Source organism: Arenibacter hampyeongensis, assembly GCF_002909255.1.
GTDB classification, from domain to species: Bacteria; Bacteroidota; Bacteroidia; order Flavobacteriales; family Flavobacteriaceae; genus Arenibacter; species Arenibacter hampyeongensis.
Map to the genome: position 1 here is coordinate 1 of NZ_PIOB01000013.1, position 57,671 is coordinate 57,671.

The 57,671-nt window shown below is 37.6% G+C and carries 45 protein-coding genes (1 of these 45 running past the window's edge); 19 read left to right on the plus strand and 26 right to left on the minus strand.

All coding sequences use genetic code 11. The features are described 5' to 3' along the window. Positions 1-149 precede the first annotated feature (149 nt). From CWD91_RS20625 to CWD91_RS22735, 5 genes are all read right to left on the minus strand, one after another. A complete protein-coding gene (locus CWD91_RS20625; RefSeq protein WP_103442876.1) occupies positions 150-1,433 on the minus strand; it encodes a nucleotide sugar dehydrogenase in 1,284 nt (427 codons plus the stop codon). A gap of 24 nt (positions 1,434-1,457) precedes the next feature. Continuing rightward, a complete protein-coding gene (locus CWD91_RS20630) occupies positions 1,458-2,786 on the minus strand; it encodes a UDP-glucose dehydrogenase family protein (protein ID WP_103442877.1) in 1,329 nt (442 codons plus the stop codon). Positions 2,787-2,797: 11 nt separating this feature from the next. Beyond that, positions 2,798-3,796 (minus strand): SDR family oxidoreductase, encoded by a 999-nt coding sequence (locus tag CWD91_RS20635; protein WP_103442878.1) that lies wholly within the window; start codon positions 3,794-3,796, stop codon positions 2,798-2,800. A gap of 202 nt (positions 3,797-3,998) precedes the next feature. Beyond that, on the minus strand, positions 3,999-5,030 hold the full coding sequence (locus CWD91_RS20640; RefSeq protein ID WP_103442879.1) for an NAD-dependent epimerase: 1,032 nt from the start codon (positions 5,028-5,030) through the stop codon (positions 3,999-4,001). Positions 5,031-5,262: 232 nt separating this feature from the next. Beyond that, positions 5,263-5,481, minus strand: a complete 219-nt coding sequence (locus CWD91_RS22735) for a hypothetical protein (protein ID WP_157943858.1) — start codon at positions 5,479-5,481, stop codon at positions 5,263-5,265. A gap of 471 nt (positions 5,482-5,952) precedes the next feature. On the opposite strand from CWD91_RS22735, the gene CWD91_RS20645 reads away from it, so the two are divergent. Genes CWD91_RS20645 through CWD91_RS20655 form a run of 3 tightly spaced genes read left to right on the plus strand, consistent with a single transcriptional unit; the run spans position 5,953 to position 11,100 of the window. Further along, positions 5,953-7,890: a polysaccharide biosynthesis protein gene (locus CWD91_RS20645; protein WP_103442880.1), complete on the plus strand. Its 1,938-nt coding sequence runs from the start codon at positions 5,953-5,955 to the stop codon at positions 7,888-7,890. 48 nt (positions 7,891-7,938) lie between these two features. Further along, positions 7,939-8,697 carry a polysaccharide biosynthesis/export family protein gene (locus tag CWD91_RS20650; RefSeq protein WP_103442881.1) on the plus strand — a complete coding sequence of 253 codons (759 nt, stop codon included), beginning with the start codon at positions 7,939-7,941 and terminating at the stop codon, positions 8,695-8,697. Between the two features lie 60 nt (positions 8,698-8,757). Then, positions 8,758-11,100 (plus strand): GumC family protein, encoded by a 2,343-nt coding sequence (locus CWD91_RS20655; protein WP_103442882.1) that lies wholly within the window; start codon positions 8,758-8,760, stop codon positions 11,098-11,100. A 51-nt stretch (positions 11,101-11,151) separates the two neighbouring features. Here CWD91_RS20655 and CWD91_RS20660 read toward each other — a convergent pair whose 3' ends face one another. After that, positions 11,152-11,892, minus strand: a complete 741-nt coding sequence (locus tag CWD91_RS20660; protein ID WP_103442883.1) for a tyrosine-protein phosphatase — start codon at positions 11,890-11,892, stop codon at positions 11,152-11,154. A 415-nt stretch (positions 11,893-12,307) separates the two neighbouring features. On the opposite strand from CWD91_RS20660, the gene CWD91_RS20665 reads away from it, so the two are divergent. Continuing rightward, positions 12,308-13,618: a phosphoribosylamine--glycine ligase gene (locus CWD91_RS20665; RefSeq protein ID WP_239985887.1), complete on the plus strand. Its 1,311-nt coding sequence runs from the start codon at positions 12,308-12,310 to the stop codon at positions 13,616-13,618. A gap of 34 nt (positions 13,619-13,652) precedes the next feature. Beyond that, positions 13,653-14,105, plus strand: a complete 453-nt coding sequence (locus tag CWD91_RS20670; protein ID WP_103442884.1) for a GNAT family N-acetyltransferase — start codon at positions 13,653-13,655, stop codon at positions 14,103-14,105. Between the two features lie 264 nt (positions 14,106-14,369). Here CWD91_RS20670 and CWD91_RS20675 read toward each other — a convergent pair whose 3' ends face one another. Next, positions 14,370-15,638 carry an MFS transporter gene (locus tag CWD91_RS20675; protein WP_103442885.1) on the minus strand — a complete coding sequence of 423 codons (1,269 nt, stop codon included), beginning with the start codon at positions 15,636-15,638 and terminating at the stop codon, positions 14,370-14,372. Between the two features lie 99 nt (positions 15,639-15,737). Further along, a complete protein-coding gene (locus CWD91_RS20680; protein ID WP_103442886.1) occupies positions 15,738-16,316 on the minus strand; it encodes a PhnA domain-containing protein in 579 nt (192 codons plus the stop codon). A 201-nt stretch (positions 16,317-16,517) separates the two neighbouring features. Between CWD91_RS20680 and CWD91_RS20685 the strand changes: the two genes are divergently transcribed. From CWD91_RS20685 to CWD91_RS20730, 9 genes are all read left to right on the plus strand, one after another. Beyond that, on the plus strand, positions 16,518-16,916 hold the full coding sequence (locus CWD91_RS20685) for a pyruvate kinase (protein ID WP_103442887.1): 399 nt from the start codon (positions 16,518-16,520) through the stop codon (positions 16,914-16,916). 360 nt (positions 16,917-17,276) lie between these two features. Then, a complete protein-coding gene (locus tag CWD91_RS20695) occupies positions 17,277-19,070 on the plus strand; it encodes an arylsulfatase (protein ID WP_103442889.1) in 1,794 nt (597 codons plus the stop codon). Between the two features lie 69 nt (positions 19,071-19,139). Next, complete coding sequence (locus CWD91_RS20700) at positions 19,140-20,588, plus strand: sulfatase family protein (RefSeq protein WP_205164678.1); 1,449 nt, start codon at positions 19,140-19,142, stop codon at positions 20,586-20,588. A 69-nt stretch (positions 20,589-20,657) separates the two neighbouring features. Further along, positions 20,658-22,187, plus strand: coding sequence for a sulfatase-like hydrolase/transferase (locus CWD91_RS20705; RefSeq protein WP_103442890.1), 1,530 nt, complete (start codon positions 20,658-20,660; stop codon positions 22,185-22,187). A 20-nt stretch (positions 22,188-22,207) separates the two neighbouring features. Next, on the plus strand, positions 22,208-23,668 hold the full coding sequence (locus CWD91_RS20710; RefSeq protein WP_103442891.1) for a sulfatase-like hydrolase/transferase: 1,461 nt from the start codon (positions 22,208-22,210) through the stop codon (positions 23,666-23,668). Between the two features lie 579 nt (positions 23,669-24,247). Next, positions 24,248-24,973: a hypothetical protein gene (locus CWD91_RS20715; RefSeq protein WP_103442892.1), complete on the plus strand. Its 726-nt coding sequence runs from the start codon at positions 24,248-24,250 to the stop codon at positions 24,971-24,973. A gap of 36 nt (positions 24,974-25,009) precedes the next feature. Next, on the plus strand, positions 25,010-27,796 hold the full coding sequence (locus tag CWD91_RS20720) for a carboxypeptidase-like regulatory domain-containing protein (RefSeq protein ID WP_103442893.1): 2,787 nt from the start codon (positions 25,010-25,012) through the stop codon (positions 27,794-27,796). Positions 27,797-27,803: 7 nt separating this feature from the next. Then, positions 27,804-28,979, plus strand: a complete 1,176-nt coding sequence (locus CWD91_RS20725) for a DUF4249 domain-containing protein (RefSeq protein WP_103442894.1) — start codon at positions 27,804-27,806, stop codon at positions 28,977-28,979. A gap of 2 nt (positions 28,980-28,981) precedes the next feature. Further along, positions 28,982-30,709: a hypothetical protein gene (locus CWD91_RS20730; protein ID WP_103442895.1), complete on the plus strand. Its 1,728-nt coding sequence runs from the start codon at positions 28,982-28,984 to the stop codon at positions 30,707-30,709. A 265-nt stretch (positions 30,710-30,974) separates the two neighbouring features. Here the strand turns inward: CWD91_RS20730 and CWD91_RS20735 are convergent, their stop codons facing one another. After that, positions 30,975-33,173 (minus strand): xanthine dehydrogenase family protein molybdopterin-binding subunit, encoded by a 2,199-nt coding sequence (locus CWD91_RS20735; RefSeq protein ID WP_103442896.1) that lies wholly within the window; start codon positions 33,171-33,173, stop codon positions 30,975-30,977. Between the two features lie 33 nt (positions 33,174-33,206). Further along, positions 33,207-33,671 carry a (2Fe-2S)-binding protein gene (locus CWD91_RS20740; protein WP_103442897.1) on the minus strand — a complete coding sequence of 155 codons (465 nt, stop codon included), beginning with the start codon at positions 33,669-33,671 and terminating at the stop codon, positions 33,207-33,209. Positions 33,672-34,100: 429 nt separating this feature from the next. On the opposite strand from CWD91_RS20740, the gene CWD91_RS20745 reads away from it, so the two are divergent. Next, positions 34,101-34,547 carry a hypothetical protein gene (locus CWD91_RS20745; RefSeq protein ID WP_103442898.1) on the plus strand — a complete coding sequence of 149 codons (447 nt, stop codon included), beginning with the start codon at positions 34,101-34,103 and terminating at the stop codon, positions 34,545-34,547. A gap of 281 nt (positions 34,548-34,828) precedes the next feature. After that, on the plus strand, positions 34,829-36,226 hold the full coding sequence (locus CWD91_RS20750) for a sulfatase family protein (RefSeq protein WP_103442899.1): 1,398 nt from the start codon (positions 34,829-34,831) through the stop codon (positions 36,224-36,226). A gap of 577 nt (positions 36,227-36,803) precedes the next feature. Here CWD91_RS20750 and CWD91_RS20755 read toward each other — a convergent pair. The 9 genes from CWD91_RS20755 to CWD91_RS20795 form a co-directional block, all read right to left on the minus strand. Continuing rightward, positions 36,804-39,059, minus strand: coding sequence for a carbohydrate binding family 9 domain-containing protein (locus CWD91_RS20755; RefSeq protein WP_103442900.1), 2,256 nt, complete (start codon positions 39,057-39,059; stop codon positions 36,804-36,806). A 323-nt stretch (positions 39,060-39,382) separates the two neighbouring features. Then, a complete protein-coding gene (locus tag CWD91_RS20760) occupies positions 39,383-39,760 on the minus strand; it encodes a PH domain-containing protein (RefSeq protein ID WP_103442901.1) in 378 nt (125 codons plus the stop codon). A 56-nt stretch (positions 39,761-39,816) separates the two neighbouring features. After that, positions 39,817-40,716, minus strand: coding sequence for a KPN_02809 family neutral zinc metallopeptidase (gene ypfJ, locus CWD91_RS20765; RefSeq protein ID WP_103442902.1), 900 nt, complete (start codon positions 40,714-40,716; stop codon positions 39,817-39,819). A gap of 585 nt (positions 40,717-41,301) precedes the next feature. Next, entirely contained in the window at positions 41,302-41,664 is a 363-nt protein-coding gene (locus tag CWD91_RS20770) for a helix-turn-helix domain-containing protein (RefSeq protein ID WP_103442903.1), read from the minus strand. A 4-nt stretch (positions 41,665-41,668) separates the two neighbouring features. Continuing rightward, positions 41,669-41,965, minus strand: a complete 297-nt coding sequence (locus CWD91_RS20775) for a type II toxin-antitoxin system HigB family toxin (RefSeq protein WP_103442904.1) — start codon at positions 41,963-41,965, stop codon at positions 41,669-41,671. A 73-nt stretch (positions 41,966-42,038) separates the two neighbouring features. Beyond that, positions 42,039-42,233 (minus strand): hypothetical protein, encoded by a 195-nt coding sequence (locus CWD91_RS20780; RefSeq protein ID WP_103442905.1) that lies wholly within the window; start codon positions 42,231-42,233, stop codon positions 42,039-42,041. Positions 42,234-42,440: 207 nt separating this feature from the next. After that, the gene (locus CWD91_RS20785; protein WP_157943859.1) at positions 42,441-42,734 is read right to left on the minus strand and encodes a type II toxin-antitoxin system RelE/ParE family toxin; all 294 of its coding nucleotides are present in this window, start codon (positions 42,732-42,734) and stop codon (positions 42,441-42,443) included. Continuing rightward, on the minus strand, positions 42,727-42,981 hold the full coding sequence (locus CWD91_RS20790) for a type II toxin-antitoxin system ParD family antitoxin (protein ID WP_103442907.1): 255 nt from the start codon (positions 42,979-42,981) through the stop codon (positions 42,727-42,729). Before CWD91_RS20790 ends, CWD91_RS20785 begins: the two co-directional genes overlap by 8 nt. Before the next feature lie 198 nt (positions 42,982-43,179). After that, entirely contained in the window at positions 43,180-46,155 is a 2,976-nt protein-coding gene (locus CWD91_RS20795) for a DEAD/DEAH box helicase (protein WP_205164679.1), read from the minus strand. Between the two features lie 504 nt (positions 46,156-46,659). Between CWD91_RS20795 and CWD91_RS20800 the strand changes: the two genes are divergently transcribed. The 3 genes from CWD91_RS20800 to CWD91_RS20810 are packed head-to-tail and all read left to right on the plus strand — an operon-like array spanning position 46,660 to position 51,725. Further along, the gene (locus tag CWD91_RS20800; protein WP_103442908.1) at positions 46,660-47,391 is read left to right on the plus strand and encodes a DUF6088 family protein; all 732 of its coding nucleotides are present in this window, start codon (positions 46,660-46,662) and stop codon (positions 47,389-47,391) included. Beyond that, on the plus strand, positions 47,388-48,365 hold the full coding sequence (locus CWD91_RS20805; RefSeq protein WP_103442909.1) for a nucleotidyl transferase AbiEii/AbiGii toxin family protein: 978 nt from the start codon (positions 47,388-47,390) through the stop codon (positions 48,363-48,365). The genes CWD91_RS20800 and CWD91_RS20805 overlap by 4 nt, the downstream gene beginning before the upstream one ends. Positions 48,366-48,422: 57 nt before the next feature. Beyond that, positions 48,423-51,725, plus strand: a complete 3,303-nt coding sequence (locus CWD91_RS20810; protein ID WP_103442910.1) for a hypothetical protein — start codon at positions 48,423-48,425, stop codon at positions 51,723-51,725. 113 nt (positions 51,726-51,838) lie between these two features. Here the strand turns inward: CWD91_RS20810 and CWD91_RS20815 are convergent, their stop codons facing one another. The 7 genes from CWD91_RS20815 to CWD91_RS20845 all read right to left on the minus strand — a co-directional run. Then, positions 51,839-52,303, minus strand: coding sequence for a DUF6730 family protein (locus CWD91_RS20815; RefSeq protein ID WP_103442911.1), 465 nt, complete (start codon positions 52,301-52,303; stop codon positions 51,839-51,841). 18 nt (positions 52,304-52,321) lie between these two features. After that, positions 52,322-53,191: a relaxase/mobilization nuclease domain-containing protein gene (locus tag CWD91_RS20820; protein WP_103442912.1), complete on the minus strand. Its 870-nt coding sequence runs from the start codon at positions 53,189-53,191 to the stop codon at positions 52,322-52,324. Then, positions 53,188-53,484, minus strand: coding sequence for a mobilization protein MbpA (gene mbpA, locus CWD91_RS20825; RefSeq protein WP_103442913.1), 297 nt, complete (start codon positions 53,482-53,484; stop codon positions 53,188-53,190). The genes CWD91_RS20820 and mbpA overlap by 4 nt, the downstream gene beginning before the upstream one ends. Before the next feature lie 161 nt (positions 53,485-53,645). After that, positions 53,646-54,509 carry a toprim domain-containing protein gene (locus tag CWD91_RS20830; RefSeq protein WP_103442914.1) on the minus strand — a complete coding sequence of 288 codons (864 nt, stop codon included), beginning with the start codon at positions 54,507-54,509 and terminating at the stop codon, positions 53,646-53,648. A gap of 227 nt (positions 54,510-54,736) precedes the next feature. Further along, on the minus strand, positions 54,737-55,930 hold the full coding sequence (locus tag CWD91_RS20835; RefSeq protein ID WP_103442915.1) for a VapE domain-containing protein: 1,194 nt from the start codon (positions 55,928-55,930) through the stop codon (positions 54,737-54,739). Next, positions 55,927-56,214 carry a helix-turn-helix transcriptional regulator gene (locus tag CWD91_RS20840; protein WP_103442916.1) on the minus strand — a complete coding sequence of 96 codons (288 nt, stop codon included), beginning with the start codon at positions 56,212-56,214 and terminating at the stop codon, positions 55,927-55,929. Before CWD91_RS20840 ends, CWD91_RS20835 begins: the two co-directional genes overlap by 4 nt. A 480-nt stretch (positions 56,215-56,694) precedes the next feature. Continuing rightward, positions 56,695-57,671, minus strand: partial view of a site-specific integrase gene (locus CWD91_RS20845; RefSeq protein WP_103442917.1) — the 3' portion only. It continues 178 nt past the right edge of the window; the window shows 977 of its 1,155 coding nt (coding positions 179-1,155); the start codon falls outside the window, past its right edge — the gene reads right to left on this strand; its stop codon occupies positions 56,695-56,697.

Below are 57,671 nucleotides of genomic sequence, written 5' to 3' on the forward strand. Positions count from 1 at the left end.
AATTTGGCTATTGCTATGATAGTCGTAAAATGTGAAGGGAAATTAGATCATTTTGAAACATAAAAAAATGGTCGGAATTTCTTCCGACCATGACTGGGGCATTCCCCCGCTATTTTCTATTTACACACTTTATAAGATAGTCCTATTAACTACAATCTGCCATTTGCAATATCCTTTAATATTCCTTTAACATCATAGAGCACAGCTTGTGGTTTCAACATGCCTTTTAAATCTAGGTTTAAAAACTCCTTATGTGCTACGGTCAAGACAATGGCATCGAATCTTTCATTAGGAGGGGTTTTTGTCGTATCCAAGCCATATTCATGTTCCACTTCTTCGGGGGATGCCCATGGGTCATAGGTCGTAATATTTGCTCCATAACTCTTTAAATTGTTGATGACATCTACTGCCTTTGTATTCCTAACATCCGGGCAATTTTCCTTAAAAGTGATGCCCAAGGTTAGAATGTTAGATCCTTTAACTTTAATATCATTTTGCACCATTAGCTTTACCACTTCCGATGCCACATACTTGCCCATACCGTCGTTCATGCGGCGACCTGCCAAAATTATTTCTGGATGGTAACCATATTCTTGGGCTTTTTGGGCAAGATAATAGGGGTCAACACCAATACAATGTCCGCCGACCAATCCTGGTTTAAAGGGAAGAAAATTCCATTTGGTCCCTGCTGCCTCGAGTACCTCATGGGTATCTATTCCCATCAGATTAAAGATCTTGGCCAATTCGTTTACAAAGGCAATATTGATATCGCGCTGCGAATTTTCTATCACTTTGGCTGCTTCTGCTACCTTGATACTTGGAGCCAGATGCGTGCCTGCTGTAATTACAGAGGCATATAGATCGTTAACCAGCCTTCCGGTTTCCGGTGTTGATCCTGAAGTTACCTTCAATATTTTTTCCACCGTATGTTCCTTGTCTCCTGGATTGATTCTTTCTGGGGAATACCCTGCAAAAAAATCTTTATTAAAAGTCAATCCGCTGATTCTCTCAAGGACAGGAATACATTCATCTTCGGTAACCCCTGGGTATACGGTAGATTCATAGACTACAACATCTCCTTTTTTAAGTACTCGGCCTACAGTTTCACTGGCCTTGTACAATGGCGTTAAAATTGGTCTATTGGTTCTGTCTACTGGTGTTGGAACGGTAACGATATAATAATTGCAATCAGCAATATCCTCCAATTTGTTAGAACAATACAATCCAGTGTTCTCTATCTTGGGGGTATCACTTAAAACAGCCTGTAAAATATCGACTTCTACCTCCAAAGTACTGTCCATCCCAGATTTCAATTCCTTAATTCGGGCTTCGTTAATATCGAAACCTATGGTGGGGTATTTAGTGGCGAACAAGCGCGCCAAGGGCAGTCCTACATATCCTAATCCTATTATCGCTATTTTTATATTACTCATTTTATTTACTTATTAAATGTTTAATTATTTCTTCCCTATTTGGAAATATTCAAATCCTCTTTCTTCCATCAATATGTGATTGTATTGGTTGCGCCCGTCAAAAATGATGGGGGTTTTCAGTTGCACCTTCAATTCCTCAAAATCCGGGGATCTGAACTCCTTCCATTCTGTCAATAGGATCATGGCATCGGCATTTGAAAGGGTTTCGTATTTTGAATTGCAATATTCGACCTCTATAACGTTTTTTAAATAAAAATGTTGCGCCTCTTCCATGGCTTTGGGGTCATAAGCCTGTATTTTGGCACCTCGATTTATTAATTCCTTAATGATATAAATGGCAGGTGCTTCACGCATATCATCGGTTTCAGGCTTAAAGGCCAGTCCCCATACAGCAAAGATTTTTCCATGTAAATCTTCGCCAAATCTTTTTATCACCTTATTGGCTATGACCAATTTTTGACTGTCGTTCACATCTTCCACCGAGGCAATGAGCCGGGGGGTATAACCATGCTCCTCTGCAGTCTTCTTTAAGGCCTTTACGTCCTTAGGGAAACAGGAGCCGCCATACCCACTTCCTGGGTAAATAAAGCTGTAGCCGATCCGGCTGTCCGAACCGATCCCGATACGTACTTTATTGACATCGGCGCCTACAAGTTCACATATATTGGCAATTTCGTTCATAAACGAAATTTTGGTGGCCAACATGGCATTGGCCACATATTTTGTCATTTCCGCTGAGCGTACGTCCATGAGTATTAGTCGGTCAACGCTACTTCTGAAAAAAGGACTATAGAGTGTCCTCATTTTTTTTGCGGCCTCATCATTATCGGCTCCAATGACCACCCGATCTGGTTTCATAAAGTCGTTTATGGCATCCCCTTCCTTTAAAAACTCGGGATTGGAAACTACATGAAATTCTATTGAAACCTTGCGTTTATTCAATTCCTCTTGTATAGTTGCCTTTACCTTGTCCGCTGTGCCTACGGGAACAGTAGATTTATCTACCACAATCAAACTATGGGTCATATGCTGCCCAATTTCCCTAGCTACTTGCAACACATATTTCAAGTCGGCCGAACCATCGTTTCCCATGGGCGTTCCCACTGCAATAAAAGCAATATCACATTTTTCCAGATGTAAACTTAGGTCAGTACTAAAACGTATGCTGTTGTTTTTGATGTTCCGTGAGACCATGGCTTCCAAGCCAGGTTCGTAAATTGGGATTATCCCTTGTTTAAGGTTTTCAATTTTTTTAGTATCTACATCTATGCAAGTAACAGTATTTCCCATTTCTGCAAAACACGTTCCGCTGACCAAACCTACATAACCCGTTCCGATTACAGTTAAATTCATTCTTTAATAGTTTATTTTAAATTGGACCAATACCATTGTACGGCTTCCTTTATTCCCAAATCTATATTAAATTGTGGATTATATCCCAGCAAGTTTTTTGCTTTGTCTATTGAAGCCAAGGAATGGGGGACATCGCCTTGGCGGTTGGGGCCATAAATCGCTTCCACATGGGCGATTTTAGGGTCGAACTCCGCCAAGTACTTCTTTAACAGGGAGACCAGTTCCTTTAAATTGGTGCGTTCCCCATAAGCAACGTTATAAACTGTATTAACTGCTTTTTCATTATTGCTGATAATGGCGCGCAGGTTCATTTGAATTACATTGTCTATGTAGGTGAAGTCCCTTGAGTAGCTTCCGTCGCCGTTAATGACAGGGGATTCGTATTTCATCAATTGCATGACAAACTTAGGGATTACTGCTGCATAAGCCCCATTGGGATCCTGCTTTCTTCCAAAAACATTAAAATAACGTAATCCTATCGTCTCCAGGCCATAGGTTTTGCTGAAAATTTCGGCGTAAAGTTCGTTTACGTATTTGGTAATGGCATAAGGAGAGAGGGGTTTACCTATTACTTCCTCGACTTTTGGGAGCCCGACCGAATCCCCATAGGTCGAGGAACTTGCTGCATACACAAAGCGTTTTACCTTAGCATCCCTAGCCGCAACCAACATATTTAAAAACCCGGAAACATTGACATCATTGCTTGTTATTGGATCGTTTATCGATCTAGGAACAGACCCCAATGCGGCTTGGTGCAATATATAATCCACACCTTCACAGGCTCTTTGGCAATCGTCTAAATTTCGGATATCGCCCTCGATCAAAGTGAATTTGGGATTGGAGAGCAAATGGGCAATGTTTTCCCGTTTTCCTGTGGCAAAATTATCCAAACAGGTTAGGGTGTTACCGTTTTTTAATATTGTTTCACAAAGATTGGAACCTATGAAACCAGCTCCTCCCGTTACTAAAATATGGTAATTGGAGTTTAATTGAGATAATGTCGTGTACATGTTTTTTTAATTATAAATTCTTGGGCCGGACAAAGGTGTATAAAAGAATTATAAATCAGTATTATTATTATTTAAAGTAGCAATAAACTCGATGAAATGAAATAAGTATGTCAATAGTATGTAATAAAACTATGGAGTTCCTCGAATATTATGAGAGCTATAAGGAAATAAAATATTATATTGTAAAATTAAAAGGACTACACTAATTGATCATGTAATATTTTTTATACCAGGAAATAAAAGCGGCCACCCCTTCCTTAATAGTCGTATTAGGACAGTATCCATAATCCTTCATTAAATCATCCACATTGGCCCATGTTGTTGCAACGTCACCGGGCTGCATTGGAAGCATATTTTTTTTTGCTTTAATTTTTAGATTGTTTTCTATAGCTTCTATGAAATCCAACAATTTCACCGCGTTGTTATTTCCTATATTATATATTTTATAGCGACCGGTTGCTTCAATTCGGGTAGGAGTGTCTTTTTCCAATATTCTGACAACACCTTCCACAATATCATCGATATAGGTGAAATCACGTTCCATTTGGCCGTTGTTGAATACTTTTATAGGGCTGCCCTTTATAATGGCATCCGTGAACAGGAACATGGCCATATCCGGTCTGCCCCAAGGACCGTAGACCGTAAAGAAACGTAAACCGGTTGTAAGAAAGCCATATAAATGACTATAGGTGTGGGCCATAAGTTCATTGCTTTTTTTGGTCGCAGCATATAGGCTTATAGGATGATCAACATTATCAGTAGTTTCAAATGGGGTTTTCTTGTTCAAGCCATATACACTGGAACTACTGGCGTAGACCAAATGCTTTATTTTATTGTTTCTACAACATTCCAAAATATTTAGAAACCCAACAATATTACAGTCAATATAGGTTTCCGGGTTCTCTAAACTATAGCGAACCCCTGCTTGAGCGGCCAAATTACACACCACATCAAATTGCTGTTTATTGAACAAAGCGGGAAGTGCATTTCGGTCTTCAAGATTTAGACGGATAAATTTAAATGAGTTATTAGGTTGTTTGCTTGTGCATATCTTATTAAAGCATTCGGCCTCCTCTTTAGAGATGCCCAATTCCTGCAGACGGGAATACTTAAGATTTACATCATAATAATCGTTTATATTGTCCAATCCAATAACCTCATGTCCTTTTTCAGTTAATTTTTTGGATACAAAGAAACCAATAAAGCCAGCTGCTCCAGTAATTAATATTTTCATATTTATATTCTTTTATGCTGTTGAAAGAAATATGCCAATAATGAAATATGTTCTGACCATGTCAATTTGTTAGTTGTAATTAATTTCATAAAAAGGATTTAGTCTAGGCAATTACCAACACCATTATTTTGTTATTCTAATTTTTTTAGGAGGTGTAAATATAATATTTATGTATAAATACCAAGGAAATTACTTGCCTAATAAAGGATTGTAATTTTGTCTATGGAGCTATTTAATCTAAAGTTACACTGACCCTAGTGTCGGGCCTCCTCATTGGCAGACTGAATTCATTTTTTTCATTTCGTTTATTATAGGCCAGAACTACACATTTAGGCAGTTCTGGATGAGGTAAAGTATAATCCAGCATTTGCGTGGCTATTTTTGGACTTGAGCCCATAATAAAATTAGCCAAACATAATCTATAGCTTCCGTAGAGAAAGGTAGGTTTCATGAAATATATAATTAAGTGTAGTCTTATGAATTTAGGCAATGTTGAAGTGAAAGGTTTCTAGAGCAGAATCAAGGTATTTATCCATCGGAAGGATTATTACCAACTAAATTCTTTCCAAGGCGGGATATGCAAAATGTACGATAAACAGTTGTGACTTAATGATAGACAATTTAATGTTTTGGCGATTAAATGGAATTCACCCGATTTTTTGAGAGTTTACCGAAATATACTTACTTCCGGTCCTCTTATAAAAAATTACATTTAATTTTATACCCTTGAAGAGAATTGCGATTGATTTTATGGTAATTCTACTTCACGATTAAATTGGGCCTATTTGCTCGTATTTATGGTAAATATATGCTGAACCAATATGGAATTTCCGTATCTTAGGGTGTTAACGCTAATTGGGTATTGTTGGATTGACATATTTTTAATGGTGACTTTTAAATAACACTAAATTTAGGTAACGTAATGATACAAAATTACTTGAGTAGCCGAGCGCAAAAATATACTTCAAAATGGATAGTATTGGCAATAGATTTAATTCTGATGGCTATTACTTTCATATTTTCCTATCTTATACGGTTTAATTTAACGCTTAATTTTGACAGTGGTAAGTTATTACTGCAGTTGCCTGTAATAATGGTGGTTGGCTTATTGTCTTTTTTGATTACAGGCTCTTACAAAGGGGTAATTAGGCATACTGGTGTAAGGGATATATATAACATCTTTAATGCCATTTGTCTGTCCAGTATCATCACTATTTTTATGGTTATTTTGAATAGGGAAATGAATTATATGGAGGATTTTACTGTGCCTTTGTCCATTATAATAATTCATAGCTTATTGGCTTTCATGGCTCTAAGTGCATCACGTTATATTTTTAAAACTGCCTATTACAATCTGGTAAAACAATTTAAGATTACCAAGAATGTAATTATATATGGTGCGGGAGAATCAGGAATATTAACCCAAAATGCCTTAACTAGCCACAGCGGTAGTGTTTCCAAAGTGGTGGGCTATATAGATAGGGATAATGAAAAGGTAGGAAAGAATATTAATGGGGTGAGGGTGTATAGCCCAGAAGTGCTTACAGAGTTTTTTATAAAAGCCCACGATATTTCCGAGATTATTTTTTCTATTCAGAATATAGATCGCAATCAGCTTAGAGAGCTGGTTGAGGAGTTGGTGGATTTTCCAGTACAGGTTAAAATTGTACCTCCAATAGAGGATTGGATCAATGGGGAACTTAAAATATCCCAGATTAAACAGGTGCAGATTGAAGATTTATTGGATAGGGCTCCTATTAATATCAAGAATGGTAGAATATCCGGCGAGTTAAGAAATAAAAGCATTATTGTAACTGGAGGAGCCGGTTCTATAGGGAGTGAACTAGTAAGGCAAATTGCAAATTGTGAATACAAATCTTTAATTGTAATTGATCAGGCCGAATCTGCCCTCTACGATCTTCAACAAGAGTTAAAACAAAATGGATTTCACAATTTTATCCCCATTGTAGGGGATATTAGGGATAAAAATAGAATGTCTACAATCTTCCAAGAATATAGGCCAAATATGGTTTTCCATGCTGCAGCCTATAAACATGTGCCCCTAATGGAGTACAATTCCTATGAGGCCATTAAGATCAATGTGGCAGGAACAAAAGTTATAGTGGACCTTTCATTGGATAATAACGTAGACAAGTTTATTTTTGTTTCTACTGATAAGGCGGTTAACCCCACCAATGTGATGGGGGCTACTAAAAGGATAGCGGAAATGTATATTAGCTGTGCTGAGCAATATAAGAAGACAAAATTTATTACAACCCGTTTTGGAAATGTATTGGGGTCCAATGGTTCTGTAATACCACTCTTTAAAAAGCAAATAGAAAAGGGCGGGCCACTTACTGTGACACATAAGGATATTACCCGTTATTTCATGACCATTCCTGAAGCTGCACAATTGGTATTGGAAGCTGGAGGCATGGGTCAAGGAGGGGAAATTTTCATATTTGATATGGGTGAATCCGTAAAAATATATGATCTAGCAAAAAACATGATTAAATTATCCGGGTTGCGATACCCTGAGGATATTGATATAAAGATTACTGGACTTAGACCTGGTGAAAAATTATATGAAGAGTTACTGGCCAATGGGGAGGATACCATGCCTACCTACCACAAGAAAATTATGATAGGGAAGTCTAGGGAATTGTTTTATGAAGAGACAAAATCAAAAATTAATGAATTGTGTGTTTCCAATATGTTCTTCAATGAAAACACGGTAAAATTGATGAAGGAAATTGTACCAGAATATGTTTCCAATAATTCCGATTTATGTAAATTGGATAAAAAGGAAACAAAAGTTGATTCCGATGGTATAAAGTCCGCGAAAATTTTACAATCCTAATTATTTACTATACTTGTACTATAAAAATTATATTTAAACACTATTACTATGAGTCAAAAAATCATTGTCTTTATCTTATTTGTTTTTCTTTTAAGTTCTTGTGCCTCCAGAAAGAATGTGGTATATTTTCAGGACACAGGGAATTTTGAGACCGTTGTAAATAAGAATCGTTCGGTTTCCAAATTTAAAGTAGATGATTTGGTTTCCATACATGTTTCTTCATTAAATCCGGAAGCAAGCGTTCCGTTTAATCTCTTTAGGGGGGCGGCTGAAGGAGGTTTCCAGGCTCAACAGGTAGATTATTTGGTAGATGAATCAGGAGAAATCGATTTTCCAGTTATTGGCAAGTTGAAAATTGAAGGACTTTCTCCTGAGGAGTTGAGACTGCTTTTAAGAAATCGCCTTGCCGAGTATTTGAAAGATCCCATTATAAATATACGTTTGAGCAATTTTACAGTTACTGTTTTGGGGGAAGTAACAAGACCGGGTACTTACCCAGTGAACGGGGAACAAATCAGCATATTGGAAGCACTTGGACTTGCCGGTGATTTAACCATTCGAGGAGTTCGGGATAATGTATTGGTGATTCGCGATTTTAACGGTACCAAGGTTTATACCCGGATTGACCTAACGACTAAAAAAATGGTAGAATCCCCGGTGTATTACCTTACACAAAACGATGTAGTATATGTGGAACCGAATAAATCCGGTATTACAGCTTCAAGTTTAGATCAAAGGGCAAGTATTGCCATATCTATTGCGTCGACTTTAATTACATCCATAGTAATTCTTATCACAAGAAATTAGAGAGCAATTCTTTTCTTAACTAATGAATGCTAAATCAACAATTAATATTTTATAAAAAAAATGAATTATAGAGATTGGCTTAAGCCATATTTAAAGAATTGGAAATGGTTTGTAATTTCGGCTATAATTTCAATATTACTGGGGATGTTAAAAATTCGGTATACATCACCAGAATATTCGATACAGGCTAAATTACAAATTTTGGAAGACCAGAATACTACCTCGGAGCTTAATGTATTTAGAGATTTGAATGTTTTAGGAGGTGGTGGAAATAATGTTGATGATGAAATTGAAGTTTTAAATTCTAGATCTAATTTAATCCAATTGGTTAAACAGCTTGGTTTGAATAAGAAGATAATTGCATTGGGAAATATCCAACATTCGGATTTATATAAGAGCGCGCCTTTTAATGTAAGTTTTATAGCACCGGATTCAATTGTCCATAGATCTGATGAAGATTTTTTTATTACCATAAAATCTAAGACTTCCTTTGAATTTGTGGAGGAAGAAGATCAACCCGCAATTGTACATCTCTTTGGAAAAACAATTAATACTTCAGTTGGGGAGATAGTTGTAACGCCAAATGTCTTGGATTTAAACAAATATTTGGACAGAAAGTATATGGTGGTCGTAAATCCATTGGCTGCGGTAGCGGAATTTTATCAAAACAAAATACAGGTGGCGGTGGCCAGTGATCTTTCCAATATTATATCAATTTTTATAAATGATGGAGTAATAGAAAGAGGGAAAGATGTTATAAATACTTTGATCCATAATTATAACCAAAATGCCCTAGATGATAAAAAAGCCATTGCCGATAAGACATCGAATTTTATAGATGATAGAATTGCCAATATATACGGGGATTTATCTACAGTGGATGAAAGTGCTGAGGATTTTAAATCGAATCGGGGCTTAACAGATATCGGGGCGCAGACTAATCTTAATCTCAATATAGGTGCTGCCAATCAACAGGAATTGCAGAATGCCTCGGTGCAATTGGATATCGCTTCCTCAATGAAGGATATTGTGGAAAACCAGGAAGGATATGAATTGTTACCTTCCAATGTTGGTCTTTCGGACGCATCAATTGCTTCTACCACAGCAAGATACAACGATTTGGCATTGGAGCGTAAACGATTATTGGAAAGTTCCAATGAAAGGAACCCTATAATAATTAATTTGGACCAACAATTGGCGGGACTTAAGCGCAGTATGCAATCCAGTTTAAATAGTGTCACCAACAATTTGGCGCTGCAAGTAAACAGTTTAAGTAGTCAGTTGTCCAAAATTAATTCAAGAATCTATTCGGCTCCTAAAAATGAAAGGGCATTGAGGGATATTACCAGACAGCAACAGACAACAGAATCTTTGTATTTGTACCTTTTGCAAAAACGTGAGGAATCACAAATTACCTTCGCTTCTACTGAGCCTAAATCTAAGGTCATAGATGCCGCTTTTTTGGTAAATAATGAACCTATCTCCCCTAAGAAAAATATTATTTTATTGGCATCCTTAATTTTGGGTTTGTTGGTTCCTTTTTCAGTCATTTATGCTAATGAATTATTGGATAATAAAATTCATAATAAGATTGGTTTAGAAAAATTGGTACAAGATGTCCCAGTATTAGCAGAATTACCTAAGCTTTCAAAGAAAGATAATAAGTTGATTTTAAAGGATGATCGGTCCGTTATGGCGGAGTCGCTCCGCATATTGCGTACTAATTTGGATTTTTTAATTAAGGCCAAAACTGGCGTTGGCAAAAAAAATGTAATCTTTATAACTTCTAGCGTATCCGGCGAAGGAAAGACTTTTTTATCCTCAAACCTAGCCATGATCTTGGCCAATACCAACAAAAAGGTATTATTGATTGGAGCGGATATTAGAAATCCTAAATTATATAGCTTTTTTAATAATAAAGATGTCGATGAACTAGGTAAGCCTAAGTTGAAGAAAGATATTGGTTTGACGGAATTTCTATACGATGCTACATTGGTGCCAAAGGATTTAGTTCATTCCATGTTGGTGTACAAAAACACCATTGATGTAGTTTATTCCGGTAAAATACCTCCCAATCCAGCAGAACTTTTGATGAGCAATCGCATGAAAGGGTTGTTTGAAGAGTTTTCGGAGACTTATGATTATGTTATTGTCGATACAGCTCCGTTAATGGTAGTTACTGATACATTGTTGATTAGTCAATATGCTGATCATATTCTGTATGTTACAAGGGCTGGCTCAACAGAAAAGGCAGTATTGGAGTACCCATTAAAGTTAAGGGAAGAAGGAAAGTTGGATGGACTCTCTTTTGTAGTAAACGATGTTAAGGACAGCAATTTGGGATATGGAGGTAAATATGGGTATGGTTATGGCAAGTCTATAAAAAAATGGTGGAAATTTTAGTTTAGTGATGGACTAAGTTGTTTACCGAATTTGGAGTGTCACAGCACTAATTCAATAGAAGTCGTATATCGTTTTTTCAATAACGGGGAAAAGCAATTTCAAGAGGCCAGTGCCTATTTCCAAGTCTTTTATACTTTGTAACTGATGTTGGTTATGGACATCTGAGGCGACATAGTCTATTAAGCCACCTTGTAGAAGCTTATGTGCCTTCTTTTGAACATCCTTTCCATAGAATTGTCCAAGAGATAAGAGGTTTAATTGTAACAGAATTCCATTTTTTTTGTACTTCATAAACTTTGAAGAATTCAAATGTAGGAAAGCATATCTTTCCGGGTGGGCCAAAATTGGAAAATACCTGTGGGAAGCAATGTTCTGAATAGCATCGTCAAAATTAATGGGCGGCTGTAAGTAGGACATTTCTATTAATAAATATCTGTTTCTTAAAGGCATTACAGTATTATTTTCCAGGAGATAATCAAAATTGGAATCTATCATATGTTCAGCGGCCACATCCAATGCAATGTCCTTCATGCCTTCAGTTAATAGGCTGTCCTGCACTTTTCCATGTGCAGTGTGGATAGTATCATAATCATTGGGATAATAATTATGCATTATATGTGGGGTAGATATAAATTTCTTTACCCCAATTTCGGAGAATCCTTTTATTAAGTCTATGGATTCATCTACGGTTTTTGCGCCATCATCAATGCCAGGAAGAATGTGGTTGTGGATATCCACAAAATCTCCCAGATAGTCTATTAAAAATTTTTTCTTGCTAAAGAAATAAAACATGTACTATTTATTTTAGTCCAAAAATAGTGTTTCTTTGGTTACTGATTTGCTGGTTTCCTCACTAAAGAATTTTCAAGTCATAGATTGATAATGGTCAATTAAAATTTTCATTTATACCAATTTTATTCTCGTCATCGAATTGGTTTCTTTTATATATTTGTTATACAATTATATGCTATGTGCACAGGCTTATCATATTGAAACTTACTCTTGAATTCGGGCATTGCATTGGTATGCATACTTTTTCCTCTGATGGGATACCGAAGAATATAAACGAATATTTATCGAAATTGTTTTATGTAAAAGGAGATTTGATTGTCTTTCGGATTACTTGTTTTATAGCATAATATGGGCATTGAAACGCCTATTTTTCAATTTGCTTCGATAATACCAATAAATAAAATAACTTTTTAAATTGAAAAAAGAGAAAATAAAAAATCAAATAGAGATTAGCAGAAATTTCTTGATTGTCTCCCGTTGGGGAGAAACCTTGGATATGGCTGTAGCCATACTTGGCGAAGGCCATGCGGTTAAAATGTACATTGAGGATAAACCCTCTAGGGAAATTGGGTATGGATTTGTTCAAAAGGTAAAAGATTGGAGAAGTCAAGTCGATTGGGCCGATGTTCTAATTTTTGACTACACTGGATACGGTAAAATATGTTCAGAATTAAGGGCGCAGGGTAAATTGGTAGTGGGAGGTACGGAATATTCCGATCTTTTGGAGTTGGACCGAAGTTTCGGTCAGGCAGAATTGAAAAAGCAGGGAATAAAAATATTACCCTCAAAGGAGTTTTTCAACTTTCAGGATGCGATAGATTATGTAAAGAGCCATCCAAATGCCTATGTAATAAAACCCTCTGGCGAAACCCAGGAATACAAGCAATTGCTTTTTGTGGGCAGCGATGATGAAGGGCTGGATGTAATTAGGGTTTTAAAGGCTTACGAAAAATCTTGGGGAAATGATTTTGGGAATTTTCAGTTGCAGCGTAAAGTAAAAGGTGTGGAGGTATCGGCTTCTGCCTATTTTAATGGTAAGGAGTTTATATATCCCATAAACATTACATTCGAACACAAAAAGCTATTTCCTAAGGAGTTGGGTGTATCTACAGGGGAAATGGGATCCAGTATGTTTTGGACCAAAGATTCCCCTATTTTCGAGGCTACTTTAAAAAAGTTTGAAAGCAATTTGGCCAAGGGAGGTTTTATAGGTCAACTGGATATTAACTGTATCGTAAATGGCAACGGTATTTATCCCCTTGAATTTACCTCCAGATTTGGTTATCCTCAGATATTTATTCAAAGGGCCGGAATTTTGGAACCCTTGGGAAACATGTTTTATAAATTGGCTTCAGGACAGCATTTTAAGATTAACGTAAGAAAAGGTTTTCAGGTCGGGGCCTATATGGTGGTTCCCCCTTTCCCCTTTGAGGATAAAAAAACCTTTGAACTATTCTCAAAAGATTCTGTTATAGTTTTCAAAAAAGATATGAAAGATGGAGTACATCCCATGCACCTTAAGAAAATTAATGACGAATGGCTAATTACTGGAAATACGGGTATTGCCCTATTGGTCACGGGAACCGGGATTACTATGAAAGATGCACAAAAAATGATGCAGAATAGGATCAGTAACATAATCATAAATAACGTTTATTACCGTACTGATATAGGCGATAGATGGTCTGATGATTTTGATCGCTTGTGGTCTTGGGGGCTCTTGTAAGACATGGCATATTGATTGAAGCAAATCATATTATATGGAATTGATAAACATAGGATCCTATGGTCATGATTTTTTTAAAATTCTGCCCAAAGATTGGCAGGATATAATTGTTCCCATATGGAAAGATTATAAAAAGAGTGCGCGTATCTATGTTTTTAAAAATGATGAGGAACTGGCGGCAGGAGGCATTGTATTTAACGGGGCTCCTCCAAATATGACGGATTTTGAAATTGTGGAGGGACAAAAGTATGTAGACTCCGGTTTTCATTACATTGGCTTTTTGTTCGTTGATCTCAAATATAGAAATCAGGCTTTAGGCTCTAAATGGCTCATGGCATTAAAAGAAGAATTTCCAAATCAATCCTATTGGCTCACTATTGAGGAGGAGGGATTAAAATCTTTCTACGAGAAAAATGGATTTAAATGTGTTTCAGAAAGTAAGGATTCCAACAATCGGGAATGGATATTCATTTTTCAACCTTTATAAAGTATAGTCAATAAATGCCTATTGCAAATAGGTTAAGTTTTGATAGGTTGGATTTCGATTTTAAGGTAGATATTGATATACTGTTATTTGGGAAGAAAACCGATTATTTCGACTCTGTATTTCAATCAGGCTTAAGAAAATTTAAATAAGATTTCCAGCGTTTTAGAATTGTGTATCATGGGGGTGCGACTTCTCGTCGTCCCAAAAAGGGACTCTTTCGAAGTGACGGAAAGCAGTTATTTCGGGACCTAACTATATTCCCTTTTAATCTATATTTTCGTGTTCTTCCATATCCTTCCTCAGATCCAGTTTTCTAAAGGTAGGGGAGATGGCACCCGTGAAAAACACTGTAATTAAGGTCATACATCCGCCGAAAACGACTGCTGTAACCGTTCCCATCAATTTAGCCGTTAGTCCACTCTCGAAGGCCCCCAACTCATTGGAGGACCCAACGAACATGGAATTCACCGATGCTACCCTACCACGCATATGGTCGGGCGTCCTTAATTGCAAGATGGTTTGTCGAATAATCATTGAAATTCCATCGGTCACTCCACTGAAAAAGAGTGCGATTACTGAAATCCAGAACCAAGTTGAAAGCCCAAAAACTATGATGCAAATTCCAAACCCAAAAATAGATCCCAGTAGTTTTAGGCCAGCACTTTTATTCAAAGGAAAATATGCGGAGGTAAACATAATAACCAATGCACCCACTGCCGGGGCGGCCCTTAAAATTCCAAATCCCTCCGGCCCCACTTTTAGTATGTCCTGGGCATAAATGGGTAAAAGTGCTACGGCACCCCCAAAGAGCACCGCAACCATATCCAAGGTAATGGCCCCCAAAATAATCTTTGTTCCAAATACAAATTTCACACCTTCCTTTAAACTTTTGAATATGGGTTCACCAATATTCGGGTTTAAAATCGGTTTCTTTTTAATTTTGGTTAAAATTAGAAGTGCCATTAAGGAAAAGGCGAAGATTAGGCACATAGACCAATGTACCCCTATCAAATTTATACTGAATCCAGCTAAAGCAGGCCCAAGAACAGCTGCCATTTGCCAAACCGAACTACTCCAGGTAGCGGCGTTGGGATATACTTTTTTGGGAACGATCAAAGCAAATAACGAAAATATAGTCGGCCCTAAAAAAGCCCTGACAATACCACCAAGAAATACCAAAAAATAGATGGAATACAAAACACTGTTCTTAGACCAATCACTTACGATTTGGGGCCAGGTAAGCAGAAACAATCCCAAACTTATTATGGAAAAGCCTAAAATACATTTAACAAGTAAACCTTTTTTTTCTTTTTGATCAACAATGTGACCAGCAAATAAAGCCAATGTTACTGCCGGAATTACCTCCATAAGCCCTATTAGACCTAGGGAAAGGGGGTTTTTGGTCAAAGAATAGACTTCCCATTCTATAATCACGAACTGCATGGACCATGCAAAGACCATGGCAAAACGGACCAGTAAAAAAACGTTAAACTCCTTATATCTAAGCGCAGCATATGGGTCTTTTTTTGCCATGTACTATTTGATATTAACCTTGGCCATAAAAAATATTCTGGAGGGTGACATTAATTGATATTATTACACTCTAAAACTTAGAATATACGTAAACAGGAACTACAATTTCTTGACAAATTTCGTCAGGATAACAATTTGTTGTCCGTCTATTTTACCTTCAATATATTCCGCGTTTTCATGATCTAAGGAAACTCGTCTTACAGCGGTACCTCTTTTGGCTACCATACTTGATCCCTTTACTGGAAGGTCTTTGATAAGGACAACGCTATCACCGGATTCAATGATTGCACCGTTGCTGTCCCGATGAATAATCTGATTCTCTGTAGGTGCACCTTCTCCAGTTGCCCTGGCCCATTCCAATATATCTTCCTCCAAATACATCATATCCAGTAAATCCTGTGGCCACCCTTCCTTTCTTAACCTGCTCAACATGCGCCAAGCGATTACCTTAATGGGGGCATGTTCGCTCCACATACTATCATTTAAGCATCGCCAGTGATTGGGGTCTGTGTTGTCCGGATTTTCTATTTGATCTTTACAGATTTCACAAACTAATAGATTGTCCTCCAAACCACCATTTCTTGAGGGTTGAACTTCCAACACGCTCAATTTTTCAGTACTTGCACATAACTCACATTGGTGGTTGCTTCTTTTACCCAATTCTCTCTCAATATTCATTATAATAAATTTTGTAGGGACAAAAATAAACGAATTGAATTAATGGTTACCATTGAAATGTTAAAAATGGGCTGGCGGATTTATGACCTATCTATTAAATATCCATTATTACCTGAGGTTGTACTTTGGTATTGTTTATAAGTTCTAGTTGATTGGGGTTATATTACCTTAATGGAGTTATATTTTTGTTTCCTTTTTTAGATGGAAGACTTAAAAGTAGGGGACAAATTATATAATGTAAGTCAAAACGGATTTGGCGATTTTTTTAGGTATTCTTTTTCGGAGGTGGTTCGGCTTACCAAAACTCTAGCTGTTTTGGATAATGGAGAGAGATTAAGAAACAAACCGGTAAGATCTCTTATCAATGGTGATATAGGTTTTGCCTTGGCCAGTAATAAATGGGTGTATTGGCATATGGTTTCCAGTGAAATAGAGCAACTGGCGCAAGAGGAGAAAGAAAAGATCGTTATAAATGATTGGTTTAAAGATCGTATTTTTAGTGGGCCAGAGAAAAGAATGATCTACAATTTGTTCAAGGAAAAGGGAATTCTGAAAGGGGCTGATATAAACTTGGAAAAAACTATAGAACTATTTAAATAGTGAATGGTTTTGTCCAATACTGCCGTTGCGTTTCGTAGTATTTATAAGACTTATTGGATTTAAAAGAATAAGTCGGTCCAGAATTTTCACAAATAAAACCGTACTTCCCAAAATTGGCTTTTTATAATCAGGCCTTATGGCTCAATTTTTTGGTATTTATTCCAAAATCAAGAAAGAATATCGTTTCGTATTTTTCCCCCAATCTTTTTCTAAGAAGGCAAAATGCTTTAGTAATTTGAGCTTCCTTAAATTAGGTTTGTCGAATTCAGAAATGACGAAACTATTATTCTTTGTGATAATTGATTTATTTTTTGCCACCTTTATCCAATGACTATATTTTAGAACAATAAATAAAACCAAATGGTAACAACTAAAAAACAACTAAAATTTATTTTAGGATTTTTATTTATATTACTTCATCCAGTGGTTTTTTCACAGGCCACAACCAAAACGAAACCCAATGTCATCATAGTAATAACAGATGACCAAGGGATGGGGGATTTGGGATGTTATGGAAACCCTTACATTAAAACACCCAACATCGATGCATTTTACAAGGAGTCGGTCCGATTTAACAATTTTCATGTGTCCACTACATGTGCTCCTACGCGTGGAGCCATTATGACGGGGAGACATACCAATAGGATAAATGTATTCCATACTATAGCCGGAAGGTCCTTACTTTTTGAAGATGAGGTTATTTTGCCCCAGATATTGGCACAAAACGGCTATACCAACGGCATGTTCGGAAAATGGCATTTGGGGGATAATTACCCATACCGACCTGAAGACAGGGGCTTCCATGAGGTAGTCCGACATGGTGGAGGAGGAATCACTCAAGGACCGGATTATTGGGGTAACGATTATTTTGATGATACGTATTGGCATAATAGCCAAACTCAGAAATACAACGGATACTGCACCGATGTTTTCTTTTCGGAGGCAATGAACTTTATAGAAGAAAATAAAAACAACCCTTTTTTCTGTTATATCGCTACCAATGCACCCCATGGGCCATTGAACCTTCCCAAGGCATATTTGGATATGTATAAGGATGTTAAGGGCCTTGAAGTATCGCAACAACGCTTTTATGGGATGATTACCAATATCGATGATAATTTTAAATTATTGGAAAAGAAATTGGATGAATTGAAGATAGCGGACAATACTATCTTGATCTTCATGACAGATAATGGAACCGCTGGGGGAAATAAGGTTTTCAATGCAGGACTAAGGGGGCAGAAGGGAAGTGAGTACGAAGGTGGACATAGGGTCCCTCTTTTTATTCGTTGGCCCGATGGACAACTTACTGGAGGAAAAGACATTAATAAATTGGCCGCGGCTTATGATTTGCTACCGACCTTTGTTGATCTGTTGGGGCTTAATTTTAATCCAGTAAAACCCTTGGATGGTAAAAGTTTGAAGCCTTTACTATATGATCAGGCTGCAGATTGGCCAAATCGGGTGCTGTACATAGATACCCAAAGACTACAAAACTTGGTAAAATACAGGAAATATTCAGTAATGGATGACAATTGGCGGTTTGTAAACGGCTCTGAACTTTATAACATGAACAGTGATCGAAGTCAGACCAAAAATGTTTTTGCTCAACATCCGGAGGTGGTTGAAAAACTGGCCGAAGGTTATGAAAAATGGTGGCAATCCTTTATGGATGAAGGTGTCAACGAACGATATGCTTATATAAAAGTAGGTTCTCCTCAGGAAAACCCCAGCCGCATTTCCGCCCATGATATGTTAACGGGAAAATTTGGCCATATGTGGCATCAATATGGAGCTGTTACTGCTACCCAGGCTACCGGAAGATGGAAAATAGATTTTATTGAGGATGGTGAATATAAAATCAGCCTTTGTCGATTTCCACGAGAAAGTGGGCTGGACATAAATCAAACCTTTCCAGAACAGGAAAAAATTGTGGAGCTGGACAGGGCTATGCCGGCAAGTGTGAAAAACGATTTTGAAAAGGCATATTTATATGTTGCGGACGTGGACCAAACAGCCAAAATTGAAAAAGGCCAAAAAGAAGTGTCTTTTACCGCTAAAATTCCGGCAGGAAAATATGATATGGAAGCACAACTAATAGATAGGGATGGCAGGGTGCACCCTGCTTACTATGTCTATATTGAAAAACTTTAAAAGAAAAACCTGCCTTGGATTATATATTTACAATGCTATACTAAAAAAAACGGTAAATCGGTCTTGAACATGATTAGAAATATTACGTTGTTTTTCAACTGGCTACTAGTGGCGGTTTTATTGGTAAGCTGCTTGGAAAGTCCAAAAAAAATGGAACCTGACCCAACTGAAGTTGTACATCCCAATATTATCCTGTTGATGGCGGATGACCAAGGTTGGGGTGATACCGGATATAACGGTCACCCACATCTAAAGACTCCTAATTTAGACGCCATGGCCTCCAACGGAGCTGTTTTTGAGCGTTTCTATGCCGCTTCGGCCGTTTGTTCCCCAACCCGAGGAAGTGTAATGACCGGCAGACATCCGCTTCGCTATGGCATTTGTACGGCCAATTGTGGTCATATAAAAGAGCAGGAGATAACTTTGGGTGAAACGGTGAAGGCGGAAGGGTATGTAACGGGCCATTTTGGAAAATGGCATTTGGGCACCCTTACCCGGGATACCTTGGATGCCAATAGGGGAGGTAAAAAAGAAAATGACGAGCATTATGCCCCACCATGGGACCATGGCTTCGACGAAAGTTTTGTGACAGAATCCAAAGTTCCAACTTGGGGTCCTATGGTCACTCCTCCCAAATCTTCGGGAGATGTAAATGGTTCACTGATTGAAGGACAGCCGTTTGGGACTTATTATTGGACTGGCCCAGGTAAGATAGAAACCGAAAATTTGAAAGGGGACGATTCACGTGTCATTATGGATAGAGCTATTCCATTTATTGAAAATGCCATAAAAAGGGATAAACCATTTTTGAGCATTATTTGGTTCCACACGCCCCATTTACCGGTTTTGGCTGGGGATGATGATCGAATGGCCTATGCCGACCTTTCCGAAGATCAACAACATTATTATGGAGTTATAAGCGCCTTGGACAAGCAGGTTGGGCGTTTACGCGATAAATTGAAGGAATTGGGTATAGCCGAAAATACGGTGCTTTTCTATACCAGTGATAATGGCCCGGAAGGAAAATCGGTTACCGGGAGAACACAAGGGTTGACCAAAGGGTTAAAGGGTAGGAAAAGGAGCCTGTGCGAGGGAGGTATCAGGGTTCCTGGCATTATGGAGTGGCCAGGAAAAATTAAACCGGGCACAAGGGTGGAAACTCCCTGTTTTACCTCCGATTATTACCCTACCATTGCAAATATAATAGGGTCGGACCTGGTAAAGGATCATCGTCCATACGATGGCACGGACTTGCTTCCTTTTGTAAATGGTAGTGTAAAAGAGAGATTAAAACCATTGGCATTTGATTTTCAAGGACAAGGAGCATTGATTGATAATGAATTCAAAATTTATAGCAAGGACAAGGGCGAAAATTTTGAGTTGTACAATATCTTGGATGATGCTGCAGAAAGTTTTAATTTGGCGAACGAAAATCCGGAAAAACTGCAAGAAATGGTAGTTGAGTGGAGAAAGTGGAAAACTTCTGCGGAGAATAGCGCTGAAGGAAGCGATTATTGAAATATCCATTATTAAATAATTTAAACTCAAACGTATTAGGAATAAAAATCGTAAATAACTTATATGAGAATGACCAAAAGTTTAATAGCGCTGTTAATATTAATAACAGTTGCCTGTAAGCAAGATCCAAAAGACAAGGAGACACAAGGACAAAATCCGGACAAACCCAATATCGTTTTTCTATTCGCTGACGACCAGACCTTTGAAAGTATCAGGGCCCTGGGTTTTGATGAAGTCCATACTCCTAATTTGGATCGCTTGGTTAATGAAGGTACTTCCTTTACGCATGCCTACAATATGGGAGGTTGGAATGGTGCCATCTGCGTGGCATCCCGTGCTATGATCATATCCGGTTCGTATATATGGAATGCCCAGGATAAAAGTGAATTGTGGTCCAAAGGAGACTCAACCGCATTGAACCAGACCTGGAGCAGATTAATGGAAAAGCAGGGTTATGATACTTACATGACTGGAAAATGGCATGTGCAGGCACCTGCTGGTACAATCTTTAATGATGCCAGACATATTCGTCCCGGAATGCCAAAAGATCATGCAAATAAATTGGGGGCATCCATAAAGAAGTGGAAAGAGGAATCCGGAGATATGAAAGATTGGAACGACTATATGCCGCTGGGTTATGGTAGGCCAACGGGTCCGGATGATACCGAGTGGTCGCCTACTGACACCCTACAAGGTGGCTTTTGGGAAGGAGGAAAACATTGGAGCGAAGTGGTGCGTGACGATGCACTGTCCTTTTTGGAAACGGCCAAGCAAAAAGACGATCCTTTCTTTATGTACTTGGCTTTTAATGCTACTCATGATCCAAGACAGGCTCCCCAAAGGTTTCTGGATATGTATCCATTGGAAAATATAAAAGTACCAGAAAATTTCTTACCGGAATATCCATGGAAAGATGATATGGGAAATCCTCCCGGTCTTAGGGATGAGGCATTGGCCCCTTTCCCCAGAACGGAATACGCCGTTAAAGTACACCGTCAGGAGTATTATGCCCTCTTAAGCCATATGGACGAACAGATCGGTGTAATATTGGACTCTTTGGAGGCCACTGGCAAAATGGACAATACCTATATCTTTTTCGGAGCGGACCACGGACTTTCCGTGGGCCACCACGGATTGATTGGGAAACAAAGTATGTTCGATCATAGTGTGCGTATTCCGATGATGGTTATGGGACCAGGAATTCCCAAGGGTAAACGTTTATCCCAGGATGTGTATTTGCAGGATATTATGGCTACGAGCTTGGAGTTGGCAAAGGTAGAGAAACCCGAATATGTTCAGTTCAATAGCTTTATGGACATCATTAAAGGGGAAAGACAGGAAAGTCATTACAATGGCGTTTATGGTGCCTATATGGATGTTCAGCGCATGATACGCAAAGACGGATTTAAACTTTTGGTGTATCCAAAAATAGAAAAGGTGCTTTTGTTCGATTTGGAAAAAGATCCCAATGAAATGAACGACCTGGCCGATAACCCCGAGTATTCGGAGAAAGTAAAAACACTTTTTACTGACCTATTGGAACTTCAGAAAACTATGGAGGATAAATTGGACCTACAGCATATCTATAAAAAAATATAGATAACGCCTTAATAAATATCATGTACAAAGTTTGTTTGTCATTTATAGCCCTGCTTTTACTTAGTTGCGGTGGCACGGTCAAAACTAAAGTAGGAGGCGAACGTTCGCCAAATATTTTGTTTATACTAGTCGATGATTTGGGAAAGGAATGGATCAGCAGCTATGGTGCCGAGGATATCATTACTCCAAATATAGACGCCCTGGCCAAATCTGGAATGCAGTTCAACAATGTGTATTCTATGCCCCAATGTACCCCCACAAGAATTGCACTCTTAACAGGGCAGTATCCATTTAGGAATGGTTGGGTCAATCATTGGGATGTTCCCAGATGGGGTGGTGGAGCCCATTTTGATGAGACATTGAACCCATCATTGGTCAAGGAGCTTCAAAGAGCGGGTTATGCCACCTGTATTGCAGGGAAATGGCAAATTGATGATTTCAGGGTAGAACCAGATGCCCTTACCAAAAGTGGATTCGATGAATTTTGTATGTGGACTGGTTATGAAGGTGGTATTGAGGCTAGTGCTGAGCGATACCAAGATCCCTATATTTATACCAAGGCTGGGAGCAAGACCTATAATGGTAGTTTTGGGCCAGATGTATTTCGGGACTTCATAGTAGATTTTACAATGGATAAAAAAGAGGTTCCATTTTTTGTATACTATCCCATGGTATTGACACATACCCCATTTGTGAATACGCCAGATGAGTCGGCGGAGGACAATCTAGGGAAGCATAAGGCAATGGTACGTTATACCGATAAGATTGTTGGGGAGTTATTGGAAGCATTGAAACAAAATGGATTACTGGACAATACTATCGTAGTTTTTACCACGGATAATGGTACTTCTAAGGCAATTACTGGATCATATAGGGGACAAAGTATAGTTGGTGGCAAAGCCAGTACAACCGAACCTGGAATTGCTGCTCCGTTTATTGTAAGTTGGCCAGGGCATATAAAATCCAATCAAGAATCCAATGCACTGATCGATTTTACGGATATATTACCCACTTTCTTGGATATTGCCGGTGTGGCTTCAAAAAGTGAATGGACAACTGCCAACGCCGATCATTATATAGATGGGAAATCCTTTAAAAACGTCCTGTACAATAATTCGGATAAATCGGAAAGGGAATGGATTCTAGGAATGGGTGGTGGTAACAATGCCCGTTTAACGGAAAATGGCGTGGAAAATCAATATATTTTCAGGGACAGGGTGATAAGAAACGAAGAATATAAATTATTTATCGGGTCGAATAAACAACCTGAAAAATTCTTCGACCTAAAGAACGATCCATACGAACGGCATAATATCATAGATAGCTTAATCACTTCGGAGGAAAAAGAGAACTTTGATAAACTCCTCGAGGTGGTTAAATCTTTCCCATTAAAGGACAACGACCCGAAATACGTACCAAATCCGCCCCAATCTTGGGATGTTGAAATAACGGCAAAAAGCCAGGAATGGAAAATTGAATAATTTTATAGACAAATAACTACATTAATATACATGAAGTGAAAGTCACTGGGACTTTAGTCTTTAAATGTTTATTCTTTAACAAAGCATATTATTTCAATATGATTACACGATTTCTGAAATAAGCCTACTAGTAAATTTCACTTTCCTCTTTTAAATATTGGAGATCCACTTGGTAATAATCCGGATTAACAGCTACGTCATATTTATATGCACAATTGAGCCTTTGTTCATCTAGTTTACCGCATACTTTTGAATTTAATATTTTTGGACTTGGCAATAATTTTGTAATTGTAAAGCAAAATTCAAATATGGAGTTATCCCTTAAGACAATTTGGAAGTTTCAAGATTAATTTAACGCTATCCGGTGTTCTGCCTTAAACTAGGTATTCAGCAATTCGGGGCATCTAAGGATGGTAATAGTATATGTTCATTTTAAGGGACTTGGATATTATCAATAGTACCCTTTGGAGTTCATTCCAATTTCCAAAGGAATCTGGTCTGCAAAATTAACAGGTATTTTTTCAAGTTATTTTCCGTTTATTTTGACTACTTTACAAATCGGTTCAGAAATCAAAACCCATGGACAAATTGCAATGTAGATTACCATTTATCTTTTTGCTGTTTCTATTTTTTAAGGTGGTTGTTCTATTTTCACAATCGGTAACCAACAATGAAATTTTTAAGGCATATGACGACCTTGTTGGTCTGGAAAATGCGGGATTTTTTAACGGCCCGGAATTCAAGGACGAATATGCCAATAGCAGTGGGGTTAGCCGATATTTTAATCAGAATATTTTTTTTACCGATAGTGCTATTGAATACAATGGCCAATTATATGTCAACATACCATTGGAATATGATATTTTCAGTGATAATGTAATCACAAAATCGCAAGATTATCTGAGCAACTTTATCGTCCGGTTAATTCCGGAATATATTTCGAAATTTACTCTTGAAGGACATAATTTTGTAAAATTGACCGATTCCAAATTGGATTTGGTTGGAAATGGTTTTTATGAAATTGCATCGATTGGAAATCAATTCAAACTTTATTTGAAGCACATTAGAAAAGACAAGGAGCGAACCTTGGCTTTGTCCGTCCAACATAGTTTTACCAACCAAAATTATTATCTACTGCAATATGAAGGCTCCCATTATATTATAAGTTCCATTAAGGATTTCAAAAGGGTTGTTCCTTATCGCTACAAAGAAATTCAAAAATTTCGCAAAGATTATAAATTTATGTATAAGGATGATAATTATAATTTTATGATAAAACTAATAGAATATCTGAATGGGTATTGAAAGGATTATTGTAAAGAATTTATTGAGAAATTTTTTATGAAAGTGAAGTTACTGGTCATATTATTTCTATTTATATCTTTTTCTAAGATGGAGGGGCAGGTTGACCGAAAAATAACTGTAAGTTTTAATAATACTCCCTTAAAGGAGGCGATTCTTCAATTGGAAGAAAAAACAAAAACCGCCTTTTTTTTTAACGAGATATGGCTAAATGGTAAATTTGTAACCAAAAGTTTCAATCAGCAAGGATTAAGAAACGTATTGGATGGTATTCTTGAAAACACCACCATTAATTATTTTATCAAGGACGAAAGGGTAATTTTGCTAAACAATAGTATAATTTATCAGGACTTGCCTACAGGTTATTTCCATGTTGATGAATTGGGAAAGCACACAACCACAGACGGCAAAATGGAAGAGGAAAATCTCATCAGTAATGCGCCCATTTTTCAGGAACAATTTATTTCCTCTACGGCCATCCAAAAACGAAGCATTATTACCATTGGTAGGCAAAATCCCAACTCCCAAAGAACAACTTTTACGCTATCAGGACATATTACGAATCAAGTCACATCAGAACCTATTCAGAATTTGTCACTATCTATTATCAACGGTTCAAAGTATACGATTACCGATGCAAATGGCTATTATTCCATTGAATTACAGCAAGGCATTAACAGGCTGGAAACTAATTTATTAGGATTTCGTAAAGTATATCAAACTGTAATAATATACGGAAACGGTACTTTAGATTTGGAAATAGCTGAAAACGTTGAAGCCCTTGAAGAAGTAATCGTAGAATCGAATCGGGATGCCAATGTACAGGCGGCAAAGGTGGGTTCGGTCATAATCAATTCGGAGAGCATAAAGACCATTCCATTGGTTCTTGGAGAGCGTGATCTTTTGAAGGTAGCAACCACTTTGCCAGGAATAAAAACGGTAGGAGAAGGATCTAGCGGATTAAACGTTAGGGGCGGTAGAGCGGATCAAAATCTATTCATCTTGGATGATGCCGTTGTCTTTAATCCCGTACATTTTCTAGGCCTATTCTCTGCAATAAATCCTTTTACAACCCAGAATCTAGAAATTTATAAAGCCAGTATCCCAGCAGAATTTGGTGGACGGTTGTCTTCCGTTTTTGACATTGAAACCAAGTCGGGGAATACAGAAAAATTATCTGGAGAAGGTTCTGTAGGCCCCATTACGGCCAACATTGCATTGGAAATTCCCGTAGTTGAAAATAAAGCTTCTTTGGTTACCGGTATCCGTGCTACATATGCTGATTATATATTAAGAAGTCTAGATGATGAGCAATTAAAGAATAGTGAGGCATCCTTTTATGATGCAATTTTAAAATATTCCCACGATGTAAATAAGAATAATTCTGTTGCTGGAACTTTTTACTATAGTAGCGATAGATTCAGTATTACTTCCGATTCCCTTTTCGGTTATAGCAATAGAGTTGCTTCCGTAAAATGGGGTCATACCTTTAGTGAAAGGAGTAGGGCCACTTTGATTTTTGGCAGTAGTCAATACAAATATGACATTAGGTATGAAGGGGACGCCAATACAGATTTTGATTTCGGTTATGTACTGAATGACAACCAGTTTAAATTGAATCTAGACAACAGGCTGAACGATAAGCACAAATTGAGTTATGGGCTAAGTAGTAAGCTTTACGTCACTGATCCAGGGATGGTAAAACCCATTGGAGACTCTTCAGATGTTGAAGAAAAATCGGTTCAACGTGAAAAAGGGTTGGAGTCAGCACTTTATTTAACCGATCTTTTCAACGTAAACGATAAAATGTTATTGGATATAGGGTTGCGATATTCTTTTTATGCCGCTCTTGGCAGGTCCTCCCAAAAAGTATATGAAGAAGGCGAGCCCAAAAGTGAAAACTCGGTTAAGGAAGTCAAAAATTACACCAATAATGAAATTATAAAGACTTTTGGAGGGCTGGAGTATCGAATTTCAGGAAGGTATTTATTGGGTAAAGACTTTTCCCTAAAGGCAGGGTTCAATAGAACAATACAATACCTTCACCTATTAACCACAAATACCACACAATCCCCCACGGATATTTGGAAACTCTCCGATCTGAATATTGCACCACAGCGTGCTGACAATTTTTCAATTGGCTTGTTCAAAAATTATGGGGAAAATGATTTCGAAATAAGTATCGAAAGTTATTATAAGAAAATGAACGATCTCTTGGATTATAAGATAGGTGCGCAATTAATTCTTAATGATAATATAGAAACCGAACTATTACAGGGTGAAGGAAAGGCATATGGGGTAGAATTGTTGGTCAAAAAAACAAAGGGGAGATTGGTCGGGTATATGGGTTACACTTACTCCCGAGCAATGATCAGATTGGATGGTGAAATTGAGGAAGAACAGGTGAACAACGGGGATTTCTTTTCTGCAAATTTTGACAAGCCCCATGATTTTTCGTTTGTAGGAAATTACCGTTTTAACAAAAGGATCAGTGCCTCGGTCAATGTAACCTACCAAACCGGAAGACCTATTACCTACCCCATTGGAAAATTCGTTTTTGCAAATGAAGAACAGGTGGTCTATAGCGATCGTAATAAATACAGGATTCCCGATTATTATCGATTGGATCTAGGGGTGAATATAGAAGGTAACCACAAAAGGAAGAAGTTGGCGCATAGTTTCGTTAATATTTCGGTGTACAATGTATTGGGAAGAAATAACCCTTACTCGGTGTTTTTTGTAACTAAGGATGGTAGTATAAAGGCATATCAGACATCAATATTCTCGATTCCTATACCAACCATAACTTATAATTTCAAGTTTTAGAAAGAGGATGAAAAAGATAAAAAACATACTGATCTATTTCATATTATTACTGCTTATAGGCTGTACAGAACCCTTTCCTATACAGGATATTGATTTTGAGGATATACTGATTGTTGAAAGTACCATCACCAATGAAATGAAGCAACAGCGCGTTAAATTGTCGAGGACCATCTCCCTGGAAAGTTTTGGACAGAATATCGAGAAAAATGCCATAGTACAAATAGAAGACAGCAACGGAACTACGTTCACCTTCTCGCAGGATACTGAAACAGGTGATTATGTTTCAGACGAAGAATTTCAAGCAGTACCCAATATTTCTTATACTTTGAAAATAAAAACGGGAGATGGTAGAGGTTATATTTCGAAGCCAGTACAAATACCGGCAGCAGTCCCTATAGAGCGTGTATATGCGGAATTGATATCGGAGAATGGAAAAGAGGGAATTTCAGTTTTTGTTGATACGGATAATACAAATGGCAGTGGTCAATATTTCAGATATGAATATGAGGAAACGTATAAAGTTAAACTCCCGAATCCGAAAACATTTGATTGGGAAGTTGTGAACTATAACAATTTTTCGGGAAGCTATGAGCTTGAACTTACCCAAATAGAACAAGATTTTGTTTGTTATTCTTCCGTTGGTTCCAAAGGAATTGTACAAACCTCCTCTGGCAATTTGGGCGAGAATAAAGTACTTCGCTTCCCAGTACGGTTTATTGATAAGGGGGACCCTGTTCTCAGGGAACGTTATAGCATAATTGTAAAACAATACATTCAAAGTCTTGAAGCCTACACCTTCTATTCAATCCTGGAAAACTTGGGCAATGCAGGAAGCCTTTTATCCCCAGGGCAACCAGGTTACGTTACTGGCAATGTTGGTTCAGAGACCAATGCCGAAGAAAAGGTATTAGGATTTTTTGAAGCATCTTCCGTGAGCTCGCAAAGAATATATTTTGATTATAATTATTTTGGATTGGAGTTGCCACCATATTTTGTGGAGTGTGAGGCGGAAATCATTGGGGGACCTACGGAAATTCTAAAGAGAAAATTAGAATTCGAGGGATTTCAGATCTTTTTTTATGAAGAGATTGAACTGAAGGCATTTTATCATATAGCGCGATCGGAATGTTCGGAATGCACATCCTTTTCAACAAACATAAAACCCGATTTTTGGGAAGACTAAGCATGTACAAAAGAAATGTATTCATAATATTATTATGTTTGGGCTTTGCTGCAAAAGCGCAGATGGGGAGTGCCCAAATTTCTGAGGACTCAGTGTTTCCAAAGGAAATCCCAAAATTGGTCACAAACTCGGATTTATTGCTTTGCGGGGAGCGGTTGAATTATAAGATATACAACCTTATGCAATCTGGTCAGACTAGCTCTTTGAGCAAGATTTCGTATGTGTCCTTAAGAACCGACAATGACTCAGTGATTTTCAACCATAAATTAAGACTTGAGAACGGGCAGGCACAAGGTACTTTCTTTATTCCGACTTCTATCAAAACAGGAGTTTATCGACTTTTGGGCCATACAAATTTTTCCTTGAACAATTTGGAAAATGCGGTTGTACACCGAAAATTATATATTATTAACTCCTATGTAAAGTCCACAACAAGTAATAATAAAGACAGTACTCGAACCATTGAGTTGCTTTCATATAATGACGCTATATTAGACCTTAACCAACAATCCCCGCCTTATGGTCTTTTAATAAGGACCGATAAACCTTCTTACAAAAAGCGCGATAGAATTTCTCTTAACATTGAAAATCCTAATGGCAAATTTGCGTTTGGCAATTATGTGCTTTCCGTAAGACGGATCGACCCGGTAGATTTTTCCCATACTTCTGGGAAAGATGAAAATATGGTAATTGAAAAAAGGAATGATTTTTTCATTCCCGAACTCCGTGGTGAATTAATATCTGGAAGAGTTGTGACTAGTGCAAATAAGGAAGCCGTGGCCAATAAAGTCGTAGCATTTAGTATTCCCGGTAAAAATTATGTTTTTAAGTCGGTAAAGACGGATGACACCGGCCATTTCTATATTTCTATTGATGAACCATACGAAACTCGGAAATGTATAATTCAAATTGACGAACCTGACAGGGAACGGTATGAAATTATTTTGGATAATAAAGAATTACCGTTAAAGGCCAAGGGAAGGTTAGTTGATCTAAAGTTGGACCCCAGCCTAAAGGAATGGTTGCAGGAGCGAAGTATTCAAACCCAAATCGAAAACGCCTATTTCACGCAAGATAAGGAAGGGGTGGAGAGCGGTTCTGGAAATCCTTTTTACGGTGATTTGGGCACAGCGTTTATTTTGGACGATTATACACGATTTAATTCTTTGGAAGAAACCTTCGTTGAAGTGGTTACCCTTGCCAGAATAAGGAATAAAGAAGGAAAAAGAGCATTCCAGGTTTTTGATCCCTTTAGCCCTCAGAATTCCGGGCCGTTTAACTCGTTGGACCCATTACTTTTGATGGACGGTATTTTGGTAAAGGATGCCAGTGAAATATTGGCATACAGTGCTAAGGATATTGGAATTATTAGGGTATTTCCGAAAACCTATCGCTACGGCCCAAAAATATATCGCGGAATAATTGATTTTTCTACTAAGGAGGAAAATTTTACTCCTCGTTTGGATGGGGCATATATACAGGCATTTGAACTGATAAGACCCTTGCCCGAAAAAATAAATATGTTTCCTGACCATTCGGATGACACCTATAAACGGCTTCCCGATTATAGAACTCAATTGAATTGGGATCCAAATATTGAATTATTGTCAATTGAAATGACACACATCCTTTACGCTTCGGATGTTAGCGGTACATTTATGGTTACTTTGGAAGGTTTTACGAAAAATGGTGAGCATGTTGAGGTGCATAAAAGATTTAAAGTGGAATAGTTTACTTTTTGGCAACTTCGGTTTAGCTATTAAAAAGGTCGATTTTCGCGCTACTTTTAGGTTATCAAAAATTCTTATTCAAGTGTCCCAAATCTGGTCTCTCTTAGAAGTCTAGTTAATTGACCAATTACAAAGAGGCCTAAAACTTAATTGTGAATTTTTAATGAATGCATGATTTAACACCTATTTTCTTGATTCAATATAAGGATTTGGTATGGTTAACATACAACAGATGAAACAGGAATTCCCCTTAGTTCAATCTACCTTAACCTACAATCTGTTTTTCGGTCACAAAGGGTTGATGATAATGCCGTTGGCCAGTTGCTTTGTACAAGGCATTGGCCAAGGCTCCAATAGCAGGCGGTAGACCTGGCTCTCCCAATCCAGTAGGGTCTATTTCATTTTCCACAAAGAAAACTTCAATTTCTTTTGGTGCTTGTGAATGCCGGATCAACTGATATTTGTCAAAATTCATTTGGTTGGGCGCTCCATTTTCAAAGGTCAACTGACTATACATGGAATGACCAATACCATCAATTACGCCACCTTGAATCATATTCTTGGCTGCATCCCTATTTACCACTATACCACAATCAACAGCGCACCAGACCTTTTCGACTTTTGGCTGACCGTTTTCCATAATAATGTCGAACACTTCAGCGACATAGGTGGAATGACAAAAATAAGCGGCAATTCCGCGATGAACATTTGGTTTTGTTACTCCCCAATTGGCTTTCTCCCTGACGAGTTTCAATACTCCGGCATACCTTTCAGCTTCGTATTCATGCTTTTCGCCAACAGGGTCTTTTATAGCGCGATCAAACAATTCCAAACGGAAATCAATTGGATCTTTTCCCGCTGCTTCTGCAACTTCGTCCAGAAACGCTTGCTCGGCACCTGCCGTAAAATTAGATCTTGGTGCACGCCATGCGCCAGTAGTAACATTGGTTGGCGCTTTAATTTTTTCAGCCAAATAATTCTCAACGGCCCCGGCCGGGAATCGATTTGGAAATACAGGACCTTCTGGTAATCCAGCACCCTTTACAGTGAATGCGATAACATTATTATTTTCATCTAGACCAGCTTTGTAAACCGAACGATAGGTAGGGCGATAGGTTCCTTGTGTCATATCATCCTCTCGGGAATAGATAAGTTTGACGGGACCTTCTATTTTTTTTGAAATGGCAGCCGCTTCAACGCCAAAATGTACATAGAGTCTTCTACCAAAACCTCCTCCAATTCGGGTCATATTTACGGTCACATTTTCCAGTGGTAGGTTTAATAATTTGGCAACCGAGCCTTCCAAAGCCTCCGGCGTTTGGGTAGGACCAATAAGTTCTGCCGAATCCGCTGTGACATTGGCAAAGAAGTTCATAGGTTCCAACGTGTTATGGGCTATGAAAGGGGCACTATATGTTCTTTCAATGATTTTAGCTGCTTTTTTAAAGGCAGCCTCTGGATTACCATCCCTTCTACTTTCCTGTACCTCTCCGGACACCAAGGCTTTTTCCAGCCTTTTCACATGCATTTCGGAATTTTCCAACTCCCCGGTAGTTTCCCAGTTAGCTTTTAATGCCTTTTTAGCTTGCATTAATTGCCAAGTAGATTCGCCAACGATGGCAATTAATTGTTTAAAACCTTTTTCGTCGAACCCACCGGGTTCTTCAACAGAAGTATCAACAATAAATGCATCCTTCACTCCGGGCATACTTTTTATCTCGGCTTCGTTAAAATCCTTTACCGTCATGCCAAATGCGGGAGGATGCTGGATCATGGCCAGTTGCATGCCATCCCTATGGAAATCCAGACCAAATAAGGGTTTGCCGGTAATTATTTTCTCGCCGTCTACATTCTTGATACTTGTGCCTATCAATTTGAAATCCTTAACACCTTTGAGTTCAATTTCTTTAGGTACTTCGATTCCCACTGCTTTGGAGGCTATCTCACCGTAGGTAACTGTTCGCTCTCCATTAATTTCCTTGATGACTCCATCACTGGCGGTCAGATCCGACACCTTTAAACCCCATTCTTTCGCGGCCGCTTCTATTAGCATTCTTCTGCCTGTAGCGCCTGCCATCCGCAATGCATTCCAGCTTAAACGAATGGATAGACTTCCACCTGCGAATTGGTTTTGGTACCAACCAGTATTTAAGGGCGCCTGTTCCACTACAACATTTTCCCAAGGTACATCCAGCTCTTCCGCTACAATCATGGGCATTGATGTACGAACGTTTTGTCCAATTTCGGGATTGGGAGAATAAATGGTAACCATACCCGTATCCCCAATTTTGATATAGCCGTTGATTTCGAACCACTCTTTTGGCACTGCTACTCCAGCCTCTGGTTCAGGTGTATTTGACTTGCATCCATTAAGCCAGCTAAACCCGATTAGCATACCACCACCTGCAGCGGCTGAAACCTTTATAAATGAACGACGATTATAATGTGTAACTATCTTTGTCATGATGTTTCTTTTTTTGATGTACCTATCAATTTTTTAAACGGTTTTGGAATTTGCAGCGGTTTTGATGGCCTTCTTGATTCGTATGTAAGTACCACAGCGACAAATATTGCCGTTCATAACTCCATCTATTTCTTCGTCGGACGGGTTAGGATTCTTTTTTAGAAATGCGCTCGCATTCATAATCTGGCCTGCCTGACAATATCCACACTGATAAACATCTTCTTCCAACCATGCTTTTTGCACAGGATGGTCTCCGTTTTCAGATAGTCCTTCGATGGTCGTAATCTCCTGATTACCTACAGCGGAAATAGGCAATTGGCAAGAACGTACAGCGTTATCTCCCAAATGTATTGTACAGGCACCGCATTGTGATATGCCACAACCATATTTGGTGCCAACCAATTTCAGATGGTCCCTTAAAACCCAAAGTATTGGGGTAGTGGGATCTACTTCCAATTGCTGAGTTTTTCCGTTGATTTTTAGATTGAAGTTTGCCATGATTAGAGTGTAAGTGAATGATTACGTTGAATTTACGAAATTTTCGAATGCATAATCGGCACAATTGATACTTTTTATTAAAAAATACATCGATGGCCTGTGTTAATTTTCTATGGAAGACATTAAACCAGTCTTTTAGTTTCCAAACCAAAAACGATCAACATTATCATCTCAAATTAACCATAGGTTTGGAACTAAATTGTTATAATCGAGAACCCTACTGTTAGTACGGACTTCCTATACAACTTACTTTTGATTTTATAATTACATCAATTACAATTTAAATTAAGCGTAAGCTGCGACCTTGTAAAGTAAAAGAACCTTTGATGTTCAATCCCCGTTTTATTTTTTAAATACTGTTTTGCTGTATACGAACATACACAACTCAGTAATGTTATTTAATGAACTATTTAATTCAAATTTAAAATTATGAAAACTGGAGAAATAAAATTAAGGAATTTATTAAGCATTTTGGTGATGGTATTTCTAATGTTAACAGGCATCAGTTGTAGCAATGATGACGATGGTATGGTCAGTCCCATTCAACTGAAAACTCAAACCTTCGAAATTCAAGAGTTAAACAATTGTAATACAGCCACTGGTCAGGGCAGTACGGTTTTTTTGTATATACCTTACACTGCAACTGCAGGTACCACTCTTTTAAAATTACGTAGGAAATCAACAGTATCCAATGGGGAGAGCAGCAATGATGTGACTACTGTATTTAAAGTTGAAAATAGTATTATAGAATGGGCCACTTGTATAAGGTTTGGTAGTCAAACATGGATGGAGTTCGAAATTGTGATGGAAGCCGCAGACGGTACTTTGAGCAATCCATCAACTATAAGGATAAATAAACCTTCTGGGGCCAATTAAAACTTATTGATTGAATTGAAATTCTTTTGTTAAAATGCGATGGTTGGGAGGACTGGAGCCAGACATTGGTTATTATATATTGTAATACAAGAAATTCAGTAGATAATTGGGTTGCAAAAGGAACAATGGGAAACTGTTGTTCCTTTTTTATAGCATACAATAATCAATATGTATTCATACCAGTAATGGGCACAATAACTAATCTTCATTTCTTGTGGAAATTTATTTATTTTTTATAACCTTTATCCAAAGACTATATTTTAAATAATTAAATGAACTAAATGAGAGTATTTAAGAAAACAATAGGCATTAATTTAAGTTTGCTTTTTTTATTTTTTAACCAAGGAGTTTTTTCCCAAACATCGGTTAAAAATAAACCTAACGTCATTGTAATTATGACAGATGACCAAGGCTCCATAGATCTTAATTCTTACGGGGCAACTGACCTATATACTCCTAATATGGATAGGTTGGCAAAAGAGGGGGTAAGGTTTACACAGTTCTATGCAGGAGCTCCCGTTTGTTCCCCATCCCGTGCAGCACTTATGACGGGAAAGACCAATTTACGTGCTGGATTGGCAGGAAATGTCCCAATTCCGGAACGCGCCGAAAAGAGCGGGGAACATGGACTTCCTACCGATCAGATTACCATGGCGGAGATGCTTAAACCCAATGGCTATTATACCGCCTTGATCGGTAAATGGCATTTGGGTCATCGAGAACAGAATTTGCCCAACGGACAGGGGTTCGATTATTTTTTTGGGCATCAGCGCGGTTGCATTGATAATTATTCACATACTTTTTATTGGGATGGTCCAAATAAGCACGATCTGTACAGAAATTCAGAAGAGGTTTATTATGATGGGGAACATTTTACGGATTTAATGGCCGAGGAGGTAAAGCAAGTGATCAATCACAGAAGGAACGAGCCATTTTTTATTTATTGGGCATTTAACGCACCACATTATCCATATCAAGGAACTACCAAGTGGTTGGACTATTACAAGGACCTTCCGACACCCAGAAAGGAATATGCCGCTTTTGTATCCAATACGGATGAAAAAATCGGAAAAGTTCTTGACTATTTGGACGAGACGGGACTAGCGGACAACACCATAGTTATTTTTCAATCGGACCATGGTCACTCTTTGGAGGAACGTGCCTTTTGGGGTGGTGGAAATGCTGGTCCGTATCGCGGTAGCAAATTCAGTTTGTTCGAAGGCGGAATCCGTGTGCCGGCCATTATTCGTTATCCTGGAGTAATTCCTGCCAATCAGGTTCGTGATCAACTTAGCATGGAGATGGATTGGTTTAGTACTATCGGGGAATTGACCAATTCAGAAGTGGCCGATAATCTGGATGGAAAAAGCCTTATGCCCGTTATTTTGGATGACACAAAGGAATCCCCTCATGAGGTGGTATATTGGCAGTTGGGTAATTATGATGATACCAATGCACAATGGGCAGTCCGAAAGGGTCCATGGAAGCTTATTGGCAACGTAAATGAACCCTCAGGCCAAGGAGAAAAGAAAGATTTGGAGAAATTGTTCCTGGTCAATTTGGATAATGATATCAGCGAAAAAAATAATTTGGCGAAATCCAATCCCAAAAAAATGAACGAACTTTTACAGTTGCACAACACTTGGTTAAAATCGGTTCGTTCGGAAATGAAACAATAGCGAATATTATCAACTGGATTTAGCTTGTAGTACAATTTTATGAGTTTGCTAGTTTAGTTAAGAAAGGAACAATGGGAAACCATTGTTCCTTTTTGTTCTCGAAAGTTGGAGTATAACTTTGAAATGTCAACCACAGGCCAACCACATTGCAACCACATTAGAAGCATAATTAAACAAAATTTAATGTATTTATAATCAGCTATTTAATAAGTTTTGGTTGCATGGACATCGTAAAATAACCACCCACACCCACCATTTTTAACCATAGGTTAACCGCAGGCTAACCAGGTCGAAATTATTATATTAAACTTAGGATAGCCAAAGAATAACCAATGGAAAATTGTATACAGATTATTAAACTCCATTTAAGTGTAAATTGAGATAAAAATAGATGCCGAAAGTATAAGGAAATTGGCAATAAAAATGCAATTGCGACTGGATTGTCTTTAAACCCCACCATTAGTTTCAGAACCAAAAATAATAAACAATAAGTTTTTGTATTTTTTCCAAGTTTTTACCTGAGAATGTGAAAGTCTAGGTTATTTGATTCCCCACGGTATTTATGACTATTACCTACCTAAAAACGATAGGTGTAAACCGCCTTCATCGCTGCTCCCTGTTGTGTTGTAAAAAGTCTTCTATTCAATGTTGGGTCGTTAAGCCAATTGTGGTTATACACAAAAAAAATGTCGGTACCAGGGGTAATTATCCATCTAAAACGGGTGTTGGTCCCCAGAACATCGCTTATATCATCAAATTGAATGTTAGACGAAAGTGAAATATCGGGCGTAAAATCAAGGCCAAGATCTATCTGGAATAAATTAGTACTAAATCCACTGTTTTCAGCAATTACTCGGGCATGCGTGTAACCACTACTTAGATTAATACCAAGTGCTGGGCGAACAGTTAGACCCATCACCAGCCTTGTAATATTTCCGGTCCAAAATCCTCCGGCTTCATAACCAATTGATCCAGATACCTTACGAAAGGAGGCAGAAGATGCCTGCAATTCGTAACCCCAATTCACATATTTCCCTGGAGCTACAATAACTTTACTGTCCCCAAGTATATCAAATTCTTCATTAAGAAATTCAAAGTTCCTCGAGACTTCAACACCTAAATTATCACCAGATTCAAAACGGATGGTTCCCAAGTTAAACCGAAGATTTTCGGTAAGAAGTTTATTTTCCAATGAAGTGAGATACTCATAGTAAATGCCCCATTCTATTTCTCTTATAAAGGAGCTCTTTTCAAATAGAGGGCCATAGTTAATTGCCGGTTGCAACCTTTTAAAACCGTTTCGTTGGTTAAACCCTATCGCTGGATCATATTCATCTCCAAATTCCCTGTACGAAACCCAAGCAGACCATGGTTGATTGGGGAAATTAAAACGAAACCCCCGGACTGATCTATCGGATATGGAGGTAGAATTATCAAAGGGTGAAGCAGGGTTATGCGCAACAAAAAAAGCTGAGAACTGTAGTGTATTATCTCCTAGAAATTCTGAAGTACTTATGTTTAGATCGGTACCCCATGTTTTTCTATCTTGAATTGGGTTACCAAATAATATATCGTCTTCGGTGCTTCTATGGGTATATATTAGGCCGATAGAACTCTCCTTCCAGAAATTTCTTGTATATCTGGCCACTGAAAAATTTTCTGGATTCAGCTCTCCTTCGCTTCCTGTACGTACGTGTAATAGTGCAATGTTGCTCTTACCTATATTTCCTATAAGACGACCTCCATACTTAATAGGGATAGGTATCCCGTTCACCAGTCCTATTCTGCGACTAAAATAAGGGTCTACATTACTTGACGGTGCAAATTGCAAAATTGAGGACCCCTCTAGGAAAAAATCTCTTTTCTCTGGGAAACGCAAAGGAAAACGAGTAAGATTTATTTGTCGATTGTCCACCTCGGTTTGGGCAAAATCAGTATTGTAGGTAATAGAAGCTTTCAATTGGGATGTAATATTGTAATTAATATCAAACCCAAAGTCGGCAGAAGAAGTACTGCTGTACTCGTCCTTCTCGTCATCATATTCTTTACTGTACTGGGTAATGCCATAAGGGACAATTTCTAAGCCTAATCCCTGCGAATGTCCAACAAGCCCCGTAAGAATACCGGCATTCTGCGGTCGTAACAATCCCTGATTTCGGCGATGACCTGTCCATAATTGTTCTTCGTTTTTACGGCGTATGGTCCTTTGAAAATTAATTCCCCAAACATCGCTTTTAGGATCAAAGTTTATACTGCGAAAGGGGATTTTGATTTCGGCAGACCAACCAAAATCGCCTCTATAGGTCCATGCATTCCAAATACCATCCCAGTCTTTGTTCAACGTTTGACCTTGGCCTGAAGAAATGAGACCATCTCCCCGTAATCCCAAGGGATTTATTTCAAAAAAATAAGCACTTCGCTTGTCCATAAATGTATCAAAAATCCATCTAAAACGGTCATCTGTCTCTAGGGATGCATCCCTTCTCTTTTGAAAAGTCTTTATATCTGACGGACTACTATCATAACAAACCACTGCGATATAGATATTTTGGCTATCGAAGGCAATACGTACCTCAGTTTGCTCTGTTGGTTCAGCCCCTTCTTTTGGTTCTTGCATTAAGAAATTGCCATTGCCCGGAATAGTAGTCCAAAATTCTTCATCCACAATCCCGTCCATACGGAGCTCTATGCCATTAAGTGAATACCCAATTATTTCTTTGACATCATTATTATTATCCATGTCCTGACCAAATCCTAGAACAGGTATAAGGCATATCGGTATCTGATAAATGGCCTTTATAAGTATTTTCGTAAAGTGATTCTGGAAATTCATGTGTTTTGCATCACATTTATTTTATCTATAATGACCGTCCTTATTTTCATTATGAATCCATTTTCCTTTATGTCCGAAAGAATCATAATGATTGTGCCTTTGTGGGTATATCTCCTAAATGTACATAGTGCCTTAGTTTGATCATTCCCAACTTGTGTGACTATTGCATAAGTTAGTAAAAAATTCGGTCACGGCGATTATCAGGGGGAGGAGGTCACTTTAATGAAGATTCTAGAAAAAAACAGTTCTAATCAATAGAAGATTAAAATCATCGATGATAAACCACTTACCAGATATTGTATTTAAACTTGTAAAGCAAAAGGTTACATTACCTTTTTGGCTAAATATTTTTGGACTTCGTATACGTCTATGCTTTTATTGAATTTCTTACTTACACTAGGTGTGTCCTCACTGGAAATCCAAATCTTTAGCTCTGCGTCCAGATCAAAGGTTCCGGATGTTTCCAGGGAGAAGCGGGAGATGTTTTTATATGGCAAAGATTTGTACTCAATTTTGCTTCCAGTCAGGCCCTGAATATCCACTAAAATTAACCTTTTATTGGTGAACATAAATACATCCCTGAACAAGGTAAATCCGAGTTCGATTTGTTCATCGTCTATAAGTAATCTAGCATACTTTTGATTAAGTTTTTCTGATGATACCTCACTCGCGTTTCCTAATATTTTATTTAATAGACCCATATACTATTCTCCAAATCCAGATTTATTGAGTTATCTAGTGAATTACACTTCAATAATTAAAGAGATTTTGCATTAAAAGTATCTCCTTGTGAAATATCCCCTGTTTCAAACCCCTTTTTAAACCATCTAATTCGCTGTTCCGATGTACCGTGGGTAAATGAGTCAGGTACTACCTTTCCGGTTGATTGACGCTGTAACCTATCATCGCCGATTGCATTGGCGGCATTAAGGGCCTCCTCTAGATCACCTTCCTCCATCATTTGTGTCATTCGTTGAGACCGGTTTGCCCAAACACCAGCTAAAAAATCTGCTTGTAATTCTAATCGGACGGAAACCTTATTGAATTCGGTCTCGCTTAATTGCCCCCTCAGACGATTAACCTTGTCCATTGTGCCCATTAGTTTTTGAACATGGTGACCAACCTCATGGGCTATGACATAGGCTTGTGCAAAGTCACCTGGAGCATTCATTTGACGTTCCATATCCTGAAAAAAACTTAGGTCTAGATATAGTTTTTGATCACCAGGGCAATAGAAAGGACCAGTAGCACTTGACGCAGAACCGCAAGCAGATGTAACGTAACCAGAAAAAAGCACTAATGTTGGTTCTTGGTAATTATCTAAAATATTATTCCACACATCTTCAGTGCTGGCCAAAATAGTGGCACTGAATTCCGCCTGCAGATTTTCCTCTTCAGTGCCTTGATAGGATTGTGTAGTTGCCGGCTGACTATTGCCACCTAGAAAGATATTACCTAGGAAACTTATTGGATTATTACCGGTAATAAAAGAAAATACAATTAATACACCAACTATAATTAAACCGGTTTTTGAAAATAGAAGTTTAATTAATGGCCCTAGTAACATAGGATTAAAGCCACCTATTCCTCTGCTTGAACCTGATGCACCTCTTTTATCTTCTACGTTTGAACTTTGACGCCTACCTTTCCATTTCATACTAAAATTATTACAATAAATTTTTTAACTGGCTACCTCCTCGATATTATATGGTTTTTAAAATCAAATCGTTCGAAAATCGCAACGAAATAAAGTTACAAAATAAGTGAATTGATGGTTGCTCAAATGATAATATATCTAACCCATTAATATAAAAAGGTTTAGTGTCATATATAAGGTACATCGGAGGATTAAGTGAACGTTCGAAAATTTCCCTGTGCTAAATAAATGGATTATGATGGTTAGAGGTATAAGAAATCGCATAAAAAGACTAAATAACACAAAGTATAGAAAAAAATGAATTTATAAAACCCAGTATTTACTGGGTTTTATTGTGTTTTGATTTGTGTTATTTTGTATTGTTACTTTCCGATACAGAAAGTAACAAACCCATATTTTACAAGGGTTCCCAAGCTTCGAGGTACACATGAGGTACAAAACTACATTTTTCGATATCAACTAAAAGTCATACTCGCCTTATTTTCAAGGTCCTATGGAAATCAGAAGATTAAGTGATAAATATATAGAATAATGCCATATGAGCCGATTAAATGTCGTAATCGGCTCATGCAATACAATTGGCAACTATTGAAGTATTATATCACTATCAATATTTAATTTTTGATGTAAAGCTTTTGCAACGTTCAAAGTAATCTCTCTTTTGCCGTTTAAGTAGTCACTTATTCTGGAGGCGCTTGTATCTAAGAGAGTTGCTAAATCCTTTCTTTTAAGTCCCATTTCAAACATACGTAGTTCAATCATTTCCTGTAAGGTAGGCAAGCCGATGGGGAAATGGATTTCTTCGTATTGTTCGATAATATCAGTAATCTCCAGAAACTCTTTTGCCAAAGGGTTATCTACTGACATATTATCATCCACAACATCTATCAACTCTTCTAAGCGAAGATTTGCTTTTACATATGCTTCGTGTGTAATTAATTTTCCCATTTCTTTATAACTTATCTATATTCTTTATTTTGTCGTAATCCCGGTGATTGCCAACCCATCGTATCAGTACTTTCTTGAACTTAAATCGTACTATGGCAACAACTCGGTAATGGTTTCCCTTGACGTTAAAAACGAACCTCCCGTTTCCCACACTATCAGCTGAATTGAACGTGTTCTTTAAATCGGCAAAACTATCCCATTCAGCCTTGTTTGTCTTTTTATACCAATCTTGCAGAGCTACTTTAGCATTGGTTTCTTTCGAAAAATACTCTATTAGTTTTTTAAATGAAATAACGTGCACTTGATATAATGTTCAATTTAAACGTAAAGATACTATGTAAATTACATTTATGGATATTTATTTCCAATTAATGTTATCTTCTTAACTCCCCAAATCCTTTACCCAAGAACTTTGTGCTTGGATCCTGTCCGATTTTTGTAGTATTCGGGCAGATAAGCGTATAGCAAAAATCGGATAGGGCCTTACCTACTTTGGATTTGGCTCTTTCTCTTTTTCCGTCCATATAAGAAATCCCTTGTAAACTTCTGGGTGTTCCTTGAAAAATCATTCAACTCTGTTGAAACAGCTGCTTTTCCCTCCTGGAAGGCTACTTCTTTTTCTTCCTCGAATTGTCGCACTTGATAGCGTATGCAAACCAAAGTTGATAACTTGTAACGTTAAGGTTTAATAATATATTAAACTTCTTTAAGAGACCTCTATAGTTGATAGTTTAGGGTAGGGGGAGAGATATAGAGTTCTATCGTTTGATTGAATTTTATAAATGTCTGATAAAATCCATTCTTTCGCCTAAAACGCGGATTATGAAAATTCCATTATTAATCCTGTTATAAAAGATTACATGCGATTTATACCGGTATCGAAGTAGCAAGGTTTCATTCCCATGCAGGTAGAACCTTCCCATTTCTGGCCTGTCGGTCAATTCTTGAAAACAGGTAATAAGACCATTCTTATAAACACGAGCTTGGTTAACTCCAAAATTTTCAATGGTATATTCTGCAATTTTTTCAAGGTCGGATTCTGCACTTTTACTAAGAAGGTATTTAGCCATTCTTTTTGGCATATTTCAATTCGGCATCCTTCCAGATATCATCGACACTTTTATCGCTTACACCACTTGCTAAGCCCTCATCAAGCGCCATTTCAAGTGCTATTAGGTCTTGTTGAGTGGACTGATGGGTTCTGACCAAATGTCTTATATATTCACTATCGTTGGTGAAGTCGCCTTTTTCAATCTGCTTCTTAATCCATTCATCCTGTTGCTCTGTAAAAGTTATTGATTTTCTAATTACCCCCATATTGCACCAATATTATTATAATTGATGCAAATTAATAATTATTAGGACATCTTGCAATTATTTTATTTATAATTTTATTTGGATTTTTACTGTTGGAAATGCCCTGTCGGTTCTTCCTAGAAATAGTGTGCCTTGACGTATGGGTAAAAGGTTAGATTTATAATCCATCTCAAAATATACAATTTGTCCAAATTGGCTTTAGTAAAGTTTTTCTTCTAACGCATCCCTCCATTGAATAAAACCCTTACTATCATTAGAATAATCGTGGATAATTCGGCTAAAGTTTACGGGTTGAGATTCCAAATAAAACTGCCTGCCCTGATTTCTAATTGTATTCAAAGCCGAATCGACAGAAGCTAGATGTTCCTTAAAGGATGGGTTATTTTTGTTGAAATGCCAAATGTAAGTCGCTTCTTCAGTATCCAAAGTTTCCAAAATCACATGGAATTGGTGATTGCCCAACAACAAGAAAACAAAGGAAAATGGTTGAAGCACAAATCGAAGCTTTAAAATCGCGTGTGCATGATTGTCGGCCAGAAAGCGAAGCTGGCGAAAATGTTTTACACTTCTCTTTGAAAGGACTTCCTCCAACAATTCTTTTTCCGATGGATAAAGTGCTTGTAGTCTTTCTTTATCCTGTACAATATCGGATTCATCCTCAGAGTTTGATTTTTTACTAAAAAAACTTTTCTCTAAGAGCCTGAATCTTACACTTTCCAAGACTTCACGGTTTATCCTTTCCAAGTCTCTGGAAGTTGCCAATTGTGCAACTAAAACATTGTTTTCAAATTCAGCGGAAACTGTTATTTCTACGGTTTTGGAATCCATTACTTTAACAAAATACGGCTTAAGCACCTCAAACTCCGGACGTATATAATCATTCTCAATCTCAAATTCTAATTCTTTTTGTAGCTTGGAACTTTTGTGGGTAAATGCAATTGTACCGAAACGGAAATAGAGCTGCTCGATAGGTACTTTTATAGTTGCCGTCATTGAACTACTTGCTTGTGTCTTGGGAATGGCGTCGGGGGTATCGTCAAATAAGGTAGCCTGTCTGTCCAGATTTCGGTAATAGGTGTTTCTTTTGAGAAAAAGGCGATTAAGATATTCAATCTTATGATCCCTGTAATCATAAATCAATGGGGCGATTTCGGAACGTTGTACCCTTCCAATATATTGGATCAGTTTTCCTTTAAAAGAAAAGGGATATACCAAAAAAAGACAGCTCGCATTTTGCAGATCGGTGCCTTCTCCAAAGTACTGTCCTGTGGTAATTAAAATTTGATAATTTCCTTTGTTAAGGATTTTCCATTTTAAATTTCTTTCACTTTCGGAATCTTCTCCGCTTAATGCAATAACCTCGAATTTTTGTTTTAAAAACTGATATAGCGTGGTAATATGTTCTTTTCGTTCTGTGATTACGACCACATGTTTGCCTGCATTCACTTCTGAAGTAATATCGTCAACTATTCTTTTGTTTCGATCGGAATCATGTACCAGAACTTTTGACAAGGTTTCGAACGTATCCGTTTTTGAATTAAAGGGAACTTCCAAGTTTGTATTCCTTACGATAATCCGTGCCTTCTTAAAGGTTTCTATGTCCTGCGGCTTGATGTCTGTTATAAGTTCGCCCAAATAGGCAAAAATCAGTTTACCGTCGCTATTTTTTCTGAAAGGGGTGGCAGTTAGACCATACTGGAAATAGGGGTGAAGTTTGGAAATAGTGGAAGCATAGGATTGGGCAGGAATGTGATGACATTCATCGATGATTATGGTTTTAAATTTCTCAAGTATTTCAGGAGTGTCTATTTTTTTGGACAAACTTTGGATCATTGCTATTGTAATTTGCTTTCCTATTTTTGCTTTTCCCTGTCCTATTTTCCCAATTGCACTTTTGGGTATTTTCAAGAAAGCTTCTATACGTTCTATCCATTGGTCTAAAAGCTGCTTTCTGTGTACGACTATTAATGCTGGTTGGCATTTATCAGCAATTATTTTTAGTCCAATTATTGTTTTTCCAGATCCGGGAGGTGCGGTAATTACGCCAAAATCTTTTTTGGAAACAGCAGAAAGAACGGTTTTCTGATGCTCCAGCAGTTCTGTGCCGAAAGTAAAATGTGTGTCATTGGATTTTTTTCTTTTATCCTCAAATTCGAAATCAATTTTTTGTTTGTTACAAAACCGCAGTAATTGTCCAACAGCCCCTCTCGGAAGAAGAACTTCATTTTTCGATTCGGAAACAAGATTGAAATATCTATCGGTACTCCACGTTGTTCTTCCTATCTTTTTCTTTATGAAATAGTCGGGATTGGCCACGTTGAATGTATCCTTTATAAAATTAACCAATGGCGTGGTCAACCCGGTCTTATTGATTCGGATTTCGTTATCCAAACGGATGACAAGTGTATCGCCGGAAAAAGAGTTTTCCAATTCGTCCGCATCGTTTTTAACGATTGAACGATACAATTCATCAAGTTCGGCGGTTTTTATCTTTTTAATTTTCTTTAATAAACTCCATTGATTCTCATAAGGAACAAGCGTGTTGGGGTCGATAAAACAACTATTGCCTTCCTCTACGTTCGGTTTATACAATGGCAGGGCTATAAGGTTGCCCAAACCCTTTCCCGTAAGAAAATCCTGATTGGGGAACAACCTATCAAAACTTGAAGTCTTATCGAATATGGAAAAGGTTCCACTTTCTTCGAGCAACTGTTTAAAAACTAATCTACTTTTTTTAGCGGGATAGGGTGTTTCAAAAAATATCCAAACATGTCCGCCGTTTCCAGAACGGGAACGCTCTAAATATGCCGGTATATTGTTGGACTCACAAACTGAGATAAAATTTTTGCATTCCTGTTGCCAGTTTTCCTTATCAAAATCCGCGGCTATAAACCAGGAGGTATTGTCTTTTAGCAAAGGGTAAACTCCAATCAAATGTTCGCCTTCTAAATGTTTAAAAACTTGATTGTCGTTTAAAGGCAAAAAAGATTTTTCGGTAAAATCTTTAAATGTTCCCCCATTGGTTTTATGTAGCCTATATCGGTAGGGGTCGTAAAAGTAGGCGGGCATATAGCCACTTTTGTTTCCTTTCTCCCATCGAATGGCAAAAACATCATCCCTTCCTCTGAATAGGGACTTAAACAATTGAATATGTTCTTTATTTTCCGATTCCAAGGCTATTATTGTTACTTTGCAATTGGAGTAAAAATAGCAATAAATTAGTGATTATAATTTGGGTCGTTGTAGTGCTAACTGTGTATAGGCAAGATAACTGCTTGGAGCGTTTTTTTGCACTCCATGCGTTTATGCGCGGTGCTTAGGATGTTAGAAAACCGTAGGTTTTTCAACTTCCATAGGAACATGGAATTGTAATGCGAAAGCTCTTATACTATTCGTATCAAACAAGCGTCAAATAAGCTATTGTCCATACATGTTGACTTTAACGGGACAGCCATCAAATAAGATTGGGAAATATCTTTACTTTAAATGTCAAGTTTTTTGCGCAAAAAAACTTGACCTGTTGACCGTTTAGTAATGTTTCGGAAGAAAGAATGGAACAGCTAGGTTACGAATGCACTAAGCAATACTGCAACTAAAGTTATCAAGACTTATTTAAAATGTCCAGTTTTTTAACTAATAAACTGGACATATTGAATATCTTTGTATAAACAGTTTCCAATGAAAGCCTCTGAATATATAGAAGATAAGATTAATAAGTTGCCCAAAGGTTATGTATTCACCTATATGGATTTTATGAACGAGGTGGATAGGAGAGAAGCCATCATTAAACATCTGAATAGAATGGCTACTTCCGGTAAGATTAATAAACTATCTAAAGGTAAATACTTCAAGCCGCAAGAAACTGTATTCGGTACTTTGTTGCCTGATCAACACCAAATTGTAAAAGATTTGTTGGAGGAAGACGGCAAACTAGTAGGGTATATTACGGGGTATAGCGTTTATAATTCCCTAGGACTTACCACGCAAGTAAGCAGCACGATACAGATAGGCAAACGTGAGATACGACCTTCTTTTAAAAGAGGCCGTTTTAGAATTTCGTTCATCAAACAAAAGAATACTATCAATAAGGAAAATATTCCACTATTACGATTGTTGGATGCCATACGTTATATTAAGAAAATACCTGATACCACCGTTGAAAAAAGTTGTATTCGATTTATGGCATTATTGCGCGAATTGAAAACTAGCGAACATATAAAACTTATAAAATTGGCCTTTAAATATTCCCCCGCAACCAGAGCTTTATTGGGTGCATTGCTAAGAGGGATTAATTGCAAGGCAGAGACTGAAATAAGAGACCTTCAAGATAGTTTAAACCCAATAACGGTTTATGATTTTGATATTTCTAAAAAAGTGTTGTCAAATGCTAAATACTGGAATATAAAATGAAGCTGCACGAGAACGAACAACTTTTCAGACAAGCTGTGCAAGTAACAGCAGAACGGATGGGTATTTTAGATATCTATATCGAGAAGGATTATTGGGTATGCCATGCCCTAAAACTGATCTTTGATAGCACTATTAAAGATGAAGTCATATTTAAGGGAGGCACGGCTTTGTCAAAGTGTTATAAATTCATCGAACGTTTTTCTGAGGATATTGATTTAGTTGTAATACGAAGAGAAGAAGAGACAGGGAACCAATTAAAGGCTAAGCTCAAAAAAATAACTAAGGAGATAACTACACCATTCGTAGAAATAGAAATGGAAGGGATTACCAATAAAATGGGAATGATTCGAAAGATAGCCTACAACTATCCCAAAATTTTTAAAGGAAATTATGGACAGGTAAGAGATGCCATTATCATAGAAGCAACTTGGCTGGGCTATTTTGAACCTTACACTAAGAGAGTCCTGAATACCTATATCTATGATATGATGAATGCCACCAACCAAACGACATTGGCGGAAGAATATGACCTATTGCCTTTTGAAGCACTTGTATTGGATTCTCGAAGAACGTTTTGTGAAAAGATAATGAGTTTGGTTCGGTTCTCACATACGGAAAAACCAATTATCGACCTGAATGCTAAAATCAGGCATGTATATGATATCCATCAGCTACTGAAAGACGAAACGGTTCAACAGTTTTTTACTTCAGAAACTTTTGATAAGATGCTACTAAAAGTAGCCAGTGACGATGTACAAAGTTTTAAGAACAACAACGATTGGTTAAAGTACCACCCTAAAGAAGCATTGATTTTCAACGAACCTGAAGAAGCTTGGAAACAACTTAAAGACACCTATCAGAATGACTTTCAGTTTTTGGTTTATGGGGAATTACCAGATGAGAAGGAAGTTTTGACCACGATTTTGAAAGTGGCCGAACGGTTGAATACGATTACGTGGATTATTACTTTTTAGTATTGAGATATTTAAGAATTTATAATGTTCATGTAAAATTTATACTAATTCTGACACATGGAAATTAATGAAAACCAACAAAATATATATAACGGTTTAAAAAGTATAGGAGAAGAGATATCATCTTTTTACATGGATGCATTGGATATTCTTCATAGTGAAAACCTGAAATCAAAATCTTATCTCTTAGCGCATGTCGCACGGGAAATAGATGGTGGATTAAGAGATATTCTGGCGCCAATGGGTGCAAAGGAGAAAATGCTCAAAGAACCTTCACTTAAAGACCGGGGGAATGTTGTATCGATATTAGTGGCTCTAGATTTGCCTATCGATGATAGTTTTGCCCAACAGTATATAAACGTTGCCACAAAATTTGTAAAGTATGCGCATCGGAGAGGCGCAACAAAATCACTTAGAGATCCAAAAGAAGTTATACAGTTATGGTTTGATTATGAATTAATTCTTTTGAAGTTGCTAGGTAGTTTTATTAACCAATTAAAGCAAATTGAACGAATTGTCAGGTTTGAGAACCCTACAAAACAAATCCTTGCAGCATTAAGGAACATCTTTAAAGACGAACAGAAGGAGAGACATTTTTATATTAGCCTTAAAAAAGTAAGTTGGCTAAAACCTTTACATAACAGTGGCTTTTTCTCTCCTGAATATATATTGGATGAGGCCTTATGGAACCAAGCTGAATACTTAGAATTTATATCCCTAGAGATTAAAAAGGGTAATGTAGATGATAAAAACTCTGAAGTTTTAATAAAAATTGTACTTGAGATATGTAACTACTCTAAAAACATAAAAAAACTTGAAAATTACAGGATTTGGTACTTTCTTCTAGATATACTAACAAATTTACCCAAAGATTACGTAACAAATAAAATAGTTGATTACATACCTGATTTCTTTAATACAAAATTTGAGAACAACCTTCAAAGCGAATCAATTTTTAAGCTCATATATTCTTTTTTCGATAAAGAAGAAATAACTAATAAGGACAAGCAGAAAATTGAAAAATTAGTCAAATTAGTTTTTGAAATATCGGATAAGCAAATATTTAGAGATCGGTCAAGCTATGAAACTGGTAAGTATTCCCCTGTTATTAGGGCGTATAGATTAAAACAAGCTTGTGAGAATCCAGTTTTTTACTCAGGCGTTCCTAAATATTGCTCTAATAAGATTATTTATTTTATTGCCGATAATCTACTAATCTATTTGAAGGCCGAATATATAAGTGAGTTCTGGATTAAAAGCATATTTCACATCGATGAAGTTGACAAACATTCATATTCCATTGAAACAATTTATTCAATATTCTTAAAAACTATATGCGTAGAAATCTCTAAGCACTCTAAAACGCGAATAGAGGAAATAATATCTGCCTTTCTAAGTGATGCATATAATCATAAACACTTTATAAAACTTTCTTTGTTTCTGTTTGCAAAAACATGGAAAAATTCAAAACAAATCTTCTTTGATTTAATAAAAAATAATGATGAGAAAATGCTATTTTCTAATAATTTTTGGGGAGATGACCTTTATTTTTTGTTAGAAGAAATTGCTGATTCCTTAAACCTCAGGGAGGCCTCAATTATTGAAAAAATAATTGAGAATGGTTCTCAGGATAAAGACTATTATGATAAAAGTAAATACCTAGATGATTATAAGCTTCTGTGGTATTCAGCACTAAGTACAAATTCATTTTTTGAGAAAAAATATGAATTGCTTTCAAAGAGATTAGATAAGGACAAAAAGCAAATAAGACCAAGAGAACAGTGTAATGTCACTTTTGGAAGTACCTCTCCAATAAGTAAAAAGGAACTCAAAACCATTTCAGTAAGTAATTTAGTTGGCATTTTAAAAACATTTGACCCTGAAAGAAGTTTCCGAGAGCCCTGTGTTGAGGGTTTGGCAAGTAACTTAAGTACTTTTATCAAAGAATCACCTCAAAAATTTTATGATGATTGTGATTTGTTTTTGCAAACGCCTTATAGATACATTTCAGAGATTTGTTACGCACTTGCTGATAGTTGGAAGAATGACGGTGAAATCAATTGGGAAGATGTTCTAAATTTTATTTACAAGTATATTAAACAGACTGAATTTGCTACAAATCACCTACAGTTAAAAAACGCATCATATAAACATGATCATTTAGATGTAGTCAAGAGTTTTTGTAGACTACTAAGTGCGGGGATGAGAAGAGATGAACAAGCCTTTGATGCTAAATTATTGCCGATAGCTGAGAAAATTATATTTGTTTTTTTGGATAAATATATAAGCAATGAATTAGAGGACAAAGCAAAAGGAAAATTGGGTTCCGCCATGCATGTCATTAACTCAACATCGGGAGTTATAATAGGCACATTATTCGATTTATCCTTAAGAAAGGCGCGGTTACAAAGTAATAGTTTGGAAGATAAAAGCCCAAGATGGGCAGATAAGGAAAAAGAAGCCTACGAGAAATTAATCAAAAAAAATATTCAGGAGTTCTATATGTATCTCGGCTGGCACAGAAACCAATTTTATTTTTTAGATTATACCTGGACTAATAATCAATTACAGTCTATACCTTCAAAAAATAATCAAACTATTAAGTCATACTTTGGCGGCCATTTGATTGAATATCCAAATTCAAAATTTGAGTATGAAACATTTAAAGATGTTTACCTTAAGGCGATAAAGGAAGAGTGGAAAGTCGAGGATTCAACAATGCGAACTGACCCGTTGGAGGTTCATGCAACCATTTTTTACATTTTTGATTATGAAGATTTAAGAGAAGGAGAAATTCTAACTTATATTTTGAATCAAAAGAATATTCAGAAAATAAGAAGTATTGTTCACTCCTTATCATTTAAATATGACCAATATTTAGAAAATCAGGATGCCGGTGGTAAAAGCCTATTCAAGAGAAAGATTTTTAAAATTTGGAACTTTACCCTTGAAATACTAGAAGATAGCGCAGATCTCGAATCTAAAGATATGCCAACCTTATTTTATCTTATCAAATATATCGAAGAACTTAATGAGGAAAACTATGAGCTCATTATAAATACTTCAAAGTTCGCGAGGCATGGTAGGGATTTCGATGAACTAATTAAAAATCTAAATAGATTAAAATTACAAGGTGATGTTGTAGAAAGCAGCATTTATGCCTGTAACATTTTCATGGAATCAGTATTTAAGGATTTCTATTATGCCTCAATAATGCAGAAAGAGATTATCGAATTTACTGAATCTATGTATCTCCTTGAAAATGAAAAACTCACAAACTATTCTAACAGGATTTGTAATGAGTTTGCCAAAAATGGACAGTATTTTTTAAGGAATTTATATGAAAAGTATAATTCTTAATGGATAGAATTGCTGGCCCAAATCCTTACCCAAAAATTTTGCGCTTGGATTCTGTCCGATTTTTGTAGTATTCAGGCAGATAAACGTTAAGCAAAAATCGGATAGGGCGCAACCTACTTTTGATCTTGGTTTTTCTCTTTTCCGGACCATTCTAGAAACCCCTTATAAATATCAGGATGTTCCGTAAAATACCCTTTCAGCTCCGTTGAAATAACCGATTTTCCTTCTTCGAAAGCCTTCTCTCTTTCTTCCCCCAACTGTGCCACCTGATAGCCCAAATAGGCAGAAATGGACAGGGATAGGATAAGGACCAAACTGACCATGAACAATAGCCATTCGGGGATGATTTGCGACTTCTTCAATTGTTCCTCTATTTTGATTGTTCTTACATCCTGCTCTTGAAAATGAACTTCCTGCGTTTTATTGAGTTCCTTCAGGTCATTTCTAATCGAGGAAATATCCTGTACCGTTTCAGAACCGGTGAGTTCCTTGCTCAACGTCTCCAGTTTCATCAACATCTGTTTCAATCCTTCCAATTCGTCCGTCAACAGTTCCGTAATCTCATCTAGCTTTGCCATATTGATTTTGTTTAAATATTAATATCCTATTTCCATTCCTACACCTTTTTGAATCGTTTGTTTGATGACTGATTTAGCCAGTTTTATAGCGATATTCCCACTTAGCTGAGTGGCCTTTCCCATGAGGCTTACAGTATTGCTTTGGCCTTGCAGGAAGCTCCTCTCCACATGTTTTTCTATTCCCATCACCAATCTGCTGCCGGACATGGAACGGTGTACCTCGCTTCCTTTTAGGTTGTGGCCTTTGTATTGGAACCGGAACCCTTGCAGCTGATTGGACTTATTGATGCTGGGGATGACTACTACGTTTTTTACCTTCATAAGCTTGATATAGTTATCCAGGTCTTTGGGGCGTTGTTCGTTCATCACTTTTTCATGAACATTTTTAATCTCCAGTCTTATATTCAGTAACTGTTCCAATCTTTCCAGTTGAACTTCCCGTACCGTGGTTAGCCCCATTTTCTCCGCTACCCGTTCCGCGGCTAGCTGACTCCTCTTCCCGATAAAACTGTCGTTATAGGCAGTGCCGTTAAAATCGATCCGGTTTACGTACACATGAACATGCGTATGTGGCTGATTCCTATGAACAAAGGCGATGGCCTGATGTTCCTGTAATTTCATTTCCTTGAGAAACTTTGCAGTCATCTCGTTGAGCTCTTTGGCTTTTAGCTGTTTTCCATCTTCAATCGTAGGGCTGATGACAAAACTCAACGTATTCTTTTTGCATTGATAGTTCTGGGATTGGATGATGTTGAACTCTTTGGTAATCTGGTTTGGGGTTTGCCCAGCCACGTGATTGGAGTATACGACCTCTGCTTGTTTCTCCTTGTTCCAGCCATAACTCATGGAATTTCCGGTATGCGATATTGATTTTCCTATGCCGATCATTTTTTGAAATTATAAAGATGGTTCTGTATTTCTTCTGCTAGCTTTGTCACCTCGGCCGTCAGTTTGGGATCCCGTTTTCGGTACATGTTCCCGATCAATTTAAAGTTGGTCCCGTACTTGGCCAACATCTTATAAAGGTCTATTTGCTCCTCTGTTAACCGCTCAATGATCTTATCCCCTAAGGCGGCACGCCTACAATATTCGCTCACGCTCAGACCGCTCTTTTTGGCCTTTATCCTGAGCAACTTCTTCTCGAAGAGGGAACATCGAAATTTAACATAGGTACGTTTCATTTTTTACGTCTTTGCGACCTTCGGGAGCAAAGCAAGATTGTCTTTGTGGCAACAAAGACACATCTTGAATTACATCACTATCAGATTATTTTATTTATGCGTTAAAATTGTATATATTAATAGTTATTTCATTTTCGAGATTAAATATCATCATCATCAGGTCATTTCTTTTGAGCGGTCCACCATCCATTTACGTCTTTAAAATTTTCGTATAATTTGGATCTATCCGTACATTTTGGCTGTTGTTGCATCATTAGGTTAACGGCATTTCTTCCTGCACTATCATTGTCCAGATAAAGCATAATCGATTCATAGGGCTCAAACATCACAAACGTTTTTTCTATAAAGCCCAAGGAGTTTAATATCAAAAGATCATTCGTTTCCATTAGATGTTTGTCCCGCTCCAATAGGCTCAACATATCGAACATTCCCTCTGTAACGATCAGCCTACTGTTTCCGTTCTGGAGGTGAGTGACGTCTTTTGGGGAGCTGGAATTCTTATAATATTTGTTCCGCAATTCCCAACCTCCGGAGTTGTTCGCTAAGCCTAGAGCGAAATACATCTTGTCCTTAAACTTATAGTGAACTTCCTTGCAAAGTTTTCTGGCAGTCAATATGGAAATCCCTCTTTTCATTACATATTCCCCTAGCGCAAAATGGCCCAGTTCCTTAATAAGTTTCACTTCGATCTTATCCTGTTTATCCTCTTCTAAAAGTGGCGGCTGAAAAGAAAAAGAGATTTGTCCGTTTTGTAGCCAATCCAATGTTTCCTTTACCGATGAGTTGTTGACCAGGCAAATCAGATCGATTACATTTCCCCCTTTCCCTATTCCGTGGTCGTACCATCGGTTCAGTTTCTTGGACACCTTAAAAGAGGCTTGGGTTTCTGAGCGGAACGGACTCAGGAACCAAGCTTCTTTATTAGATTCCTTTGTTGGAAAGTGCCCGAGTTTTGCCAACGCTTTTTCGATGGGAAAAGCTCTGGCTCTTTCACACGTTAGTTTATTGGTTCTTTCTTTTTTCATCAGTTAATTCTTTTTTTCGTTTTTCTCTTACCTTCCTACCTAAGTCCCTGTTTATAGGGGTTTAGAGCTTAGGTGGGTTCTTTTTTGATCTTACCCATCTTACCCTAATAGGTAGGATAGGTAATACCTAGGTAACTAGTGGTTAATGTATCTTACCTTATGGTAGCTTCCGCAGTTGGGGCGGTCATGGTCCGTTAGGTAAGTAGGTAGGTACAATGGCACTTTTTCTACGATTCTACTTCCCAGGGACTTTTGGCAAATACCGATTTGGCCAGATACCCATACACCTGGCGTTTGGGATGTTTCACCCGTTGGAAATTGAATCCGGAAAGCGCACGCCCAAGGTTTATCTGGTTCAGTCTTACGTTCAAGCTACTCAGCTTTACCAATACATCGGAGGCGGTCACGAAGTCGTTGACATCATTCGACTTTTCAAAGTATTTGGAAACCAGTTCCTCCTCGGTAGTCAATTTGGTATATTTTTTATTCCGTTCTTCGTTCTCCATAATATCCGTTAGCGTAAGTTCTGGATTGAAGCCTGGATCAGTATAGGCGAGGTGGTAGGCCTGTATCCACACGTTCTTGATTTCCACTTCCTTGGAGTAGGAGAAATCTATTTTATCCATTAGCTCAAAGCACAACCACCTTACCGATCCAGTCTCATCGTTTAGAAATGAGGACATATTGGTAGAGCCCAAAAACGAACAGATTCTGGGCAGGGTAGTGTTCTTTCGGTCATAGGGCAGGCGTTCGTTGATGAAGGTCTTGGAAAAGAATGCTTTCAGTGCGTTCACGTCTTTCTTGGTAAGCACGGCCAGCTCATCCAAGTTGTAAAGGAAGTTCCGGCACAATTGGATCCTGGCATCCTTATCATTGCTGATGTCCTCCGCCATATAATCGGCTAATTCTGGGGGACAGATAAACCGGCACCAGGTAGATTTCCCCGAGCTCTGTCCCTTATGGCTGATGATCAGGGCCTGCTTGTTGAAGTAGCCCGGTTCCAGTGCACATTTTATGGCTCGGACCAGCCATTTTTTAAAATGGTAAAGAAAAGCCTCATCATCATAGGTAGGGACGTAGGAAGCCAGTTTTTTGATATGGTCTTCTCCGTCCCATTTAGGGAGAGATTGGAAGTACGCTTTAATAGGGTTGTATTTGGGAATGAGTTCCGACCGAATCAGAATTTCCAATTTTCCGGTACTGATATCGACACCTGCTTTGGCAAGTTCAATAATCAGGGAATTGAGGTTTAGATAGGACCATTCAGCTCGTTTCTTGAACGATATCTGGAAATCATGGGATATCTCATTGTACATAATATCATACTTCCCTTCCAAGTATTCAATGGTATAATCGTAGATCGTCTTTTTCTTGGCATCCTTTACCTTGTAAAGTTGACCCCGATGGTCACCGACTATCATGGCCGTCTATTTTTAAGGGTATGTCTCAGGGCCTCGTTCTCAATATCGGCCTTGGATTTTCTACTGTTCTGTAGCAGCCAATTATTCAGCTTTCTCTTTTCAAAGAAAATCATTTTTCCGTTGGGCTTGGAGTGGGGGATAGTCCCGGAGGAAGTCAGTTTGTAAAGATAGCTTCTCGATATTCCGGTGTAGTCACAGGTTTCCTCAAAAGTCAACACCTCTTTATGGCAGGTTAACAGTTTTTCCAAGCGATCTAAGCGATCAAAAATTAAAATAGTGTCCATTTGTTTCTCTTTTAAGAATAAGAAATGAACAAAAGCGCTTTTGTTTACCTTCTATAGGTTTGTTAAAATAAAAGTAGAAAATAGGTGGGCTGAAAGCCATGAGAAACACAAATAGTTATCCACAACTATCTGTATTACAGCGCTATGTGTTATATGGAGCCAATTGATAGCAAAGGAATTTTCATTTAATTTTATTTGATATCATAAAACATCAAATGGCACCGAATGTTATACTGGTCAAATTGGTGTTTTTAGGTGAAAAACAGAGTTATTAACAATTGAAAAGGAGGGAGTTGGAGATTTGGAGGTGGATAAAGGGCAGTTTTTACTTATTTTGACTCTTCTAAATTCAATTTCTTAATCCTAATTTTTTGAAATAATCTTCTGGATAAATAAAATTTCGAAGGTTTTAGACTGGAATTTTAAACTATCCTATTTTTGGGGGAGCCTACATAGCTATGTAAAAAATCTAAACCACCACTACAACAAATCCAAATTCAACTTGGGGAGTAAGTTTGCGGCTTCTTTCATTTTCTTGTCAATGATTTTTGCATAAATCTCCGTAGTTCTTATTTCACGGTGCCCTAGGCGTTTGGAAACCGTATAGATATCAGCACCATTTTCCAATAATAGTACCGCATTGGTATGTCTAGCGGAATGAAAGGTGATGTGCTTGTTAATGCCGGCAAACATGCACCAACGGAGGAGTTGGAGGTTCATATGGGCACTATAACGAAGGCCTTTGAATACTCGATCATTGGGACCTCTGCGTTCCCCAAGTAGCGTCCTGGCCTGTTGTGAGATATACAAGTATTCTACTCCTTCGGTTTTCTTTTGCTTAAACACGATTCGGAAGATAAGATCACTGGAATTGTCAGCACCTTCTTCCCGTACCTCCAACCATTTTAATTTATTGACATCCGACCATCTTATGCCAGTTAGGGATGAAAATAAAAAGGCTCGTTTAAGAAGTGGGATAGGGCAGGGGGTCTGTGACAATTTTTGAAGTTCATCAGATGTGAGGTATTCTCGAGTAGATTCCCCCATTGTAAAACCTTTGACTTTTTTAATGAGGTTTTCTTTTAGGTAGCCTTCATCGAAAGCTGCATTAAGGCAAGCCTTAAATTTGTTAAAATAGGTATGTTTGGTGTTTTGGGAAAGGTTCTTACTACTTTTTGTTACGGCTACAGTATCCAGGTATTTTTTAAACCCTTTAATGAAATCAACATCTAAATCGTTTAGAGTGATGTGGGCAGGACAATAGGCTTCTATGTGCTTTTGTGCGGCATCCCAGTTGTCATAATTGCCTTTGGTCTGGTAGCGTTCCTCTTTCTTCTGGACGTAAAAGTCTAATAAACTAACTTTTCCTTTTGTGTCGTTTTTAAGGTGATACTTCCCCTGATAGACTTCAGCCTTTCTAATGGCCAGTATTTGTTCGGCCAATTCAAGATGTTCCT

Bases quoted from the DNA above. Each gene is read 5' to 3' on its own strand.
- CWD91_RS20625 (WP_103442876.1), bottom strand. From the start codon at position 1,433: ATGAGTAATATAAAAATAGCGATAATAGGATTAGGATATGTAGGACTG.
- CWD91_RS20630 (WP_103442877.1), bottom strand. From the start codon at position 2,786: ATGAATTTAACTGTAATCGGAACGGGTTATGTAGGTTTGGTCAGCGGA.
- CWD91_RS20635 (WP_103442878.1), bottom strand. From the start codon at position 3,796: ATGTACACGACATTATCTCAATTAAACTCCAATTACCATATTTTAGTA.
- CWD91_RS20640 (WP_103442879.1), bottom strand. From the start codon at position 5,030: ATGAAAATATTAATTACTGGAGCAGCTGGCTTTATTGGTTTCTTTGTA.
- CWD91_RS22735 (WP_157943858.1), bottom strand. From the start codon at position 5,481: ATGAAACCTACCTTTCTCTACGGAAGCTATAGATTATGTTTGGCTAAT.
- CWD91_RS20645 (WP_103442880.1), top strand. From the start codon at position 5,953: ATGATACAAAATTACTTGAGTAGCCGAGCGCAAAAATATACTTCAAAA.
- CWD91_RS20650 (WP_103442881.1), top strand. From the start codon at position 7,939: ATGAGTCAAAAAATCATTGTCTTTATCTTATTTGTTTTTCTTTTAAGT.
- CWD91_RS20655 (WP_103442882.1), top strand. From the start codon at position 8,758: ATGAATTATAGAGATTGGCTTAAGCCATATTTAAAGAATTGGAAATGG.
- CWD91_RS20660 (WP_103442883.1), bottom strand. From the start codon at position 11,892: ATGTTTTATTTCTTTAGCAAGAAAAAATTTTTAATAGACTATCTGGGA.
- CWD91_RS20670 (WP_103442884.1), top strand. From the start codon at position 13,653: ATGGAATTGATAAACATAGGATCCTATGGTCATGATTTTTTTAAAATT.
- CWD91_RS20675 (WP_103442885.1), bottom strand. From the start codon at position 15,638: ATGGCAAAAAAAGACCCATATGCTGCGCTTAGATATAAGGAGTTTAAC.
- CWD91_RS20680 (WP_103442886.1), bottom strand. From the start codon at position 16,316: ATGAATATTGAGAGAGAATTGGGTAAAAGAAGCAACCACCAATGTGAG.
- CWD91_RS20685 (WP_103442887.1), top strand. From the start codon at position 16,518: ATGGAAGACTTAAAAGTAGGGGACAAATTATATAATGTAAGTCAAAAC.
- CWD91_RS20695 (WP_103442889.1), top strand. From the start codon at position 17,277: ATGGTAACAACTAAAAAACAACTAAAATTTATTTTAGGATTTTTATTT.
- CWD91_RS20700 (WP_205164678.1), top strand. From the start codon at position 19,140: ATGATTAGAAATATTACGTTGTTTTTCAACTGGCTACTAGTGGCGGTT.
- CWD91_RS20705 (WP_103442890.1), top strand. From the start codon at position 20,658: ATGACCAAAAGTTTAATAGCGCTGTTAATATTAATAACAGTTGCCTGT.
- CWD91_RS20710 (WP_103442891.1), top strand. From the start codon at position 22,208: ATGTACAAAGTTTGTTTGTCATTTATAGCCCTGCTTTTACTTAGTTGC.
- CWD91_RS20715 (WP_103442892.1), top strand. From the start codon at position 24,248: ATGGACAAATTGCAATGTAGATTACCATTTATCTTTTTGCTGTTTCTA.
- CWD91_RS20720 (WP_103442893.1), top strand. From the start codon at position 25,010: ATGAAAGTGAAGTTACTGGTCATATTATTTCTATTTATATCTTTTTCT.
- CWD91_RS20725 (WP_103442894.1), top strand. From the start codon at position 27,804: ATGAAAAAGATAAAAAACATACTGATCTATTTCATATTATTACTGCTT.
- CWD91_RS20730 (WP_103442895.1), top strand. From the start codon at position 28,982: ATGTACAAAAGAAATGTATTCATAATATTATTATGTTTGGGCTTTGCT.
- CWD91_RS20735 (WP_103442896.1), bottom strand. From the start codon at position 33,173: ATGACAAAGATAGTTACACATTATAATCGTCGTTCATTTATAAAGGTT.
- CWD91_RS20740 (WP_103442897.1), bottom strand. From the start codon at position 33,671: ATGGCAAACTTCAATCTAAAAATCAACGGAAAAACTCAGCAATTGGAA.
- CWD91_RS20745 (WP_103442898.1), top strand. From the start codon at position 34,101: ATGAAAACTGGAGAAATAAAATTAAGGAATTTATTAAGCATTTTGGTG.
- CWD91_RS20750 (WP_103442899.1), top strand. From the start codon at position 34,829: ATGAGAGTATTTAAGAAAACAATAGGCATTAATTTAAGTTTGCTTTTT.
- CWD91_RS20755 (WP_103442900.1), bottom strand. From the start codon at position 39,059: ATGAATTTCCAGAATCACTTTACGAAAATACTTATAAAGGCCATTTAT.
- CWD91_RS20760 (WP_103442901.1), bottom strand. From the start codon at position 39,760: ATGGGTCTATTAAATAAAATATTAGGAAACGCGAGTGAGGTATCATCA.
- ypfJ (WP_103442902.1), bottom strand. From the start codon at position 40,716: ATGAAATGGAAAGGTAGGCGTCAAAGTTCAAACGTAGAAGATAAAAGA.
- CWD91_RS20770 (WP_103442903.1), bottom strand. From the start codon at position 41,664: ATGGGAAAATTAATTACACACGAAGCATATGTAAAAGCAAATCTTCGC.
- CWD91_RS20780 (WP_103442905.1), bottom strand. From the start codon at position 42,233: ATGATTTTTCAAGGAACACCCAGAAGTTTACAAGGGATTTCTTATATG.
- CWD91_RS20785 (WP_157943859.1), bottom strand. From the start codon at position 42,734: ATGGCTAAATACCTTCTTAGTAAAAGTGCAGAATCCGACCTTGAAAAA.
- CWD91_RS20790 (WP_103442907.1), bottom strand. From the start codon at position 42,981: ATGGGGGTAATTAGAAAATCAATAACTTTTACAGAGCAACAGGATGAA.
- CWD91_RS20800 (WP_103442908.1), top strand. From the start codon at position 46,660: ATGAAAGCCTCTGAATATATAGAAGATAAGATTAATAAGTTGCCCAAA.
- CWD91_RS20805 (WP_103442909.1), top strand. From the start codon at position 47,388: ATGAAGCTGCACGAGAACGAACAACTTTTCAGACAAGCTGTGCAAGTA.
- CWD91_RS20810 (WP_103442910.1), top strand. From the start codon at position 48,423: ATGGAAATTAATGAAAACCAACAAAATATATATAACGGTTTAAAAAGT.
- CWD91_RS20815 (WP_103442911.1), bottom strand. From the start codon at position 52,303: ATGGCAAAGCTAGATGAGATTACGGAACTGTTGACGGACGAATTGGAA.
- CWD91_RS20820 (WP_103442912.1), bottom strand. From the start codon at position 53,191: ATGATCGGCATAGGAAAATCAATATCGCATACCGGAAATTCCATGAGT.
- mbpA (WP_103442913.1), bottom strand. From the start codon at position 53,484: ATGAAACGTACCTATGTTAAATTTCGATGTTCCCTCTTCGAGAAGAAG.
- CWD91_RS20830 (WP_103442914.1), bottom strand. From the start codon at position 54,509: ATGAAAAAAGAAAGAACCAATAAACTAACGTGTGAAAGAGCCAGAGCT.
- CWD91_RS20835 (WP_103442915.1), bottom strand. From the start codon at position 55,930: ATGATAGTCGGTGACCATCGGGGTCAACTTTACAAGGTAAAGGATGCC.
- CWD91_RS20840 (WP_103442916.1), bottom strand. From the start codon at position 56,214: ATGGACACTATTTTAATTTTTGATCGCTTAGATCGCTTGGAAAAACTG.